The organism is Candidatus Binatia bacterium, from assembly GCA_026415395.1.
Lineage (GTDB): Bacteria > Desulfobacterota > Binatia > HRBIN30 > HRBIN30 > HRBIN30.
This window is the reverse complement of the sequence record JAOAHD010000016.1, coordinates 115344-173014: the sequence shown is the minus strand read 5'-3', so window position 1 is coordinate 173014 and position 57671 is coordinate 115344. Positions and strand designations below refer to the sequence as shown.

42 protein-coding genes and 1 tRNA gene (2 of these 43 cut by a window edge) are annotated in these 57671 nt (G+C 60.1%); 26 read left to right on the top strand and 17 right to left on the bottom strand.

Annotated elements, in window-relative coordinates:
- Window positions 1–842, top strand: the end of a protein-coding gene (locus tag N3C12_12410) for an ABC transporter ATP-binding protein/permease (GenBank protein MCX8073235.1). The gene continues 892 nt to the left of window position 1, outside the view; the window shows 842 of its 1734 coding nt (coding positions 893–1734); its start codon lies beyond the left edge, outside the window; the stop codon is at window positions 840–842.
- Window positions 839–2683 carry an ABC transporter ATP-binding protein/permease gene (locus tag N3C12_12405; GenBank protein MCX8073234.1) on the top strand — a complete coding sequence of 615 codons (1845 nt, stop codon included), beginning with the start codon at window positions 839–841 and terminating at the stop codon, window positions 2681–2683. Before N3C12_12410 ends, N3C12_12405 begins: the two co-directional genes overlap by 4 nt.
- Here N3C12_12405 and N3C12_12400 read toward each other — a convergent pair.
- Window positions 2611–4437, bottom strand: a complete 1827-nt coding sequence (locus tag N3C12_12400) for a hypothetical protein (GenBank protein MCX8073233.1) — start codon at window positions 4435–4437, stop codon at window positions 2611–2613. The two genes, N3C12_12405 and N3C12_12400, sit on opposite strands and share 73 nt — an antisense overlap.
- On the bottom strand, window positions 4434–5195 hold the full coding sequence (locus tag N3C12_12395; GenBank protein ID MCX8073232.1) for an ABC transporter ATP-binding protein: 762 nt from the start codon (window positions 5193–5195) through the stop codon (window positions 4434–4436). The genes N3C12_12400 and N3C12_12395 overlap by 4 nt, the downstream gene beginning before the upstream one ends.
- 182 nt (window positions 5196–5377) lie before the next feature.
- On the opposite strand from N3C12_12395, the gene N3C12_12390 reads away from it, so the two are divergent.
- The 6 genes from N3C12_12390 to N3C12_12365 all read left to right on the top strand — a co-directional run bounded on the left by N3C12_12390 (window position 5378) and on the right by N3C12_12365 (window position 13207).
- Window positions 5378–6700: a hypothetical protein gene (locus N3C12_12390; protein ID MCX8073231.1), complete on the top strand. Its 1323-nt coding sequence runs from the start codon at window positions 5378–5380 to the stop codon at window positions 6698–6700.
- Between the two features lie 80 nt (window positions 6701–6780).
- Window positions 6781–6854, top strand: a tRNA-Met gene (locus N3C12_12385).
- Window positions 6855–6906: 52 nt separating this feature from the next.
- Entirely contained in the window at window positions 6907–8163 is a 1257-nt protein-coding gene (locus tag N3C12_12380; protein ID MCX8073230.1) for a putative sulfate/molybdate transporter, read from the top strand.
- A gap of 287 nt (window positions 8164–8450) precedes the next feature.
- A complete protein-coding gene (locus N3C12_12375; GenBank protein ID MCX8073229.1) occupies window positions 8451–10346 on the top strand; it encodes a hypothetical protein in 1896 nt (631 codons plus the stop codon).
- A 24-nt stretch (window positions 10347–10370) separates the two neighbouring features.
- A complete protein-coding gene (locus N3C12_12370) occupies window positions 10371–11837 on the top strand; it encodes a lipase maturation factor family protein (GenBank protein ID MCX8073228.1) in 1467 nt (488 codons plus the stop codon).
- 170 nt (window positions 11838–12007) lie between these two features.
- Window positions 12008–13207 (top strand): LLM class flavin-dependent oxidoreductase, encoded by a 1200-nt coding sequence (locus N3C12_12365; GenBank protein ID MCX8073227.1) that lies wholly within the window; start codon window positions 12008–12010, stop codon window positions 13205–13207.
- Window positions 13208–13311: 104 nt separating this feature from the next.
- On the opposite strand, the gene recO is transcribed toward N3C12_12365, so the two are convergent.
- Window positions 13312–14076, bottom strand: a complete 765-nt coding sequence (gene recO, locus N3C12_12360; GenBank protein ID MCX8073226.1) for a DNA repair protein RecO — start codon at window positions 14074–14076, stop codon at window positions 13312–13314.
- 118 nt (window positions 14077–14194) lie between these two features.
- On the opposite strand from recO, the gene grpE reads away from it, so the two are divergent.
- The 4 genes from grpE (at window position 14195) to N3C12_12340 (ending at window position 19742) form a co-directional block, all read left to right on the top strand.
- Complete coding sequence (gene grpE / locus N3C12_12355) at window positions 14195–14821, top strand: nucleotide exchange factor GrpE (protein MCX8073225.1); 627 nt, start codon at window positions 14195–14197, stop codon at window positions 14819–14821.
- A gap of 64 nt (window positions 14822–14885) precedes the next feature.
- Window positions 14886–16802 (top strand): molecular chaperone DnaK, encoded by a 1917-nt coding sequence (dnaK, locus tag N3C12_12350; protein MCX8073224.1) that lies wholly within the window; start codon window positions 14886–14888, stop codon window positions 16800–16802.
- 85 nt (window positions 16803–16887) lie between these two features.
- On the top strand, window positions 16888–18006 hold the full coding sequence (dnaJ, locus tag N3C12_12345; GenBank protein MCX8073223.1) for a molecular chaperone DnaJ: 1119 nt from the start codon (window positions 16888–16890) through the stop codon (window positions 18004–18006).
- Complete coding sequence (locus tag N3C12_12340) at window positions 18006–19742, top strand: ABC transporter substrate-binding protein (protein ID MCX8073222.1); 1737 nt, start codon at window positions 18006–18008, stop codon at window positions 19740–19742. Before dnaJ ends, N3C12_12340 begins: the two co-directional genes overlap by 1 nt.
- Here the strand turns inward: N3C12_12340 and N3C12_12335 are convergent.
- Genes N3C12_12335 through N3C12_12305 form a run of 7 tightly spaced genes read right to left on the bottom strand, consistent with a single transcriptional unit; the run spans window position 19739 to window position 33395 of the window.
- On the bottom strand, window positions 19739–23959 hold the full coding sequence (locus N3C12_12335) for a hypothetical protein (GenBank protein MCX8073221.1): 4221 nt from the start codon (window positions 23957–23959) through the stop codon (window positions 19739–19741). The two genes, N3C12_12340 and N3C12_12335, sit on opposite strands and share 4 nt — an antisense overlap.
- An 18-nt stretch (window positions 23960–23977) precedes the next feature.
- Entirely contained in the window at window positions 23978–27196 is a 3219-nt protein-coding gene (locus tag N3C12_12330) for an Hpt domain-containing protein (protein ID MCX8073220.1), read from the bottom strand.
- 29 nt (window positions 27197–27225) lie between these two features.
- On the bottom strand, window positions 27226–29841 hold the full coding sequence (locus N3C12_12325; GenBank protein MCX8073219.1) for a methyl-accepting chemotaxis protein: 2616 nt from the start codon (window positions 29839–29841) through the stop codon (window positions 27226–27228).
- Between the two features lie 27 nt (window positions 29842–29868).
- Window positions 29869–30432, bottom strand: coding sequence for a chemotaxis protein CheW (locus tag N3C12_12320; GenBank protein ID MCX8073218.1), 564 nt, complete (start codon window positions 30430–30432; stop codon window positions 29869–29871).
- Complete coding sequence (locus N3C12_12315) at window positions 30429–30788, bottom strand: response regulator (GenBank protein ID MCX8073217.1); 360 nt, start codon at window positions 30786–30788, stop codon at window positions 30429–30431. The genes N3C12_12320 and N3C12_12315 overlap by 4 nt, the downstream gene beginning before the upstream one ends.
- 52 nt (window positions 30789–30840) lie before the next feature.
- On the bottom strand, window positions 30841–32358 hold the full coding sequence (locus N3C12_12310) for a response regulator (GenBank protein ID MCX8073216.1): 1518 nt from the start codon (window positions 32356–32358) through the stop codon (window positions 30841–30843).
- A 26-nt stretch (window positions 32359–32384) separates the two neighbouring features.
- Window positions 32385–33395 carry a chemotaxis protein CheW gene (locus N3C12_12305; protein MCX8073215.1) on the bottom strand — a complete coding sequence of 337 codons (1011 nt, stop codon included), beginning with the start codon at window positions 33393–33395 and terminating at the stop codon, window positions 32385–32387.
- A 1005-nt stretch (window positions 33396–34400) separates the two neighbouring features.
- On the opposite strand from N3C12_12305, the gene thiL reads away from it, so the two are divergent.
- The 9 genes from thiL (at window position 34401) to N3C12_12260 (ending at window position 43079) form a co-directional block, all read left to right on the top strand.
- The gene (gene thiL / locus N3C12_12300) at window positions 34401–35375 is read left to right on the top strand and encodes a thiamine-phosphate kinase (protein MCX8073214.1); all 975 of its coding nucleotides are present in this window, start codon (window positions 34401–34403) and stop codon (window positions 35373–35375) included.
- 41 nt (window positions 35376–35416) lie between these two features.
- Entirely contained in the window at window positions 35417–36166 is a 750-nt protein-coding gene (gene larB, locus N3C12_12295; GenBank protein MCX8073213.1) for a nickel pincer cofactor biosynthesis protein LarB, read from the top strand.
- A 225-nt stretch (window positions 36167–36391) separates the two neighbouring features.
- Complete coding sequence (locus N3C12_12290; GenBank protein ID MCX8073212.1) at window positions 36392–36850, top strand: cytochrome c; 459 nt, start codon at window positions 36392–36394, stop codon at window positions 36848–36850.
- A 411-nt stretch (window positions 36851–37261) separates the two neighbouring features.
- A complete protein-coding gene (gene nosZ / locus N3C12_12285) occupies window positions 37262–39124 on the top strand; it encodes a Sec-dependent nitrous-oxide reductase (GenBank protein ID MCX8073211.1) in 1863 nt (620 codons plus the stop codon).
- A gap of 11 nt (window positions 39125–39135) precedes the next feature.
- Window positions 39136–39735, top strand: coding sequence for a hypothetical protein (locus tag N3C12_12280; protein MCX8073210.1), 600 nt, complete (start codon window positions 39136–39138; stop codon window positions 39733–39735).
- A gap of 54 nt (window positions 39736–39789) precedes the next feature.
- On the top strand, window positions 39790–40209 hold the full coding sequence (locus N3C12_12275; protein ID MCX8073209.1) for a nitrous oxide reductase accessory protein NosL: 420 nt from the start codon (window positions 39790–39792) through the stop codon (window positions 40207–40209).
- 13 nt (window positions 40210–40222) lie between these two features.
- Window positions 40223–41470: a nitrous oxide reductase family maturation protein NosD gene (gene nosD / locus N3C12_12270; protein MCX8073208.1), complete on the top strand. Its 1248-nt coding sequence runs from the start codon at window positions 40223–40225 to the stop codon at window positions 41468–41470.
- Window positions 41471–41655: 185 nt separating this feature from the next.
- Complete coding sequence (locus tag N3C12_12265) at window positions 41656–42357, top strand: ABC transporter ATP-binding protein (protein ID MCX8073207.1); 702 nt, start codon at window positions 41656–41658, stop codon at window positions 42355–42357.
- Window positions 42351–43079, top strand: coding sequence for an ABC transporter permease (locus tag N3C12_12260; protein ID MCX8073206.1), 729 nt, complete (start codon window positions 42351–42353; stop codon window positions 43077–43079). Before N3C12_12265 ends, N3C12_12260 begins: the two co-directional genes overlap by 7 nt.
- 56 nt (window positions 43080–43135) lie before the next feature.
- Here the strand turns inward: N3C12_12260 and N3C12_12255 are convergent, their stop codons facing one another.
- The 3 genes from N3C12_12255 to N3C12_12245 all read right to left on the bottom strand — a co-directional run bounded on the left by N3C12_12255 (window position 43136) and on the right by N3C12_12245 (window position 46354).
- A complete protein-coding gene (locus tag N3C12_12255) occupies window positions 43136–43603 on the bottom strand; it encodes a VOC family protein (protein ID MCX8073205.1) in 468 nt (155 codons plus the stop codon).
- 69 nt (window positions 43604–43672) lie between these two features.
- A complete protein-coding gene (locus tag N3C12_12250) occupies window positions 43673–45709 on the bottom strand; it encodes a PKD domain-containing protein (GenBank protein MCX8073204.1) in 2037 nt (678 codons plus the stop codon).
- A 207-nt stretch (window positions 45710–45916) separates the two neighbouring features.
- Window positions 45917–46354, bottom strand: coding sequence for a PaaI family thioesterase (locus N3C12_12245; protein ID MCX8073203.1), 438 nt, complete (start codon window positions 46352–46354; stop codon window positions 45917–45919).
- Between the two features lie 180 nt (window positions 46355–46534).
- On the opposite strand from N3C12_12245, the gene N3C12_12240 reads away from it, so the two are divergent.
- The 5 genes from N3C12_12240 (at window position 46535) to N3C12_12220 (ending at window position 51893) form a co-directional block, all read left to right on the top strand.
- Window positions 46535–48040, top strand: a complete 1506-nt coding sequence (locus N3C12_12240) for a glucan biosynthesis protein (GenBank protein ID MCX8073202.1) — start codon at window positions 46535–46537, stop codon at window positions 48038–48040.
- Window positions 48041–48052: 12 nt separating this feature from the next.
- Window positions 48053–49321 (top strand): YihY/virulence factor BrkB family protein, encoded by a 1269-nt coding sequence (locus N3C12_12235; GenBank protein ID MCX8073201.1) that lies wholly within the window; start codon window positions 48053–48055, stop codon window positions 49319–49321.
- A gap of 173 nt (window positions 49322–49494) precedes the next feature.
- Window positions 49495–51201 (top strand): aldehyde ferredoxin oxidoreductase, encoded by a 1707-nt coding sequence (locus tag N3C12_12230; GenBank protein ID MCX8073200.1) that lies wholly within the window; start codon window positions 49495–49497, stop codon window positions 51199–51201.
- Window positions 51202–51331: 130 nt separating this feature from the next.
- The gene (locus tag N3C12_12225; GenBank protein MCX8073199.1) at window positions 51332–51556 is read left to right on the top strand and encodes a hypothetical protein; all 225 of its coding nucleotides are present in this window, start codon (window positions 51332–51334) and stop codon (window positions 51554–51556) included.
- Window positions 51546–51893, top strand: a complete 348-nt coding sequence (locus N3C12_12220; protein MCX8073198.1) for a zf-TFIIB domain-containing protein — start codon at window positions 51546–51548, stop codon at window positions 51891–51893. The genes N3C12_12225 and N3C12_12220 overlap by 11 nt, the downstream gene beginning before the upstream one ends.
- A 210-nt stretch (window positions 51894–52103) precedes the next feature.
- Here the strand turns inward: N3C12_12220 and N3C12_12215 are convergent, their stop codons facing one another.
- The 4 genes from N3C12_12215 to N3C12_12200 form a co-directional block, all read right to left on the bottom strand.
- Complete coding sequence (locus N3C12_12215) at window positions 52104–53420, bottom strand: DUF1329 domain-containing protein (protein ID MCX8073197.1); 1317 nt, start codon at window positions 53418–53420, stop codon at window positions 52104–52106.
- 61 nt (window positions 53421–53481) lie between these two features.
- Window positions 53482–56067 carry an MMPL family transporter gene (locus N3C12_12210; GenBank protein ID MCX8073196.1) on the bottom strand — a complete coding sequence of 862 codons (2586 nt, stop codon included), beginning with the start codon at window positions 56065–56067 and terminating at the stop codon, window positions 53482–53484.
- 38 nt (window positions 56068–56105) lie between these two features.
- A complete protein-coding gene (locus N3C12_12205) occupies window positions 56106–57122 on the bottom strand; it encodes a YCF48-related protein (GenBank protein ID MCX8073195.1) in 1017 nt (338 codons plus the stop codon).
- Between the two features lie 106 nt (window positions 57123–57228).
- A protein-coding gene (locus N3C12_12200; GenBank protein ID MCX8073194.1) for a hypothetical protein crosses the window boundary here: on the bottom strand, window positions 57229–57671 show its final stretch. Its footprint extends 1543 nt past the window's final position; only the last 443 of its 1986 coding nucleotides appear in the window; its start codon lies off the right edge, out of view — the gene reads right to left on this strand; it ends in the stop codon at window positions 57229–57231.

Here is a 57671-nt window from a genome sequence, read left to right as displayed (position 1 = left end):
GGCGGGCGGCGATGCGCCGTTTGGAAGAAATTCTGTCCCTCGAGCCGACGATTGCCGAAGCGCCACGCCCCATCTCGCCTCGGGAGGTCCGCGGGGAAGTGGAATTTCGTAACGTCACGTTTGCCTACCCTGGGCGAGAGCGCACCCCGGCGCTGCGCGAGCTAAACCTGCGGATCCCGGCGCGGGCCCTCGTTGCTATCGTGGGGCGAACGGGTGCAGGCAAAACGACGCTCGCTGCCCTAGTGCCGCGCCTCTGGGACCCAATCTCAGGCACCGTGCACATCGATGGGCACGACCTGCGGTCGTGGCCGCTTTCGACGCTGCGCCGAACCGTTTGCGTCGTCCCGCAGGATCCGTTTTTGTTCTCTGCAACCCTGCGGGAGAACATTGCGTTTGCGGCGGAGCACGCGAGCGACGACGAGATTTGGCGGGCGGTGCGTTTGGCCGGGCTCGAGCAGGATCTCGAGCGGTTGCCGCGCGGCCTGGACACAATGGTCGGTGAGCGCGGCGTGCTGCTTTCCGGTGGACAGAAGCAGCGCGTGACCCTGGCGCGGGCGCTGCTTTCACCGGCGCCGATTGTGGTGTTGGACGATCCTCTTTCGAGTGTCGACGCTGAGACCGAGCGGCGCATCCTGGAAGGGTTGCTGCCTGTGTTGCGCGAGCGGACGACAATCTTGATCTCGCACCGCCTCTCAACGGTGCGATACGCGGACACCATCGTTGTGTTGGAGCGCGGGCGCGTAGTGGAAGTGGGTCGTCACGACCAGCTCCTCATGCGGGGCGGCACCTACGCGGCATTGTTCCGCCAACAAGAGCTCGAAGAGGCAATTGCCGCACTATGAAAACAGATTCTTGGCTGTCGCGTTGGCGCGCAGGCAAAGACGGTGGCGCGGGCGAGGATGGGACATATGATGTCCGCCTGTTGTTGCGCCTGTGGCAGTTTATCCGCCCGTACCGCTGGTGGTTCACTGGCGCGATGATCACGTTGCCTCTCGCCACGGTCTTTTCGTTGCTGCAGCCATATCTGCTCAAGCTCAGCATCGACCGCTACGTGCTTGCTGGAGCAAGTGCCGGGCTGATGTCCATGGGCCTCGTCTATTTAGGGGCGCTGCTGGCCGAGTCGCTCTTCCTATATCTGGAGTACTATCTCACGATGGTGTTGGCGCAGCGCAGCTTGGGAGATTTGCGCCTGCGACTCTTCGCCCATTTGCAGGAGCTGGATATTGGCTATTTCGAGCGCAACCCGGTGGGTCGGGTGGTGACCCGACTGACGACCGACATCGACGTGATCAACGAGATGTTCTCCGCTGGCGTGATGACGTTAGTGACGGATTTTCTCACCCTCCTCGGCATCGTGGCGATCTTAATTTGGATCGATTGGCGCCTGGCGTTGGTGAGTCTCGCGGTGGTGCCTGTGTTGGTCGTAATTGTCGATTTTTTCCGCGTTCGCGCGCGTCGCAGCTACCGTTTGATCCGGGAACGCGTCGCACGCCTCAACGCCTACTTGCAGGAGGCAGTCACGGGGATGGCGCTGATTCAGCTTTTCGCACGCGAGAATAAGGCTTGGGCGGACTTTGACGAACGGAACCGCGCCCACCGCGACGCCAACCACTGGGCAAACATTTATGAGGCGGCGCTCTTCTCGCTCATCGAAGCCGTGGCTAGCATCTCCTTTGCTGCCATCGTTTGGTATGGCGGTGGCGAGGTCATCCAAGGGGCCTTGGCTTTTGGAACGTTGGTGGCGTTCATCGAATACGTTCAAAGATTCTTTGCTCCGATTCGCGATTTTTCCAGCAAGTATGCGGTGATGCAGTCGGCGATGTCCGCTGCGGAGCGGATTTTCGAACTCCTCGACACACCGACTCGACAGCCGCAGACTGGCCAGACAATCGTCCCGGTTCGAAAACAAGGGCAGGTCGAATTCCAGAATGTGTGGTTCGCTTACCGCGACGACCAATGGGTACTGCGGCAAATCTCGTTTGCTGTTCGCCCTGGGGAGCGCGTGGCGCTGGTCGGCGCCACTGGATCCGGCAAGAGCACCGTGGTGAAGCTGCTCCAGCGGTTCTACGATGTCGGGCGCGGTGCAGTGTTGGTTGACGGGGTCGATGTGCGCCATTGGGATGTGCATGCACTGCGGAAGCATGTGGGGGTAGTCAGCCAAGACGTCTTCCTGTTCTCCGGCACTGTGGCGGAAAATATTGCCCTGGGCCGCGCTGATCTTTCGCGCGAGCAAATTGAGCGAGTTGCCCGCACGGTGCATGTGGACACGTTTGTCCGCCAGCTCCCCCGTGGTTACGACGAACCCGTGGGCGAGCGCGGCGCAAATCTGTCGCTGGGCCAACGGCAACTGCTGGCCTACGCTCGTGCCCTGGCGCAGGACCCTGGTGTTCTCGTGCTCGACGAAGCCACTTCGGCCATCGACCCCCAAACCGAAGCGCTCGTGGAGGATGCCGTCGAAACCGTCACCCGCGGGCGCACGGTGATTGTTATTGCCCATCGCTTAGCGACGGTAGAACGCGCGGACCGTATAATCGTTTTGCACCGCGGGGAAATTCGTGAACAGGGCACCCATGCAGAACTTCTCAGGCAGGGTGGACTGTATGCGCACCTCTATGAGCTCCAGCGCGCCACAGCCTTGCTCGATCCGTCACTGTGTGCAGCCGGGGCTGGTTCCGGACGATAGAGACCGGGCACTCCCGCCCCGTCTCCCTGCGGTCGAGTGCTGAACTCGTCGATTGCGCGTAGCCCCCGTCGAATGGCCTCGCTCACTGCGGCCACGATGACTCCGCCGGATGCAGCCAAGGAGCCGATGACAGTCGCCCACTGGGTGCGATCGAGTGGCGTGTCTTGTAGGTAGCTGAAGAACAGCACATACGTCGGCCAAGCCTGCAAGACGACAACAGCCCCGACAACGCTCATGCACAGAATCATGGAAATTAAGGCGCCCACACTGGTGGCGATTTTGTTGGCTTGGTCGGCTTCGAACCGAGGGTAGCGGGTGCCAGCAGCAAGGCTGATGGCGACAATGGCGACAATGAGGCCAGCCATGGTGGCCGGAGCAAGCCACCGCATGAACGGCAGCACGCGTAGGTAATGGTTGGTGACGATGATGAGCGTCTCGCCCAGTATCAGAAGTGGGATCAGAGCTACCCAAAACTTGCTCCACCACAGTTGCCGCAAGTCGATTGGGGCGGTCTGCGCAATCCACAAGGCACGGCCCTCCAAGCTGATTGCCGGGAATACGAAGCGCTGGGCGATAGAGGCCACTACAAAGCCCGCAAGCAGCAAATTGAGAAAAGAAATGACGTTGCGGAAGTAGAATGTTACGAGCGGCATGCTGCCGAGGGGCAACACGCGAAAGTTGTACAAGTAGACCACAACGAGCGCGAGCAAGAGGATCAGTTGCGACCACTGACTTGCGTCGCGGAAAAATGTCTTCGTGTCCTTTTGCACCCAGAGCCGAAAAATTCGCGGAAGCCAGGCAGTGAGCCCGCTGAGGCCCCGAGCCGCAAGGCGCTGCCCCGAGAGACGCGCTTTGCGGCCCTCTTGCGACTTGCTGTAGCCGGAGAGGAACAGCGCTGCCGTGAGGTGCCCCGCTCCCCACCAGCTCGCCGCCGCACTGCCAACGAGAACAGCGGTCCACCAGCCGAGGTGTGCCGATTCCTGCAAGGCAAGCCCGTGGACAATTTCCGCTGCCCAGGTGCTGGGGAGCCACGTGGCTGTGGGCGTGCGCATGGCCACGAGAAACTGCGCAAAGTCGGCAAACTGCTCGGGCTGTACGAGCCGCTCTGGCTCGAGAAACCGCAATGCCATGTACAGCACCGCGCCGGCAACAATGGCCGCGAGCACCAGGAAGTCCCGCGCCTGGCGAGCGGGGAAGACGTTAACGAGGATCGCGGTGATCACGACCCCCAGGGCTGCGGGCACGATGGAGAACGGCACCAGGGTGAGCGGGGCGAATAAATAGAACACAGGATGGGCTTCGTGGGCCAGCCCGTACGCGAAAAAAGCGGGTAGAGCGAAGAGCACCACCATCCAGGACGACTCGGTAATCGTTTCGAAAAAGCGAGCATGGAAAAGCTTGCGGATGGGCACGGGGGCGGCGACGAGGAGCTCCATTTCCGCCGATAAGAAGAAGGTGGAGAGTGCAACGATGATGTTGGAAAACAGCAGCACGGAGAGAAATGTGAGCAACACCATGCCGAGCAGCTTGTAGGTGAGAATGGGTCCAAACTCGGGCACGGTGAGAAAGTAGGTGAGCACCCGGTAAAAAAACACGAAGACGCCCGTTCCGAGTCCGCCCGCGAGCAAGAGCAAAAACACCCGCTGCCAACGAGTGGTAACAGGAGCACGGCGGACGCGGTTCCTGGCTGCGAGCCAGCGGGGGCGGAGCAAGTCGCGGAGGCGAACACCCGAAGGCGAGTCCTGATTGCTCATGCGCGCGCCCGTAATGGTACGTCGCTTCCGCGTTCGGCTGTTGTGAGCCGCAAGAAAATGGCTTCCAGGTCCGCTCCCGAAGGTGAGCCCGCCAAGCGCTGGAGTTCGGAAAGTGTGCCAAGGGCGATCAGCCGTCCTTGATCGATGATGCCAATCCGATCGGCAATCTCTTCCGCCACATCGAGGCTATGTGTGGAGAAAAACACCGTTGCGCCCCGTCGGGCAAGGTGGCGAACCAATCGTTTCAGCAGCAAGGCGCCACGGGGGTCGAGGCCCACCATCGGCTCATCGAGGACGAGAATTTGCGGGTCGTGAATCAGCGCTGCGGCAAGCGCGAGCCGTTGCTTCATTCCATGGGAGTAGCTCTCCGTCAGTTCGTCCGCCCAGGGCGCTAAGTCGAATTGTTCGAGTAACTGTTGCCTCCGGACCGCTGCCTCGTGTTCTTCGACGCCATAGAGCCCAGCGACAAAGTCGAGAAACTCCGCTCCGGTCAGCTTGTCGTAGAGAAACGGCCGGTCGGGAACAAAACCGCACAGGCGCTTGGCCGCCTCCGGTGCGTCAGCGAGGTCGTACCCGCCCAACCGCACGCTGCCTGCCGTCGGACGCAATAAGCCCATCATCATTTTGATAGTCGTGGTTTTCCCGGCGCCGTTCGGGCCGAGGCAGGCAAACACTTCTCCTGGGTGGACCACCAGGCTCAGGTTCTGCACCGCCGTGACCGCCCCAAATGTCTTGTTCAACTGGATCAGCTCGATCATGAGTGACGATCGTGGGCGACAGTTTCCGTGCACGCAAGAGGAATCTGCAGCGTGCTCAGATCCGCTCATCCAAGGGGATCCTCCACCGTACAAGGTATGGCTTGACAGTGGAAGCCAAAAAGCGGTAGCGAGAGGGCTCCGTTCGCGCCGCTTGGCGCAGCATCTCAGGTGAAGGAGGAGGCATGGATCGAGGAGCACGATGGTTGATCGGCGTCGCCTTGCTGTGGACGCTCTCGGGGAGCAGTTCTGTGCTGGCGCAAACTTGCGGCAATGGAATCGTAGAGCCGCCGGAAGAATGTGACGACGGTGGCATGTGCGTGGGGAGCGACAATGCGGGAGCCGCTTGTAATTCGGACGGCCAGTGCTCGAACGGGAGCTGCCGGGCGTTCGGTGGCGACGGCTGTGCGGCAAACTGCACGACTGAACGCGATGTGCGCTTCGATTTGGTGCCCGGCGTGACATCCGGGAGCGGCTTGGGCTCGTCGCTACAGGCCGGCACTAGCGGAATTGTGGCGGAGGCGGCTGCAATCGCGGGGTTGACGGTGGCCATCCCCATGCAAGGGAGCCTCACGCTCACGCTGGGCAAAGAGCGCGATGGGATCATTCCGGTTGTGGTGAAGGAGACTGCGGTGAACGTTCCAGCGATCGAGATCTCCTTACTTGGCTTCGGCGGTTGTGGTTGCGTGAAAGGTGCGGCCGCAAAAACCTGTGGAGGTACTTATTTGGAGCCCGACGGGTCCCTCTCTCCGGACTGTACGCAAGACGCAAGCGTGTGTACGGGGAGGAAACCATGCACTTTTCTTCATGGACCTGGAAACACCTTGTCCGGGATTATTGGGTGTAGCGGTCTCGATGACACAGACTTTGAGTTTGTGGTTGATGCGGGAGGCGAGCTTGGCAACTCACTGCCCCCACAAATCACATTCTCAGGTCAAGGCCCGGCAGGGGCAGCCCGTTTCCTTGCAACTATCGGGCTCGATATCCGGTTAGCTCCGGGATCGACCACGGCTTGCACCGGAACAGGTCCAGCCTACGGTCCCGATGGCGTCTTTTGCACACCGGATGATGATCCTGATGTCAGCATCGCGGCTACCAACCCTGCGGTTTCGGGTACGGCTAGGGCCCGCGTGGTCAATCTTCCCGATGGGACGGACTTTGGGCCCATCTCCGGTACGGGTGCTCCCTTCTCGTGTGCCAAACTCGCGGCTGACAATCCAGGTGGTGCTCACCTCGTATCTGCATTTGCGATTGCACAACTGGACCCGCTGGGTTCCGTGGGTGTGACGATCAACCTGGTGGGCCAAGAAAGTGGAGCCGCTCCATCCTGTGCTGGTGACTGTGGGGGCGACGGTGAGGTCACTGTGGACGAGATCGTGCGGTTGGTGAACATTGCGCTGGGGGCTGCGGCGGTGGATCAATGCACTGCGGGTGACACGAACGGTGACGGCGAGATCACCATTGACGAGATCGTTGCCGCGGTGAACAAAGCCCTTGGCGGCTGCTGAGCTTTGTGCAGCGGAGTTGCCGCGCAATGGGGCGCTCGCTAGGATGCGCCGCCGTTGCGCGGCAATTCTTTTTTGGTGGTGGCGGCGTAGCTCAGCTGGTTAGAGCGAGGGTCTCATAATCCCTAGGTCACTGGTTCGACTCCAGTCGCCGCCACTTCTGGACCCCGCCCCCGCTTCGCGATAGCGAAATCATCGAGAGCTTTCTCATGAGCTGGCGGTGGGTCAGGCACGCGTGGAAAGACGGAGAAGCGGCGATGAACCTCCCGCGGGGCAAGGCGCCCGCTGCGGGGTTCGTGGAAGATGAAGGCTGGCGCGGAGAGTCGGCGCGTGTGCTTCTGAACCGCCACGAACTAGCAGGAGCCTTCGGTGATTTAGGGACCGATCTCCCGCTGCTCTTGGGGATGATTCTGGCAGCCGGCCTACACGCGAGCAGCGTGCTGATCGTGTTTGGCTGTCTGCAAATTGTCACCGGGCTTTGGTATCGCCTGCCGATGCCTGTGCAGCCACTCAAAGCAATGGCAGCCATTGTCATTGCCCAGGGGGTGACGCCCGGTGTTCTGTACGGCGGCGGATTGGCTGTGGGTTGCCTGATGTTGATCTTGGCGGTTACGGGTAGCCTCGATGCGCTCGTCCGGTGGCTGCCCAAAAGTGTCGTGCGCGGTGTGCAGCTCGGTGTGGGATTGCAGCTTGCCACAGTGGCGTTGACGAAATTCGTGCAGGCGGATGGGCGCGTGGGCTATGCACTTGCCGCAGCGGCCTTCGTCCTAGTGTTGGCGCTGATCGGCAACCGTCGCGTCCCCGCCGCGTTGCCGGTGGTTGTGCTCGGCGCGCTGTATGCTGCAATGTTCGGCCCCGAGCGGGTAACGTTGCTGCGAGGTTTTGGCTTGGTGCTGCCTGAGCCGCGAGCGGTGAGTGTGGCTGACATTGTGGCCGGAGCCTTCCTGCTCGCTTTACCGCAATTGCCGTTGAGCATAGCGAATTCGGTGGTGGCAACCCGGCAGCTTGTCGAAGATTTGTTCCCGGAGCGGCGGCTGACAGCGCGGCAGATCGGGTTCACTTATGCGCTGATGAATCTTGTGGCGCCTTGGCTCGGCGGCGTTCCAGTGTGTCACGGTTCCGGTGGCCTTGCCGGTCATTATGCCTTCGGAGGGCGCACCGGTGGTTCCGTCGTCCTGTACGGGGCAGTGTTCCTGTTTGCCGGACTCCTCTGGGGGGTGGGTTTCGAGCAATTGGCGCGGTCTTTCCCTCTGCCGGTGCTGGGCATCCTGTTGCTGTTCGAGGCTTTGGCACTGATGAGCCGCATTGGTGACGTGGCGGGGGACCTGCCCTCGTTGTTCACTACCCTGCTCGTCGGCGTGCTGTGTTCGAGTCTGCCTTATGGCTACGTGCTCGGAATGATCGTTGGCACCGCCGTCACTCGCCTCGGCTGGCATGACACTTGGGTCCAAAGTTCGCATCGCTAGCGACGGTCTCGCCGAGGAGGGTGTTGCTGGCCGTGGTTGTTCACGAGCAATAGCTGCCGCGCTGGCGGAACCGGTGGGGACATAAGCCGCCAGCGCGCCACGGAGAAAGGTGGCGCGATTAGGCAGGACACCATGCGATATGCGCTGGGCGTAAAGGCAACTCGTCAGGCGTCTTCAGCCAAGGATTCGGGGCGAGTTCGGCGCCGGCGGTACGTCAACATTGTGTCCGTGCTGATTCTGTCTTTCGTGAATTGCCTCGTGTCGCTGCGGGTTGTATGAGCCAATCTATGAGATCCGGTCGCGGCTCGGCATGGATTTTGGCCTTTGGGTGGCTGTTCTCGGGCCTCCTGCTCAGTGCCAGTGCCGGGTTGGCGGCTTCGCGCCAAGTGGGTTCCGCCGTGTGCGGCAATGGCACCGTGGAGGAAGGGGAAGAGTGCGACGACGGGGGCATTTGCATCGGCGGCCCGAAGGCGGGCGAACCGTGCACGAGCGAGGAAATGTGTGAAGCGGGGGGTGTTTGCGTGGGCGGAGCGCGGCAGGGCGTTCAGTGCAATGCGCATGTGGACTGTCCTTTCGGTCGCTGCGTGCGCTGTCGGCCGTTTGGCGGCGACCACTGTGCCGCCAACTGCACGAAAGAGACAGATGTTGTAACGAACTTCGTTCCCGGCCTGGTGAAAGGCAACGAGTTGGTTCCGGGCACGAGCGGAATCATCGTGAACAGCGGGTTTTTGAACCTCGCCATTGCTGTCCGCGGCTTTCAAACTTGGAGCATTGGGAAAGCGCGCGACGGCCAGATCCCCGTGGCCGTACGTGCAAGCTCGGTGGATTTTCCGCGCGTATCCGTGGCGGGCTTGGTTTGTGGCTGTGCCCGCGGGATCGCTGCGAAAACCTGTGGTGGCACATTGTTCGAGGCTGATGGGGTCACGCTGTCCCGTGATTGCACGCCCGTGCTTACAGCCGGGGATGCAGAATGTGTGGGCCGATTCCCATGCACGTTCGTGAACGGGCCAGGGAACTCTGCTGCTGGAGCCGTGGGTTGTGGGGGGATCGAAGCAGTGAACATCAGTGTCGCGCGCGATTGCGGTGCACCGGAGAGCGTGCCTCCGAACCCGCCCGAATTGGTGATCCATGGAGCCAATGGTCCAGGCTCCGCCGTGCTCACCTCGAGCACATTGATCACTGCCATCATCGGGTCGTGCACGGGTTCGGACCCAGCAATGGGCCCAGACGGGGAATTTTGCACTGACGACGATGATTGGCTCGCCTCACCGCGGCTGCAATTCACGCTTCCAGCGACGACTGCTGCTGCCTCGGCAGTCATTCACAATGCGAGTAACCAAGCCGGCATCGACCTCGGACCCGTATCGGCTCAAGGGGCACCGTTCGACTGCCAGACGTTGGAGCAAGGCTTGGCGCAAGGCGCCACTTTGGCCGGAGTGTTGGCGGCGTGCGACCAAAACCCATTGGGCGATCTCTTGGCTCGTTCGATGTTGGCGTTTGGGGAACCGAGAGCGACGCCCACGCCGGAGCCGACGGGGCCGACGCCTACCCCCACTCCCACGCCGCTCTTGATTCGGGGAGACCGGCGCAACCCACAGCGTCCGGCAGGTTGCCAGGTGGCGTGGCGGGTAATGGGTAGCGACCCGATGCTCGACCGCTACGGGATGGCGGCCAATCGCGTGCGCTGCACAGATGGCGACCCCGGTTGCGACTTTGCCGTAGATCGTCCCGGCTTGTGCGAGTTCTTGGCGCAGGTTTGCCTCAACGTTGTCGATCCAATCTTTTCGAGTTGTCGGCCGAACGGGGTGCAATCGGTGGAAATAATGCGGCCGGACCCTCGCAAGACGAAGCTTGAGGCAACGCGGGAAGTTTTGGCGGCAGACCGCTTTGCCTTGCAATCGGCACTTCAGCACTTGCGCGATCCGGCGCGCCCCGGTGCGGGGTTCGTGTTCCGGCCGCCGTTGCAGCCGTCGCGAATCAATTTGTGCAGCGCGCCCTTTCCGGTACAAGTGCTCGTGGGTGGTATGCGCCGGGCAACAGTGACGCTGGCCGTACGGAGCGAGGACTTTTCGTTCCCGAGCCGCGTGGAGTTGTCTTCGCTGAAGCTGACTTGCGAACGCAAACCCTTGCGGACCGATCAGCCAACCAGCGCCGGCTTAGGAACGACGGCAAACACTCGGTAGCTTGACCTTGGAATGCCGCGGGCGATGCGGGTACCCAGCGGCACGACCACGGTGTTCGTGCGGAGAGCGTTCGTGGCGGCCCTGGCCGCCATCTACCTGGTGGCGTTCGTCTCGTTGGCGAGCCAGATTGACTGGCTCATTGGTTCCCAAGGTCTCCTACCCGCTGCCACATGGCTCGGCGAGCAACGAGGCGGCGTCTCGTTTTGGCAAGCCCCGAGCATTTTTTGGTTAGGGGCTTCTGATCCCGCATTACGGCTCGCTGCCGTGAGCGGTGCAGCGCTTTCGCTGGCATTGCTGTTGGGCGTGTACCCGCGGTTCTGCCTGCTCGCGTTGTGGGCGCTCTATCTATCTTTCGTTTCCGTCGGGCAGACGTTTTTCGCCTTTCAATGGGATAACCTTCTGCTCGAAACCACCTTGCTTGCCTGTTTCGTGGCGCCCTGGAGCCGAGCTGGTTTTGGGCGCGCCCCGCACCCGGCCGCTGTCTTCCTGCTGCAGTGGCTGCTTGTGCGCCTGCACGTGGAGTCCGGGTTGGCGAAACTTCTGTCGGGTGACCCGAGCTGGCGCAACCTCACAGCGCTGATCACGTATTACGAAACTGCCCCGTTACCGACGAGCCTTGGTTGGGTTGCGCATCAGTTGCCGCCGGTCGCTCACCGGCTGTCGGCCTTGGGCACACTCGTGATCGAGATCCTCCTGCCGTGGGGAATCTGGGCCCCGCGTTCGCTCCGTCGCGTGGCGATTGGGTGCCTGGCCCTTCTCCAGGTGCTCGTGCTTGCGACAGCGAATTACGGCTTCTTCAATTACCTCACGCTGGCTCTTTGCCTGTGGGGGCTCGACGACGAGGACGTGCGCCAGCTCAGCCGCTGGTGCGGGGCGAATCTCCCCGGGCGGGCTCAATGGCAGCAACAAAACCAACGGCCGCGGGCGAGAGCGCCGTGGGTTTGGCTTATGGCTGGCCTCTGGGCGCTGGTCTCCCTGGTGCCGTTTTCACCCTTCGTTCCGCCGCTGCGAGGTGCCTTCCCGCGGCTGCAAGGGTGGCTGGCAACATGGCGCGCAGCGAACGCGTACCATTTATTCGCGTCGATGACATACGTTCGTTACGAGCCGGTGATCGAAGGCTCGGACGATACCCTCACCTGGTTGCCGTACGAGTTTCGTTACAAGCCAGGGGACGTGTTTCGCCCGCCGTCCTGGGTGGCGCCACACCAGCCACGGGTGGACTTTCAGTTGTGGTTCCTGTTGCTGCGTGGGCGCGCTCCGCGCGACCGGTACTTTCACAACCTCGTTGTGCGTTTGTTGACAAATCCGCAAGCGCTGGAGGGCCTCTTTGCTCGCGATCCCTTCCTGGGCCGCCCGCCGCACTGGTTGCGCTTGGTCGTGTACCGGTACCGTTTCACGGACTGGGCAACGGTTTGGAAAACAGGCGCGTGGTGGCAACGCGAGTGGATCGCCACGTACGGCCCGGTGACTGCACGTGACGTGTCGCAGTGAAGGACGGCTGCTGGGTATGGGCCGTCGTTTCGGCGAAGGTGCCGCAGCTCTGGCCGACCGCCCCCATCCTAAGCTTGTGCACGGCCCTGCGGATGGGCATTACTTGCCGTAACACCGACCAGGGCGTACAACGCACTTGAGCCTGGGCTTTCTTAGTAAGGAGAGTGTGCATGAACGACGGGTACCTGAGATTTGGGATCTTCTTGGCGCCGTTTCATCCGGTGGGCCAGAACCCGACCTTGGCGTTGCAGCGCGATTTCGAGCTGATCGAGTGGCTCGACCGCCTCGGGTATGACGAAGCGTGGATCGGCGAGCACCACTCTGCGGGCTACGAGATCATCGCCTGTCCGGAGGTATTTATCGCCGCCGCTGCGGAACGGACTCGGCGGATTAAGCTGGGCACCGGAGTTGTTTCGTTGCCGTACCACCACCCGCTGATGGTGGCCGATCGCATCATGCAGCTCGACCACCAGACACGCGGGCGTGTCATGTTCGGGGTCGGACCGGGTGCCTTGCCTTCGGACGCGTTCATGATGGGCATCGAAGTCGAGCGGCAGCGAGATATGATGGATGAGGCGTTGGCTGCGTTGGTGCCACTCCTGCGCGGCGAAACGGTGACCATGGAGACCGACTGGTTCAAACTTCGAGATGCCCGGTTGCAGCTTGCACCCTTCACGAAGCCTCACATTGAGATCGCCGTTGCCTCGCAGGTGTCCCCGGCGGGTGCCCGTGCTGCAGGGAAGTACGGCCTGAGCCTGCTCTCCCTCGGCGCCACGACCACGGGTGGTTTCAATGCCTTGGCGTCCAATTGGGAAATTTGTGAGAGTAAGGCGCGGGAATATGGCCAGCGGGTGTCGCGGAGCAATTGGCGGCTCGTAGGCCCTATGCATATTGCCGAGACCCGCGATCGCGCCCGCGAAAACGTCAAATTTGGCCTCAAAGCGTGGCTCGACTACTTTCGCGAAGTGGCAGCCTTGCCGCTTGCCCCCGAGGGGCCGATCGATGACGCGGTCGACGCTATGATTGCCTCGGGGCTCGCCGTCATTGGCACACCGGAGGACGCGATTGCGCAAATTTACCGGTTAAAGGAACAATCCGGAGGGTTTGGCTGCTTTCTGCAAATGGCGCATGAGTGGGCGGACCGCGAGGCTACGTTGCGGAGCTACGAGCTGTTCGCGCGCTACGTCATGCCCGAGTTTCAGGGGGCATTGGCGCCGCCGAGGGCCTCGCGCGATTGGGCAGCCGCCAACCGAACGACATTCATTGGCGCTGCGGTGCAAGCCATCATGAGCCAGATCGCTCGGCACGCTGAAGAACAGCAACGACAGCAAGCATCGAGCGAAACCGCGTCCCGAAAAACGGGAACGTGAAAGGCTCGGCCCCCCAGTAGAGGGAGCGACGGCAGCCCACCGAGATCGGGACGAGAGTCGGCACGGTGCCCGCTTGCGCGGGCCATGAAGTGAGCGCACGCCGCTTACGAGTGCGCGAGCTGGTGGAGCACACGCAACGAGCGCAGTGGCCGTCGTAAGTGCGGCGCGAGCAAACCCGAAAGCGCGAGGGCAGCATCGCTTTGGATGCGTGCCTCCCACTGCAAGGTTTGGGCTGCACCTAACGGCAGAAGCTTGAGGTTTTCCAGTATCGACAAGGTTTGGCCGGAGAGCCGGACGAGCGTGGGGTTCTCCGGTCCTGGCGAGCATTGGACACATAGTGCCGAGCTGTGCTGGAGATCGAGGATCGCGTCGGCAGCATCCCTCAGCGGCCGGCGACAACGCCCGCAGAAGGATAGTTGCGGGCTATAGCCAGCATGATGCAGGAGCTGCATTTCGAATGCCCGAAGGAACGGGCTCGTTGCTGGGCCAGCCAGGAGGAGCTCTAAGGCTTGATCGAGCAACTGGAACATTTCGGGAACGCCGTGCGCTTCTTCCGTAAGGCTATCGACTAGCTCGACGAGGTACTGGCCGTAGGCGAGTCGGGGCAATTCCCCATAGGCGGTGGCAGGCCGACGCAGGTCGCACCGTTCAAGGAAAACCAGCCCAGGGCCGGGCCGGGGGCGATAGTGCATTCGGACCCGCGCGAGCGGGTCCAAACAATTCGGAAACCGTCGCCGCGAATTCTTGGCTCCCTTAGCGATACCGGTGAATTTACCCGCGGCGTCGGTCAGGAACGTGACAATCTTATCCGACTCGCCATACGCGCGGACGCGGAGAATAATTGCTTCGTGGGCAACGCTGGTCGCCACGTCGGCTTACGGAAACACGGGATCGTTTGCTTGACAAGGTGGAGGCGCGTTCTTAGCTTGCCGCCGCTTGTCGCAGGTGCATCTTAAGGTTTCGGTATTGCTGCGAGGCCAATGAACCATGGTCGATCCCACGAAGGATGACAACTTGGGAAACTCAGGTCAGCGCAAGGAAACAGCCGAGCAGGGCAATGAGACTCGGGAGGGGATAATTGCCTCCCAGCCCGAGGAAGAACTTGAAGCCCTGCGAGCACGGGTGCGGGAGTTGGAGCTGGAGGTAGAAGAGGCGAGAAAAGCCTACCTTTACGAGCGGGCGGAGTTGGAGAACTTTAAAAAGCGGGTGCAGCGCGAGCAAACGGAGCTCCTGCGCTATGCGACGGAACCTTTGGTGAGGGATCTGTTGCCCGTGGTGGATAACCTCGAGCGAGCCCTACAGCACGCTAAGGCTGGGGAGCAATCCATCATCCAAGGCGTAGAGCTGACGTTACGGATGTTCCTCGACACTTTACAGCGGCATGGCGTGAGCCGTGTGGAAGCGATGGGGGAGGTATTCGATCCCGCGCGGCACGAAGCCGTGGCGCATCTTGCCTCGGAAGAGCACGATGCGAACCGTGTCATCGAGCAGCACCAGGTTGGTTACATGTTGCACGATCGGTTGGTGCGTCCCGCTTTAGTGAGCGTTAGCCGTGGGCGCACGAACTCAGGAGCAAATGGGAGCGCGGTTGCAGGTGCCGGTGACAGTGATTAACGCTGGCAACAGTTTTTGAGGAGAATGAAGCGCGTGTCGAACAACGCGAAGGAGATACAGGCGTATGAGTAAGGCAATCGGAATAGACCTGGGGACCACGAACTCCTGCGTAGCAGTGATGGAGGGTGGTGAGCCGAAAGTGATCACCAATGCCGAGGGCGGCCGCATTACACCCTCGGTCGTGGCGTTCACCGAATCCGGAGAAATCTTGGTGGGCCAAATTGCTTACCGGCAGGCGATCACCAACCCAGAAAACACAATCTTCGCGGTAAAGCGCTTGATGGGTCGTAAATACAACGACCCTGAGGTGCAGCGCGCGATGAAGGTGCTGCCCTACAAAATCGTGCCCGCGGAAAATGGGGACGCGTGGGTAGAGGTCCGCGGGAAGCGCTATAGCCCGCCGGAAATCTCCGCCTTTATCTTGCAGAAGATGAAACGTACGGCGGAGGACTACTTGGGCGAGCCGGTGACGGATGCGGTGATCACCGTGCCGGCGTACTTCAATGACAGCCAGCGCCAAGCCACCAAGGATGCAGGTCGTATTGCTGGGTTGAACGTGCTTCGCATCATCAATGAGCCGACGGCTGCCGCCTTGGCTTACGGGTTGGACAAAAAGAAGGATGAAAAGATCGCCGTATTCGACCTCGGTGGCGGTACCTTTGACATCTCGATCCTCGAGATTGGCGACGGTGTTTTCGAAGTCAAAGCCACGAATGGGGATACATTCCTCGGCGGGGTCGATTTCGACCAGCGGATTATCGAATACTTGGCTGACGAATTCCGCAAAGACCACGGGATCGACTTGCGCAAGGATCGCATGGCTCTGCAGCGCCTGAAGGAGGCTGCGGAGAAGGCAAAGTGCGAGCTCTCCACCTCGATGGAGACGGAGATTAACCTGCCCTTCATCACGGCCGATGCGTCGGGTCCCAAGCACCTCAACATGAAGCTAACCCGCGCTAAGCTGGAAGCCTTGTGCGCGGATTTGCTCGATCGCTTGGAAGGCCCTTGCATCGCCGCGCTGAAGGACGCGGGTTTGAGCGCCAGCGACATCGACGAGGTGATTCTCGTCGGCGGCATGACGCGTATGCCTGCCGTGCAAGCGCGCGTGCGCAAGCTCTTCGGTAAGGAACCGCATAAGGGGGTCAACCCCGACGAGGTCGTTGCCATTGGCGCGGCGATTCAAGCGGGTGTGCTCAAAGGCGAAGTGAAAGACGTGTTGCTGTTGGACGTCACCCCGTTGTCGCTCGGTATCGAGACCTTGGGGGGCGTCTTCACCAAGATTATCGAGCGCAACACGACGATCCCCACGCGCAAGAGCCAGATCTTTTCCACGGCGACAGATAACCAAACGGCGGTCACTATTCGCGTATACCAGGGCGAACGGGAAATGGCTGCCGACAACAAGTTGCTCGGCCAGTTCGACTTGGTTGGTATCCCGCCTGCGCCGCGAGGAGTGCCGCAGATCGAAGTCACGTTCGACATTGATGCGAACGGCATTGTGCACGTATCTGCGAAGGACCTCGGCACTGGGAAGGAGCAGTCCATTCGCATCACGGCCTCGAGTGGGCTTACGGAAGAAGAGATTAAACGGATGATCAAAGAGGCCGAGATGCATGCTGCGGAGGACCGCAAGCGGCGCGAAACCGCAGAGGCCCGCAACCAGCTCGATGCGTTGGTGTATCAGACCGAGAAGAACCTCAAAGAACACGGCTCCTCCCTCGACGCGGCGACGCGGAGCGGCATCGAGGATGCGTTGGCAGCGGCGAAGAAGGAGCTCGAGGGGAACGATGCGGAAGCGATGCGTCGTGCTGCCGAGCGCCTGACCCAGGCGGCGCACAAGCTTGCCGAGGTGATTTACAATCGCACCCGTGGTGGTGCAGCCGAAGGACAGGCTGCAGGTGGAGATAGTGGCGGCGCCTCGCAACGCCGCGGTGGCGACGATGCAGTAGATGCCGACTTCGAGGAAGTGAAGGGTTCGTGATCGACGATCTCACCGCAGTAGCTCAAAAGCCCTCCCTCGACCGTGAGGGAGGGCTTTTGTATTCTCGGAAAGAGGTGGCTCGACGGTGCCGGCAAAGCGAGACTACTACGAGGTCCTGGGAGTGAGTCGCTCAGCGAGCTTGGAGGAGATCAAGAAAGCCTACCGCAAGCTCGCGCTGAAGTATCATCCGGACCGCAATCCGGGCGACAAGCAGGCCGAAGAAAAGTTCAAAGAAGCCTCCGAGGCTTACCAGGTGTTGAGTGATCCTGAACGGCGCGCCCAGTACGATCGTTTTGGGCACGCTGCCTTCGAACAAGGGGCCGGCGGGTTTGGCGGCTTCGACTTTTCGACCACCTCCTTCGAGGACTTGTTCGGGGAAATCTTCGGCGAATTTTTCGGAACCGGCCGCACTCGCGGACGATCGCGCGCGCGCCGCGGCGAGGACTTGCGCTACGAGCTTGAGATTAGCTTTGAGGAAGCCGCCTTCGGTACCGAGAAAACCATCGAAGTTCCATGCCTGGCGAACTGCGAAGCGTGTAGCGGTCGCGGCACGAAAGACGGGGCCCCGCGGGCCACATGCCCGAGCTGTCGAGGAGCGGGGCAGTTACGCTATCAGCAAGGCTTCTTCACCATTGCCAAAACCTGCAGCCAGTGCAGTGGGCAAGGGACGATTATTCGCGATCCCTGTCGGGTGTGCGGCGGTTCGGGCGTCGTGCAAAAGACCCGCGCACTAGCTGTGCGCATTCCTGCCGGGGTGGACACCGGTACGCGCCTCAAGCTTGCGGGGGAAGGCGAAGCGGGGAGGAACGGCGGGCCGCCGGGTGACCTGTATGTCGTTCTTCGTGTACGTGAGCATCCGCTGTTCCGCCGCGAAGGGGTGCATGTGCTGTGTGAGGTCCCGATCAGTTTTACGCAAGCCGCGCTCGGCGCGGAGATCGAGGTGCCGACGCTGGAAGGGAAAGTGAGAATGAAAATTCCAGCGGGTACGCAGTCGGGAACCGTTCTGCGTTTGCGAGGCAAGGGTGTGCCGGAGCTGCAAGGCCACGGCAGGGGGGATCAGCTTGTGCGGATTTTGGTTGAAGTCCCACGCAAACTATCGCAAAAGCAGCGGGAACTGTTGGAGGAATTCGCCCGCGTCAGCGGCGAGGAAGTGCATCCGATGGCAAAGGGCTTCTTTGAAAAGATGAAGGAGATTTTCGGTTAATGGGCACATGGGGAACGCGAGCGGTAGCCCTGGCGTTGGTGTTTGGAGCGGTATGGGCGGGTTGTGCAGCAAAGGTACAGGCGCCACCCGAACCACCGGGAACTGTGCGGCGGGCCGAAGAGGCGTTTCGCCTTCGTGATTACGAGCGCGCGATCGAGCTCTATAAGACTTACGCGGAATTGGTTCGGCGTGACCCCTACGTGCCGCGGGTGTTGTACAAGGCGGCGCTAGCCCAGTATCAGCTCGGCCGTTACGAGGACGTATTGGCGACCCTGGAAGATTTGCAGAGTCGTTACCCCGAAAAACGGTGGGTGCAAGTTGAAGCCTTAAGGGGCGATGCACAACGTGCCTTGGGGAAGTCCGTGGCAGCGATCCAGTCGTGGGATCATGCTTTCGCGGTTGCCCGGCCGGACGATGAATCGAAGTTGCGGTTGCGTGTGGCTACCGTTGCCCGCTCTCTGTCGGACGAGGAACTGGGAGAAGCGAGCCAACTCGTGGAATCCAAGCCTGTTCAAGAAATCTTGGCTGCGGTTGTCGCCCAGCGGCAACACCCTGAAATTCCCGAGCCCTTGCCCGAATTCCCCGAAGAGAGCGCGAGCGACCTTGCTTTTACGAAAGGTCGGGAGGAACCACCGCCTGCTGAGGCTGCCGCCCGAGGCGAGGGTGCACTTCCGCCTCTGGAGGGACGGTCGACGGAAGCCGTGGGCGAGCTGCGGCTCATCGGGGTGCTCGCGCCGAACAGCGAGGCGGCGCCAGGGCTATTGCACGCAGTCACACTCGCGGTGGGCTCAGAGCATGTCGTGATGGCTGATACCCCCGCGGCGCGAGAGCAACTGCAGGGCGCTTTTCGGAAGTTGGCGGACGACCCGAACGTGTTGGCGGTGGTGACGGAGTCGACGAGCCGAGAGTTGGCGGCTCTCGCTCGGGAGCGAGCGGTACCCCTCGTTGATGTCGCGGAGAGCGAACCCGCTCCTTATGTGGTGGCCGCAGGGTTACCTCCTTCGGAGTCCTTGGAGGTTCTTCTGGACTACGCTGTGCACCGTGCAAGGCTGCGGCGCTTTGCCGTCGTGTACCCGGATACGCTAGCGGGCAGGCAGTTTTTAACGCGTGCACAAGCGGAAATCACGCGACGTGGTGGGGAGGTCGTGGGTAGCGACGCCTACGCGCCCGATACGCGGGGGATCACTGTCGGGTTGTTGCGGCGTTGGCGCGACCGGGAGAACATGCAAGCCGTACTGTTGGCCGATCAGGCGCTGGCTGCGGCACCCTTGGCTCGGCTGTTGCAGGCAGAGATGCCCGACATCCCCTTGCTCGGGGTCAACGATTGGAGCCAGCTCACGACGATGATTCCGGGCGTCAGTGGCGTGGTATTCACCTCGGCGTTATCGCCCGACCGCGCGCAGCACCCCTTCGTTGAGGACTTCCGTGCGGCGATGGGGAGATTGCCGACTACGGACGAGGTGAGCGCATACGAGGCTGCATTGTGGCTCGCCAAGGTTGCGTCCGAGCTGCCAGAAAAGGTTGCCCGCGCCGAAGTGTGGGCGGCACTGCAGCGGAGCTCCCAGATCGAGGGACCGAGTGGGGTTGTGGCAGTGGCAGGTGCGCGGTTTGTTCGGCGACCTTTCGTCCTCCAATTTGCCAAAGGAGAACTACACGAAGTCGCTTCACCACAGGAGCCTGTCGCGCTGGCGGGTGAACTGGAATCCACGGCTGGCTTGGTAGCGGAAGGCCACTAGCGACTACCGGGTTGCGCTGTGCTGCGTGTGTCGCTCTGATGGACAAGCGGTGGTAAGCCGAGTTCCTGCGCGAGCACTTTGACGAGCGTGTCCACGCTCAATGAGCCCTCGCGCGCCGCCCGCGCGGCATTGTGCCGGAGCTCGGCAACGCGCTGGTGGTCGGGCAGAATCACGCCGAGCGGCAGGCCGCTGGTCTTCTCGTCGTTTCGCAGCCGGCTGATGAGCCTGAGTCCATCAGCGCGCGGCAGCGATAAGTCTACGAGCACGACCTCTGGTTGAATCAGGGGAATGAGTTCAATGACCTGGCGGAAATCCAACGCCACCGATGCGGAGCAGCGCACCTTCGCCAAGTGGGTACGCAGCTCGCTGGTCATTTCGATATTGTTGCTGGCCACCAACAGCCGCTGCACCGATCCGTAAGTGGACATGAGCCACGCTGTGCAGGCGTTCACGTCGAACGGGCTCGGGAAAAACGTGGCGTCGCCAAAGAGGAAACCAAATTTGCCCTCGGAGCAGTAAGCGAATATTCCGTAGTCCCCAGGTTGCCGCACGATTTTGGTCAGAGCAGCAATTGGGTCATGTGCTCGATTGAGGAGATTGACGGCGAGGAGGATCGGGCTGTCCTTGGCAGTGTCCGCAAGGTCTAGCGTGTTCAAGTAACGCAGGTGAGGAATTTGCTTCAGCAAACGCTGCACTTGCTCGCGACACTCTTTGCTCTCTTCTAGATGCACCACGGTGAGCCCGGTCGACTCGCGCAAGCGCGCCAGTGGCGCTTGGCCGCCGCCGGTAGAGGTGAGGGACGTAACAGCGGAAGCGGAGGAAAACACAGCCTGTCCGCTGTCGGCGAGACGTAACGGCGTTGTTGTCACATCTTCTTGGGAGGCCTTCGCTGTTGGTGAAGGCTTACTTGCCGCGGTTCCCACGCTGCGCAGGGTGCCACCGGCTGCGGCGCGCCGGAGCTCGTCGAGCGCCGCCTCGAGCTGGGTTCGCTCCTCTCGCTCCGCCTCGAGACGGCTCTCCAGCTCCTCGATCGTGGCTCGGAAGCCTTCGACTTGGCGCTGCAGCTCCTGCAGTTCAGCCTCCTTAGCTTGCAGCGCTTCGGTGCGCTGGTTCAGTTCCAACAAGTATCCGGCAACCACAGCAGAGTGGTTTTGAGCCGCCTCGGCACGCAGCCGTTCCAATTCCTCCACCCGCGCCTCGAGGCGGCCGACTTCGGCCTTGTACTTGCGGACTTCTTCTGGCGAGAGCCGCTCTTTCCGCAGCCGCTCGCATTCCCGGTCTAGCTGGCTGACCAGGGTCTCTAGCTCTGCGACCCTTAAGGTGAGGGCGCCGCGTTCTGCTGCAATCTCGTCAATTCGGGCAGTCAGCGCTGCTTGAGTTTGTAACGCCGCCACTCGCTGTTCCTCACGCTCCTGCCCCAACTGCCGAATCACGGCCGACAATTTTTCCACTTGCGTTTTGAGCTCAGCGCGCTCGCGTTCCAGTTCGACAACATCGGCAGAAGGTAGCCCGGACCTCCCGCCTCTTTCGCGCTGGAGCAACGTGATCTGGGCCTGAAGTTGGGCTTGTTGCGCACGGGCTGCGTCCAGAGCCGTGCGCAGCGTCTCCCGCTCCGCGTCGAGTTGTTGTCGGATACTCAGGTAGTTGGCTTGCTCCTTTTGCCGCTGGGCTTCGCTTGCCTGCCAGCGCGCAACGGCATCGTCTCGCTCTCGGATTGCGCGCTCGTAAACCTGTGCCAGTTGCAGCCGTTCGCTCTCGGCGCGCTGTATTTGCTCGCGGAGAGTTTCGTTCTCCTGAGTAAGCAGTTCCTGTGCTTGCAAGATCGCAACCGACTGCTCTTGTAGTGCCGCGAGGTGCTGCTGGGCTTGCTCGAAATCGGTGAGTAACCGTTGATAGGCAGTCGCCTGTGCTTCGTAGCGCAGGGAGAGTGCGGCAACTTCGTCTTGCAGTTCCCGATGTCGAAGTTGCCAAGCCGCCACAGCCTCGTCCCGCTTGTAGATCTCTTCTTCATATGCGCGCAGGGTTTCCCGCAGTTCCGCAACGGCCTGCTCGCTTGCACAGCTACGCCGTTTCCACTCCTCCACCTGCGCTTCCAGCGCGGCAAGCTCTTCGTTTTGCCTCTGCGCCGCGTACGTGGTAGCGTGTTCGAGCTCGGTCAATGCGGCTCGCAGTTTCTCCACCTCGTGTTGGAGGAGGTCGCGCTCTTCACGGAGGGCCAGGAGTTCCTGCTCTCGAGCGCGAATGCGCTGTTCGTACTCTGCAGTACGTTGGCTGGCCGCTGTCGATTGTTGCTCGAGTTCCTGGGCTAACGCGGCCGCCCGCGACTCGGATGTGCGCAGTGCTTCTTGAAGCTGACCGAGTTCTTGCTGAATCGAGCTGTGGTGTTGTTGCAACGAAAACAAGTGTCGCCTGAGTTCTGCTTCTTGGTGCGCTTTGGCTTCGAGCGCTTGTTGCAAGGCGGCTTGCTGATGGCGGAGTTCAACACGCTCTACGTCCGCCTCTCGAAGCAAGGAGGCGAGTTGTCTCAAATGTGCGCGGCTGGTCTCACTTTCGGTGAGGTGCCGCAGCTCGAGCGCCTCGTGCGAGCGTGCTTGTAAGCGATAGCCAAGCTCCCAACGCGCCCACTCGGCGCGTGCGTGCGCGAGAGACAAGGTAGTTGCATAGTACTCGACGGTGGCTTTTTGTAGCCGGGCATCGAGCTCTTCGAGCTGCCAGCATGCCTGCTGTAATTCGGCCTCGAGCTGGTCGCCGTGGAGTTGGAGATCGTCCAACGAAGTTGTCAGTTCCTCGCGCTCTTTCGCCCACGCGTCCGTGAGGTCGGCAAGTCGCTGATGTGCCCGTTCGAGTTCGGCGCGGTGCTCTGCGAGTGCACGGTTGCGGTCGTCGAAGAGGGCACGAAGCCGGCCAATTTCTCCCTCGAGTTGTTCGATGCGGGCTTCGGCCGCGGCACACGCCACATCGCGTTGGTGGAGGGCCGCCTGCAAGCTGGTGGTGTCTTCAACGAGTCGGGCAGCTTTTTCTTCGAGGCTGGCGCGCGCGCTGACGGCGGCCTCCAGTTCTTGGCGCAGCTGGGTGAGTGCCGCGCGGGCAGCGTCAGCTGTTGCTCGCGATTCGGCAAGTTCGCGCTGGAGTGTCGCAACCGTGTCCTGACTCTCCTCCTGGTAGCGCGCGAAGGCTTGCTGTAGGTCCTGCAACTTCTTTTGCCAATCCGCCTCCCGCTGTTGGGCGAGTTCCTCGAAGATTGTGCGTTCCCGCTGCAGTTCCGCTCGCGCCGCTTGCAGTTCTTCTTCGAGGCGCAGAAGCTCTTCAGCTTCAAGCTGGGAGCGCATCTGAAGAGAGCAAAGCTGAGCACGCAGGTTGCCGCTTTCTTGTTCGAGGGATGTGTTGCGGTTTTGTGCCTCCTCGAGTGCCTGTGCCAAAGCGTCCCGAACCTGAGTCCACTCCGCACTTTTGTTTGCAAGTTCCTGTTCCCAAGCTGCGCGGGCAGCCATGTGCTCGCGCCGGAGACCATCGCGCTCGGAACGGAGTTGTACTGTCTCGGCCGTAAGCTCGTCGATGCGTCTTTGGGCCTGTTCGAATGCTGATGCGAGGCGTTCGTTTTGGAGCGCCTTCTCGGCAACGAGAGCCAGAGCCTCCTGGAGGCGTTGCTCAACAGCAGCGTATTGCTCGCTCAATTGCCGTAAAGCGTCCCGTAAATTCTCGGCATTGCGGGCGGAGAGGGCTTTTTCTTGTTCCGCTTGGCTGAGAGCAGTCCGGAGAGCCTCGAAATCCGCCTCCAGCTCGCGAATGACAGCTTGCAACCGTTCCACTTCCCCTTGCAGGACGGCGTTTTCGGTTTCCAAGTCTGCGATTCGGCTGTGGGCGGATTCAAGCGCGGATTCAATCTCGGTTGCGCGCTGGCGCAAACTTTCCGCCATTGCCTGCCATTGTTGGGCGCTATGATGCGTGTCGCGGAGGTGGGCTTGTGCGCGTGCGAGCTCTTCTTCGAGCTGTTCTCGAATCTGTTGCGCCGCGCGCTTGAGCGCGTCGACTTGGCTCGCCGCCTCACGGTAACGGGATTCCACGAGTTGAACCCTTTCTCGGGCCGACGACTCCACTGCGTGCAAGCGGCGCAAGAGCTGATCCCGCTCTTGCCGAAGCGCTTCGACTGTCGATTGCAGCAGGATCACGTCTTCGATCTGGGTTGCGGGGGTGGATCGCTCGTCGTGTTCCGCCATGGCGCCAGGCTCTGTCGTTCAGAGCTGTTCTGCAGCAGCAAGGTGCGCGGGTAGAATTCCCTTCCCAGCCACGCGCACCATTTCGTCGATCAGTTGTTCCTTCGTGAACGGTTTTGTGAGGTAGCCTTCGGCTCCGACTTCGCGGGCGCGGGCGCGATGCTTCTCGCTCGAACGCGAGCTGCAGACGATGATTGGTAGGTGTCGAAGCTGCGGCTGTCGCCGAATTTCTGCGATCAGCTCGTAGCCGTGCATTCTGGGCATCTCGAGATCAGTAATGACCAGGCGGAACCGGCCAGTGGACAACTTGTCGAGAGCGTCGAGGCCATCGACGGCGGTGTCGACCTCCCACCCTTCGCTTTGCAGAAAGCGGCTCGTCAGCTTCCGTACGCTGATGGAATCGTCGACCACCAAAATTGCCTCCGGGCGCACCTCGATGGCATCACTGCGCGCTTCGAAGATGAAAGTCGACTGGTGTGCGGCCTCGGCTTGCAACAGCTCGAATAAGTGGGCGACGTGCAGGGTGAAAATCACGGTACCGTCACCAGAGATCGTTGCTCCCGAGAGAAAAGGATGGTGTTCGAGGAGGCGACCTAGCGGCTGCAGCACCGCTTCCCGTTGTGGCTCCACGTGATCCACGACCAAGGCCATGAGCTTGTCGCCACTACGCAGTAAAAGCCCCGTTGCCTGCTCGGCTGGTGGCGGTTGTTCCACTAGGGGGCCGAGGAAGAGCACAGGGATCAATTCATTGCGAACTTGCAGCATGGGTCGACCGTCGACGTCGAGCAACTGGCTCCGTTGCACTGCGACAGCTTGCTCCACGAAGTCGGCACCCAGCGCGTATTGCTGTTCCCCCACGTGGAGTATCAAAACTTCGTCAATGCTTGAGCTGATCGGAAGAACGAGGCGGATAATTGTGCCCTCGAACTCCCTCGACTCTACTTGCAAACTGCCATTGAGAGCGGCGATGTCCCGGGCCACCACGTCCATGCCCACGCCACGACCGGAAAGATCGGTCACTTCTTCGCCCGTGCTGAATCCCGGGCGAAAGATGAGGGCAAGGAGCTGCTCCTTGGAGGGCTGCCCATGTGGAGGCAGCAAACCGAGCGCACGCCCCTTGGCAAGAATGGCATCGTAATCGATCCCTCGGCCATCGTCTTGCACCTCGATAGCCACACTGTTGTGTCGTGGCTGGGCCGAGATCCGGATGGTCCCTGCCGTGGCCTTGCCGCGCGCCTGGCGGTCGGCCGGGAGCTCAATCCCGTGCGACACGGCGTTGCGAACCAAGTGCAACAGCGGGGCATAAAGTGCTTCGACGATGGCCTTGTCCAACTGCACATCGCCGCCTTCCAAAACGAGATCGACGATTTTGCCAGCCTGTCGCGCGGCGGTGCGAACCGGGCGCACCAAGCGGCGGAACACCGTGTCCAGCGGAATCATGCGCAAGCGCGTGATTTGCCGCTGTAAAGCCGAGGTGATTTTGTTGAACTGACGCGATTCGTCGCCGAACGACTCGATGAGCTTGCCAAGCTGGTCGGCAATTTCGCCGGTATCCGTGGCGAGCTCAATCACGCTACGCGCGAGGATGTTGACGTCGTCATACTTGTCAAACTCCAGGTCGGTGAAGAAGCTATCAGCCTCGGCACTGCTCGTGGGCTCGCTCACGCCCGTGGAACCACGGCGTTCGCCAATGGTGTATTCGTAATGTTCTTGGAATCCTTGAATCAGGTCCGCCAATCGCCGCCGGCAGTAATCGAGTTTGTCGCGGAGTTCGGCAAAGGTTTCGATTTTGCGCTCCATGCGGGTGCGGCTTACGACTAACTGGGTGACCTGGCTCATGAGAGCGTCGAGTCGGGAGGCATGGATGCGCACGGTGCCCGCCTCGAGCTCGGCTTCGGCAACAGGGCTCGACTCTGCACTTGCCGCAACCACCGCTTCAGTTGTGGGCTCCGCAGCCTGCTCCGCCATGGGGGTGGACTCTGCACTGAGCGCGGCGATTTCCTCCGCAATTTGTTGCGCCGCCTCAGCACCAGCGGGAGCCCCAGCGCGCGCTTGCGTGACAAACCCGCGCACCGCGTCGGTAAGGCGGAACAATAAGTCGACCATTCGCTCGGTCGGTACTCGCAAGGTGTTGTTCAGCACTGCCTCCAACAGCGACTCGCCTTGGTGTACGTGTTCGGCAATGTGGTCGAGGCCCACCGCACCAGCCGCTCCCTTGAGCGTGTGGAATCGGCGAAACAGGGCCTGCAAAATGCCGCGATCCTCTGGTTGCCGCTCGAGTTGCAACAACAATCGCTCGGCGGCCTCCAGAGCTTCTTCGGCATCGAGCACGAATGCCTCCAGGAGCTCGGGGTCCACTTCGGGTAAGCTGGGGGCCAGTTTGGTCGGCTGCGGTGCCGCCGGTTCCGGTGGCAGCACCCCGGGAAGATCGGGTGCGGGAACCTCGGCGGTCTGAAAGATTGCGGCCAAGGCGGTTTTCACAGCGTCGCTGCTGCCAGCCGGGAGACGGCCGTGCTCGGCTGCCTCGGCAAAGGTATCTTGAAGGTAGCGGGCCAAGTTCGAGAGGTCCTCTTGGCCCACCATCGCCGCGGATCCTTTGATCGTATGGAACACGCGCGAGAGGTCGTAAAATGCTTGCCCCCGCGCCTCAGGTTCATGCAGCCGGGCAAAGAGCTCGGGGACGCGGGCGAGGTTCTCCCTCAGTTCTTCGTTGAACGTCTCCGCGAGCTCAGCAAGCCAAGCAGCGTCCTCTCCACTGTCATCCACCGTCGACCCTCGGGGTTCTAACTCGTGCATGCGGGTGCTCGAGTCTCTGTCCTCAGACTCGTGCAGGAGCTGCCGGACTTGCTCGGGAAAACACATGAAAAACTCAGTGAACAGGTTCTCCTGCCGCTCTGGATTGGCGCCTTCGAGGGCGTCCTCGAGAAGTGCTTCAACCAGCGGTAGCCCCGCCTGAATTTGTTCGACCAGTTGGCGAGGAGCAAGAGTGGTCGTGGCTTGGCGGCTCAGCAAAGACGATAGCCGTTCAATCGTGCTGCCAGCCTGACTTAAGTACGTGAGGCCGACGAGAGCTGCGCTCCCTTTAAGAGAGTGACCGTACCCTCGCAGGCGCTCAGCCGCATGCGAATCGTCTGGATCCTCCTGTAGCTTGGTCAATTCTTCCCGCACCCCGTCGAGGAGGCGGGTCACGTCTTCTCGAAAGAGGTCCTTAATCTCATCCAGCCGAAAGCGGTCCGCCATGACTCCCCCTCGCCTTATGCAGTTGCTTGTTACGAGAAGGAGAGTGCTCGGCCGTTGCCGCGATTGACAAGCTCTCCTTCGCTCCCCGGAACGCCCTGGGGACCATCGGCTGGTGCGGCCACAGGTTCGGACGGAGCCAGTTCGAACTCCGCGTCTGGAACTCTGAACAGTCCGATTTGTTCGTTCAACTGCTTGGCCACTTCGAACAGACTCGCGGAGTTCTGTTGGGTACGTTCTGCAGCCATTTGTGCCTGGCGCGCGACCTCCGAGATGCTCTGCATGGCCATACTCACCCGCTGGGCTGTGGCTGCCTGTTCCTCGGTGGCGCGAGAAATGTCGGCGATGAGCTGAGCGCTTTGCGTGGAGGCTTCGAGAATTTGTTCCAGGCTTGCACCGGCATCGAACACCATCGAGGTCTGCTCCTCCACGTATTGCGCTTGTCGCTCGATGTTGCCGACTGCGTCATTCGTCTCCGCTTGAATCGAGGCAATCAACTCAGCAATTTCTCGGGTTGCCGCTTCGGTTTGTTCCGCCAGTTTGCGCACTTCGTCGGCAACCACACTGAAGCCGAGGCCGTGCTCACCAGCGCGCGAAGCCTCGATGGCAGCGTTGAGGGCGAGCATGTTGGTTTGCGCCGAAATCTTCTGGATCGTGTTCGTAATCGTGGAGATCTCCATGGACCGCTCGCCGAGCCGCTTGATCTTTACCGCAGCAGCTCGGGTATTCTTTTGCAGGGCGTCCATGCCGGCGATGACGCGCTTCACCAAGTCGCCACCCTGTTGCGCTGCAGCTTCGGTTTTGCGCGCTGCTTCAGCCGCAACCGCCGCATCGGTTTGCACGGCTTGGATCTTTTCGCTCATGTTCACCACGCTTTCAGTGGTTTGAGCGACCTCCTCAGCTTGTTGTACGGCCCCGGTGGCCAGTTGATCTGCAGAGGCACGAATACCCGTGGCGGCGTCGAACACGCGTGCAGAGGCCCCACGGAGGTGCTGAATGAGTGCCCCGACGTTCTCGAACATTAGGTTTAAGGCGTCTGCCAGGTTCCCCAAAGTGCCGCTACCCACGACCGCGCGTTGCGTGAAATCGCCGTCCGCCGCGGCAGCCACGACCATGAGCAGGTCGCGGATTTCTTTTTGCAGGCGCCGGTGCTCTTCCTCTGCTTGCACAAGGGCGTCCACGCGCTCGTCTAAGGCTTGGTTCAAACCTTGAGCGAGCAAACCGAGCTCGTTGCGGGCGCGCACCCGCGCGCGGGCACGGTAGTTCCCTTTTTGGATCTCGGCAACCACGTTTGCGAGGGCGCGTACCGGTCGCGAGAAGCTTGTCGAAACCAGGAGCGCCGTGAGCACGAAACCGCCGATCAGTGCGCTGGCCAGGCCGGTGGTCATCTTGCGGAGTTGAACAACCGGCTGCAGAGCCTCCTCCTCGGTGATCTCCGCGACGACGACCCAGTCGAGACCGTGCAGGTTTTCCAGTGGTGCGGAGGTGCCGAGCACGGGCACGCCGCGATAGCCAATGTAACGGCCAGAGAACTCTTCCCGCCCCGGCGCTAGCCGCGTAGCCTCTGTGTCGACCTTCTGGCGCAGCACCGCAGTGCGCGCTTGCGCAACGGCGGGGTTCGTCTGGCCAAGCTCACTCAGAAAGCGCGATTCGCTGCGGAGCAACTGGTCATCCTTCCCGACGCCCACCAGATATGCCTCACCAGTTTGCCCCAAGCCCGAGCGAGCCCATTGGCTATCGGCCGTCATGATCGCGTTGATTTCCTCGATGTTGAGTTGCACGATCAAGGCGCCGATTTTTTGCCCTGCTTCGTAAATTGGGCTCCCGGCGAATGCGGAGGCTCTTCCGTGTTGCGCAAAGTAGGGCGAGAAGTCGAGGAAGAGGTAATCACCCTCGCGCGCTTCCTCCTGCAGCCGCTGAAATAGTTGACCAATGGCACTTTGTGCGAATCGGCCCTCGAGGAGGTTTGCTTGATAGTCCGGGCCCTTGTTCACTGAGTACACCACGCGCCCGGTGCCGGTATCCACGAGGTAAATATCCTCGTAGCGGAAGCGAACGGCGGTGTTCACGAACACCGGGTGCCATACGGCGTGGTAACTGCTGTAACGGGTGTTGTCCTTAGCGTTTTCGAGCAGCAACTTGCGGGTGGGCGGGTTTGGGTTGTTGGCGATGTACTGGGACTGCAAGTAAATTCCCGAGCGCTGTGGTGAGACAATCTCGCTTAAGGCGAGGGTTTTGTTTTCGATCTCCTTGCCGAAAAACGTACTGAAGTACTGCTTCACCGCTTCTTGATGGGGACGAAGTTTGTCTCCCTCGGTGGCGGGGTCACTGTCCAGCTCCTTCACCGCACTAATGAACTGTCTGACCGCGAGCGCTGTGCTGGGATTGCGCGCGAGGCTGAGGACTTGGTCTTCGAGGCCGTTGAGGTAACGCTCGATTTCGCGCTGCTTGTTGTCGCGCACGGTAGCGAGCTGCCGCAGCGCCTGTTGCCGCAACGAGTCTGAGGCGACCTTGTACCCGATATATCCCACCGCCGCGATTGCAGCCACCGCCAAGGGCACGAACGCCAAGATCAGTTGCCACAGGATGGGGAAGCGGACCGCGCGTCCTCGCTTCGCTTGGGGTTTTTCTTCGACTTTGGTTGCCATGCTGCAGACCCTCCCTTCGTGCGGAACTCATGAGAGCTCGCGGGTGCTAACTCCTTGCATCCGGCGCTGTTGGAATCCGTCTCGCGCAAGCGCTACGGCTGCCTGAGCCAAACTTCGCGCGTCGAGCACATTCACGACTCCGAGCGGGCCCTCCCAGTAGCCTTTCACATGGGGACGCCCGACTTCGGCTTCGGTGGCCGCCTTGATGTCCAAGGGATTGATGGGGCGCACCTCGCGAACCCGGTCGACTACGAGGCCAAGTTGGATGCCATCGATGGCGAGGACGAGGACGTGGTCCTCAGGAGCGAACACGCGGGCTGGAAATCCCAACAGGAGGTCGAAGCGGACCAAAGGCAGCACTTCGCCCCGCAAATTGATGACGCCGACGACGATCTCAGGAGCCAGCGGCACCGGGGCCGGCGTTTCGTCGAACAATACTTCGCGGGCGGTACTGACGGGGATCGCGAATAGTTCGCCGTTTCGGGAGAAAATGCAGTGCTCATGGCCGAGCTGAGCCAAACGCTCGGACAACTGGTCGGCAACCTCAATCGGAGGCGCTGCGTTACTGGGCGAGACTTCGGCGTTCTTCATACGTATTTCCGCACCACGGCAAGTAGGTCACTGGGCGAAAATGGCTTCGTCAGATAGTCGGATGCTCCCTGACGTTGCCCCCAGAAGCGGTCGCTCTCGCCGTTTTTGGAACTCACGATCACCACAGGAATGTGCTTTGTCGCGGCATCGCGTTTGAGCTGCCGGCAGGTGGCGAAGCCATCCTGGCCGGGCATGACGATATCGAGGAGGATCAAGTCGGGCTGTTCGGTCCGCGCCCGTTCGATGGCTTCCAAGCCGTTGCTGGCACGGATGCATTCGTAGCCAGCAGGCCGCAACGTGTCGGCCATCAATTGTACGTCACTGCGAATATCGTCGACGATTAAAATCTTCGGCATGGTTCGTTGTTCCCTCCGATTGGAAGCGGTTCAAAGTTCTTTGCGAATTCGTTTACGGCGTCGCAGACGGGCTGCTTGCCACCTCGTCAGTTCCAGTCGGTCGCGGCGGGGTTGAGCCATCGGTGACCTGCGGCGACTCTTGTCCGTCGAACGTACCAGCATCGTAGGAAGGCTCGACGCTTTGTGATGGCGTCGCGAGTTGCTCTTCGGCCTCGAAAAGCGACCCGACCAGGTTTTGAATCCCGTGTTCTTGAAGCACCGCTTGGCGCTTGGTTTCATCGACGAAGGCTGGGGGAATGGGGCGCTCGCCACTGACAATGCCAAAGACACGAGCGGCAGCCAGTTCCGGCAGCCGGGCCGCGAGGCCGAGCTGTTCCCACAGTGCTCCGGACCAAGTGACCTCGGTCAACACCACCGCGGGTGCGAATAGCCGCACGATCATCGGAAGTTGTCGGAAGCCTTCGGTGACGTGAAACACTTGCCATTCTGGGTGGGCACTAACCACCGCCGAAATCTGCCGGTGCACCGCGCTCCCTTTTGTCGCCACAATCAAAACCCGCAGCTTTTGAGCGGGTGCTTCGTGAGCGACAGCGCCGGCAGACGTGGCCCGAAACAGCAACCTGCAGGAACGGCGGAAAATTTCATGCAGCGACTCATCAAAGGAACGCACCGACCCGTCGCTGTACAACCTGTACTTCACACCGGAGCGAGCATGCTGCAGGCCCTCTCCAAGCTCGCGGATGAGAGCTTCGAGGATTTCGATGTAGGACTTGGCTTGATCCGCTGTTGCGCCGAGTGGCGTGTCTACCTCTTCGACGTAAACCCCCTCCGTGCTCGAGCGCAAAGTTTCGAACATGAGATCCAAAGCCTCGCGCCGATTTGCTTCGGAGGTGAAAGGTGTACCAAACTCTGCGCGCGGAGCTTCGCCGAAAGGCAGCATCGGCGCCTCCCTCCGTGCGACCTTGCGCACGGGCGGAGTGGGCGCTGCGGATTGTTGCGAGGCTCGTGCAACCGCAGGAGGGCTGCTCGCAGACAGCTCCGACGCCGGCTCGTGCAGCGGGGCGATTGGCGGCGGGGGAGTTGCAGCAACCGGTGGCGTAGCGATGGGCGGTTGCATGGGTGCAACTGGGGGGATGGACAGGCCCTCGGCTTCGTGCACAGGCACCGCAGCCTTCACCTGCTCGCCGGCGGCAGTCTTCGCCAACACTTCGGCAACAATGCCGGTGACCACTTGGGGCTTGAAGGGCTTGGCGATGTAACTCACCACGTTGCGCGCGTCCCGGTAGGCTTGCCGGATCTCAGCCCCCTTCGCCGAGACCAAGATCACGGGGATGTGCGCGGTTTCCGGATCCAAGGCTAGGTGCTGGCACACCTCGCTACCGCGCATGTCGGGTAAAATGAAGTCGAGCAAAATGACGTCCGGCTTGAAACTTTTCGCCTTCGCGATTGCGTCCGCTCCGTCCACTGCCAGCTCAAGGTCGTAGCCAGCAGGCTTGAGCACGATTTCCAGTGCCTTACGGATCGTAAGGCTGTCGTCCACGCCAAGTACTTTAGGTTTACGATCCATCATTCACTTCGCTCCCCTTCGGTTGTCGATCAGTTTGCATCACGGAGATGCTTCACACGGCGCTCCTCGGTGAGTTGCTCGACGATCTCAGTGAGAACCCATGCTGGAGAGTCCGGGATGCGACGGGTGGTGGGAGGGGCCGCACTGCTGTCAAAGCTGTAAGTACCTTCGCGCAGCGCCAGCAGCTCTTTGAGCGCCGCGTGGCCTCGGTCTTGCCCAAACTCGGCATCGAAGATGTCGCCCCCATGGAGGAAGATCGATCCGGACCCTTGGTGGCTTTGAATCCGGATGGTTCCCGACTGATGTGCTGCGACGAGAGCCAGAAGATCTCGCAGCAGTTTGTCCCCGCCAAGGTTGCCTTCGACGCCGCCGTTGAAGGCGGGTGGCTGCTCGAAAATCGCAAGCACGGTACGTGCGGCTGAAGATGCGCGGGCCAGTCCATTCCGTCGCGTAAGGCGGGCGTAAGCTTTGAGCCCGCTTGGAGTACAATGGCGCCGGAGTTCGGGAACCAGCCGTTCGAGTTTGGCCTGACGGTCACGAAAGGCGAGCGCTTCCTCGAGGAGCGGATCCAGGGCGTCCCTCAGCGTGTTGCTTAGGATGCGGTTCGGGTCCAGCAAAACATGCAGTTCGCCATCGAATTCCACCAAGTGACCGACCGGTTGGCCCCCGTCCCGCACCACTGCACTAGCCACGGGAGAGCGCTCGGTCAGGTCAAGCTCCCGCACGCCAGTGAATTCATCTACCCGGACAGCGAGAAATGCGGAGCCCGATCGCACCACCGCAAACGCAGGCCGTTCGGCAATGCCGAGGACCTCGTCGAGACCGAATGCCTGCCGCAGGTCCATCACCCATGCTGGCTGTCCGCGATGAATGATGAACTGCTGAACGGATCCATCCGCTCCCTTGAGGGTGTGTAAGGTGACTTCCTTGCGGGGATAAATTGCATCTACCCAGTCCGCATGGATGCAGAAGCGGCCATCGTCCACCCGAAAGACCAGAACCCGACCAGTCATTGTCTGTGTGATTTGCCGATGATCCACAACAAGCCCTCCTGAGTGCCGGCGGCTTTTCAGCAGAAGCTGTGCCAGGTGGAAGGTGCGTAGCGAACGCAAGGGAGGCGGGAGCCTATCCAATTCGTGCTGCCACTCTGTTGGCGCAGTGTTCGTTTGGTGGCACAAAAACTCGAAGGGATCGGACAAATTTGTAGGATTTTCGCGCGTTCCCTTTATATTTCTGGTGCAGCACGGTGTTTGCTGGTTCGCTTGGCTATGCGTGCCAGCGTATTTTGGGTAGTGATTTTCTCACTTTGGTGGGGTTTGATGGAGTCGCTGCAGGCGGAGCCCGTGGATTGGACGGACTATTTTCCCAACGACCCCTTGGCGCGCCCCCAAAACCGCGTACGGACGGACGAGCCGAGTGGCCGGGCTCAGCGAGAAGAGAAAACCGTAGGTGTCGGTCATGCGGTTAGTGGTCGCCTCCCGGCGCCGGACCAGGTGCGTAAGGGTGAGCCGCGGGGCGGGTCTCGCAGGGAGAGCAGGAGTGAGCTCACTGGGAGAGGGGGCGGAGAGTCTCGTCTTGATAGCAGCGCCGAGAAGAAGCCTGGCGACGCTAATGCGAAGGGGAAAAAGAAAAGGTCCAAAAGACCACAGGGTAATTGACGCGCACTCCAGGGCAGACTTTGGCGACCCCCGCAACGTGCGTTTGGGACCGAACATTGCGCTCCGACGGTGGAGCAATCCGGCAAGCGCTTTGGAAAGTAAAACGATCGCCGCGCTCTCCGAAAGCGTTGCGCACGGATGGCTGGACGGCCGGTCGGGCTGGCATCGCCACAATGCTCCCTCGGTGCTGTAACCGCCGTCCGTGAGTACGCCTGGCGAGTGCGCACCTACTGTCGTCGTTCGCAGTTGGCTAGCTGTTGCTGTGGGCCGGGGAGACAGCGAACTCGCCTTCGTGATCGTTGGCGCGCGTCGGCCATTGCTTCCTCCCGGTGGGCGTTGAACTGCACGGTGGTATTCGTGGATGGGCTCAGGTAAAAGTGTCGGCCTGTGTCGTCGGCGGTGAGGTCCGGTGTAGGGGAGTTTGCGTTCCTTCGTCGCTTACTCCCTTCTTTGCCACAGGGGGCGAAGGTTGTTACCGGCCCGGGGCACGATGCTGCGCGGGTGCGCGTCGATGGCAAAGATTGGCTACTCACTGTCGATAGCCAGGTCGAGGGCATTCACTTCCGCCTACCGTGGATTTCCTGGTCAGCGTTGGGGCGCCGCAGTTTTCGCGTCGGCGCAAGCGATATTGCGGCCATGGGCGGGCTAGCGCGTTTTGTGCTCGTTGACTGCGGGGTGCCGAGGTATGTTGCGCTCTGTGATCTACGGCGGCTCGAGTTAGCGCTGGCGCGGGAAGCGAGCCAGTGGGGAGCATTTGTGGTCGGAGGGAACTTGCACCGTGCTGAAGAGTTCGCGCTCGTGCTCGCAGTGATTGGCGAGGCTCCGCGTCAAGTGGTGACCCGATGCGGTGCGATGCCGGGGGACCTTGTGGTGGTGACGGGAACTTTGGGAGACGCAGCATTGTGCGTCCGCCTTTTAGAGGCGGGCAAGCCATGCCCGCCATCGTTACGGAACCGTTGGCGACTGCCGCCGCGGCGCGATCGATTCGCTCGGCTCCTGGTCGCACGCAAACTTGTCTCCGCAATGATCGATGTCAGTGACGGGCTCGTGCAAGACTTGCAGCACATTTGCGACGCGAGTGGAGTAGGAGCGCGATTAGAAATCTCTTCAATGCCGTTGAGTAGGGCGTACAGGAGGGTGATGGGTGAGGATGTTAGCTTGGCGCTCGCAGGAGGCGAGGACTACGAGTTGTTATTCACGGTCCCCCCGCACAAGATGCCAGAGGTCGAACGGTTAAGTCGCCGCGAAGCCGTAGGTGTGAGAGTCATTGGCGAGGTTGTCCCCGGTCGGAGAGTACGATTCAGAACCGGAGGTAGGCAATTCCGTCTCGAGCGTCCTGGCTTCGACCATTTTTCACCTTGAGTCCTGGGGCAAGGTGGGAGCACGAGCGAGGTTTGGTGACGATGGAATTGAAGCAGCTCAAAGCGCTGTTGCAGGATGTGCAGGAAGGGCGAGTCAGCGCTGGCGAAGCCTTTGAACGACTCAAGGTGCTTCCCTTTGAGGATTTGGAATTTGCCAAGGTCGACCATCACCGGGCTCTGCGTACTGGACTCCCTGAGGTGATCTTTGCCCCAGGAAAGACGGCAGAGCACATCGTTGAAATCGCCCGGTCTTTGCAGGCGAAAGGGCACGGCGTCTTGATCACCCGAGTTGAGCCAACGATAGCCGCCGCTTTACAAGAGGCCTTGCCCCTCCTGCAGTATCACCCGCTGGGGCGGGTTGCGACAATCGCGCCTAAAAAGCGGCGGCTGACGAGCAAGGGACAGGTGGTTGTTGTTGCGGCTGGGACGGCGGATTTGCCGGTGGCCGAAGAAGCTGCTCTCACCGCCGAGTTCTTTGGAAACCGCGTGCAAAGAATTCATGATGTGGGGGTTGCTGGGTTGCATCGCTTGTTGGCGCACGTGGATGCGTTGCGTCGCGCACGGGTTCTGATTGTCGTGGCTGGCATGGAAGGCGCTTTGCCCAGCGTCGTTGCGGGCTTGGTTGATCGGCCGGTGATTGCCGTGCCAACCAGCGTCGGCTACGGCGCGAGCTTCGGCGGGCTCGCAGCTTTGCTCGCAATGCTGAATTCCTGTGCCGCTGGGGTAACCGTGGTAAACATCGACAACGGGTTTGGTGCTGCGGTGGCGGCCACATTGATCAATCGCACCTGAAACCAGCCACGCTGTCGCTCCGGGAGCGGATGGCGCAGCGTCTGGGTAAGTGGCACGCTCAGGTGCAAGGCATGGCAAAACGCTCGAGCTTCCAATGCTCGTGAATTGATTTCCGAGTATCGCCCTGTGGGAGAAATGCTGCTCTCGCGGTACGCGGGTTGCTTTTTGGAGGGCAACTGCCCTCGAGAACCTCTGGCAGCGCATTCGGAGAAAGGAAAGACGATCATGCCTTATTCGGTCTTAGTAAGCGTCGGTGTCTTGTTACTGGCCGTGGGCGGTTGTTCGCGTTCGGAAGAGCCACAAGCTGGGTCTTCATCGGCGGCGCAAGTGTCCGCCCCTGCGGGCCACTCGGGAAAGGGCATTGGTCCGGTTCAGAATGTGCAGCTCGGGCCTTTGGACAAAGCCTTAGCGGAGAAAGGAAGAGGGATATTCGAGCAAAAATGTGCTGCTTGCCATCGTTTCGATGAGCGCTTCGTCGGACCCCCACTAAAGGGGGTCACGCAGAAAAGAGCACCGGAGTGGATCATGAACATGATTCTGAATCCGGTAGAGATGACTCAAAAGGATGAAGCCGCGAGAGAGCTGCTGGCGACCTACCTGACGCAGATGACCTTCCAGAACGTTTCGCAAGAAGATGCGCGAGCCATCTTGGAATATTTCCGCCAGGTGGACGGCGACTCTTGACCTAGCCCCTTTTTCGCGCGCTTGCGGGTAGCCGGCTGACTTGATTTGTCGGGTCGTGCCCCGCACCCCTGGCCTCTTTTTCCGCTGCCGGAGCTCGTCGGTGTGTGTGCGCGTTCGAAGCGCGAGCCCGCGTGCCTGTGTTGCGAACTTGGGATGATCAGCGCGGCGCCTTCCGCAGTTCTGCGAACTGGTGAGGACCTTCAGCAAACAGGTGATGCGCCCCTGCGGCACTGATCCGCAGCCGGCCTGGCGGCATCGAAATTGCCACAACTTGCCGCGGTAATGCGGAGTAGGAGGTGTCCCAAGCGTGCGACGGCAAAGGAAGCTGCGCCTTTCGTTTTAGGTTTGGTAGCAGTGTTTGCAGTTTCAGGGGGCACAAGCTGCAAACAGCAGGTGTCGACCCAGGGATTCATGGCTCAGGATGCGGCCCAGAAGGTTTACGTTCCACCCGGAAAGCACGATGAATTTTACGCGTTCTTGTCGGGTGGCTTTTCCGGTCAGGTGGCGGTTTACGGTTTACCGTCCGGAAGGTTGCTCCGCGTGATTCCGGTCTTCGCCGTAAATCCGGAGAACGGCTACGGGTTTTCCGAGGAGACGAAGCCGTTACTCATGACTTCTCATGGCTTCATCCCCTGGGATGACTATCACCACCCCGAATTATCCCAGACCAACGGCGTGCCGGACGGGCGTTGGTTGTTCGGAAATTCCAACAACACGCCTCGCATCGGTCGCACCGACTTGCGGACCTTTCAAACCGTAGAGATCCTGGAAATTCCCAACTCCGGGGGCAACCATGCCTCGCCGTTCGTCACGCCGGATACGAAATACGTCGTCTCCGCGACGCGGTTTTCGGTGCCCATCCCACAGCGCGACGTTCCGATTCAAAGCTACAAGGAGAACTTCAAGGGGACGTTGAACTTTATCGCGGTGGACTCCGAGTCCGGCCGGATGAATTTGGCCTTTCAGTTGCTGGTTCCGGGCTTCGACTACGACTTGGCCCACTGTGGAAAAGGGCCGTCGTACGGTTGGTGCTTTTTTACCTCTTACAACACAGAGCAAGCACACACGCTGCTCGAGATCCGTGCCTCGCAAAACGACAAAGACTTTACTGCAGCCGTGAATTGGCGGCGAGCGGAGGATTGTTTGAAGGAGGGCAAGGGCGAACAGTGGCCAGCGGAGTACTATCACAACGTGTACGACGAGGAGCGTCACCTCGCGGTTAGCGAGGTCAAGCGGGAAGTGACGGTGCTCGACGCGGCTGCCTGCCCAGGTGTGATCTATTATTTGCCAACGCCGAAGTCCCCTCATGGGGTGGATGTCGATCCGTCGGGGGAATACATCGTCGGCGGTGGGAAGTTGGCCACTGTGATTCCTGTGCACTCCTTCAGCAAGATGCAGAAGGCGATTGCGGAGAAGAAATTTGCTGGCGAGGTCGCGGGCATCCCTGTGTTGGCTTACGAAGCGACGATTGCCGGCGAGGTCGAGAAGCCCTGCCTTGGGCCATTGCACACGGAGTTTGACGGACAAGGTTTTGCCTACACGTCGTGCTTTGTCAGCTCCGAAGTCGTCAAGTGGCAACTGGGCACTTGGCAAGTGGTGGACCGTGTACCGACCTACTACTCCATTGGCCACTTAATGATTCCGGGCGGCGACTCACAGAAGCCGTGGGGCAAGTACTTAGTGGCCATGAACAAAATTACGAAGGATCGCTACCTACCGACCGGGCCAGAGCTCACGCAGTCGGCGCAACTGTACGACATCTCGGGCAAAAAAATGCAATTGTTGCTCGACTTTCCCACCGTCGGCGAACCGCACTACGCGCAGGCGCTACCAGCGAACTTGATCAAGGACAAGGTGGCAAAGATCTACCCGATCGAGAAGAATCATCACCCCGATGCGGTGAAGAGCGAAAAAGAAGCCCGAGTGGAACGGCGGGGCAACGAGGTCCATGTATACCTGACCGCGATTCGCAGTCACTTCACCCCAGACAACATCGAAGGCATCCGCCTCGGCGATACGGTGTACTTCCACGTCACGAATCTCGAGCAGGACTGGGATATCCCACACGGATTCGCAGTCTTCGGTTCGGAGAACGCCGAATTGCTGGTCATGCCCGGCGAGACGAGGACGCTCAAGTGGGTGCCGAAGGCCGTGGGCGTGTATCCGTTTTACTGCACAGATTTCTGCTCAGCCTTACACCAAGAGATGCAGGGATACGTGCGGGTGTCCGCGCCCACAGCCGATGTCCCTTTGAGGTACGGCACGGGAAAGTGAAAGGGGGAGCGATGAACCGGTTGAGCAGTGGTCCGCGAGTGTGTTTTCTACTTGCGGGCCTTCTTCCCCTCGTGAACTTCGTGGTGCCATTGTGGAGTATCCGGCTTTATGCACCCCAGTACCCCGAGGGCATCTCGATGTACATCTGGATTAACCGGATCACCGGCCAGCTCGATTTGGTGAACGGGCTCAACCACTACATCGGAATGAAGCACATCGTTCCGTCTGGAATTCCTGAGCTGCGGTGGATGCCGGTTGCCGTAATCGCCATGTCGGGATGGGCGTTCGTTGTCGCGGCGCTCCCCAATCAAGCGCTGGCGATTCTGTGGGCAGTTGCCTTCTCTCTCCTAGGCGTGGTCGGCCTGGTCGATTTCTACCTTTGGGGCTACGACTATGGCCACAATTTGGATCCCACGGCTCCCATCAAGATCCCGGGAATGTCCTACCAGCCTCCGTTGATCGGCAGCAAAAATCTTCTCAACTTCACTGCTGTCTCGTTACCCCACCTGGGCGGCATTGGTCTGGTGTTAGCGGGACTATGTGGGGTTATCGGTGCTTGGCTGTTGTGGCGGAGTTCTTCGTCGACAAGAGCGGGCGGGTCTCCCCAGTAACTCGTAGGGATGTCGCGGATGCGAAGGAGTGGGGGAGCGCGACTGCGTGCGTTGATGGTGATTGCACTCGCGAGCGCAGCTTTACAATGCCAGCCTCGCGGGCCCGTGGAGCTGCCCGCCGCTCCGGTGCAATGTACCGAGTGCCAGATGACGATCGCCGATCGCCGGTTCGCAGTTCAGGTACACACGGATAAAGGACGTGTCTTGTTCTTCGATTCCATTGAGTGTGCGCGTCGCTACGTGTCAGCACACCCACGAGGGGTGGCACGCGTTTACCTGCATTCGTTTTTGGATCCGCCCAGATGGATCGAGGGCAACGAAGCATGGGTGCTTCAGTGGGCCGGCATCCGCAGCCCCATGGGCGGCAATCTAGGGGCGTTTGCCAGTGAACGAGAGGCAAGGGGCTGGGTCGAGTCAGCCCAGGCGCGGCCAGAAGAGTTTAAATTGACCCGCTGGGCCGAGCTGGGTCGGTGAGGTAGGGTGTGCGGTGTTTTTCGGCTGGGCTTTGGTTGTACTCACGGTTTGTGGCCACTGTCGTTACACCAGTATCTCGGCGGCTCTGGATGCGGCGCAGCCGGGGGACACAGTCGCGGTGGCTCCTGGCACTTATCGCGAGTTTATTCAGGTCACGCGGCCAGTGACCTTGGTCGGCAACGGGGCGGTGATCGACGGGGAAGGGCAGCGGCCTCTCATCCAGGTTCGGGCTGATGACGTGCGTGTGGAGGGCTTCCGTTTGGTTCGCTCAGGCCGCGATTTGCTCCGGGACACGGCCGCATTGCGGGTCAGCAACGCCCGGCGCTGTGCCGTTGTGGGTAATCGCTTCGAGGATACGTTTTTCGCTGTGTACCTCGAAGGCGTTCAGGATTGTCGTGTGGAAAACAACGTGATTGTCGGCGTGCCCCGAGGAGAGGGCGGATCTGGCAATGGAATTCACACCTGGAACTCCGCTGGCCTGGTTGTCGTGGGGAATCAGGTGACCGGTCACCGCGACGGTATTTACCTGGAGTTTACTAGCGACAGCGTACTCACGGACAATCGAGCTGAGGACAACATCCGCTACGGGTTGCATTTCATGTACTCGGATCAAAACGGATTTGCTCGGAACACGTTTCAGAGGAATGGTGCTGGTGTAGCCGTGATGTATTCGCGGAAGGTGGCGATGCAGGAAAATACGTTTATTGGTCACGAAGGCAAAGCCGCATACGGCTTTTTGTTGAAGGAGATCGCAGAGTCCTCCTTGGTGAACAATTGGTTCGAGGCAAACTCTGTTGCCCTGCACTTAGATCAGAGCAACCGCAACGAGGTACGCGGCAACGCCTTCTGCCGGAACGGTCTTGCCATTTCCTTGTGGGGCAGCGCCGAACAAAACGACTTTGCCGAGAACTCGTTCGAGGGGAATTTGTTCGACGTTTATACGAACTCGTTGCAAAGCGGAGGCAATCGGTTCGAGCGGAACTACTTTAGCTCCTACTGGGGCTACGACCGAGATCGCGACGGATGCGGTGACCTGCCGTTTCGGCCGGTATCGTTTTCAGCGGTACTCTTGGCGCGTTATCCGTTGGCGGGCTTGTTGGCAAAGAGCCTTTTCTTTGAGTTTCTCGACCTGACAGAGCGGCTCATTCCAGCCTTTGCCCCGAGCGAACTTGCTGACCTCCGTCCCAGCTTGCGGCCGACGAAAAACGCGTGCACGCGTGGCCGGAGGCTCAAAACGATCCCCGTCAATGGCAGTGGGTGACGGCGCCCGCGGGGCTGTGTTTGGCCTTGAGGTGCGAGGCAGGCCCTATGGACGAGGATGCGCAAAACTGCTCGCGCCCGACGCTCGCGAGGCCAAGAGTGGCGACGAACCACGGGCCGGGGAGCGAGCTTTGGGCACGCGGCGGCGACACAGCAAGCACTGAGACTTAGCTGGCGAGGAGAGGCATGCTGGTGGTACGAGAACTCTGCAAGAGTTTTGGCCGTACGCAAGCGCTGCGCGGCGTTTCGCTAACGGTTCCAGCGGAAAAACTGACTGCTCTGGTGGGGCCAAATGCGAGCGGTAAGAGCACGTTCATGAAAGCCGTGCTCGGTCTCGTGCGTCCCGATCGCGGCAGCATCTTATGGCAGGGAAAACCGCTGCATGCCCTCGACAAATACCAGCGGCTGTTCGGGTATATGCCGCAAAGCCCCCATTATCCGGATAACTTGAGTCCCCGGGAGATTCTCCGGATTGTCCGCGACATGCGCGGAGTGGATTGGAAGGCCTTCGAAGCGTTTATCGACAGCTTCCGGTTCGGCCCGTTTTTAGACCGTCCGATTGGAACGCTTTCACTGGGCACCCGCCAGAAACTCAGTGCGATTTTAGCGTTGGGCGTGAAAGCTCCGATTTTAATTCTCGATGAGCCGACGGTTGGCTTCGACCCGGTTGCGGCAGGGCTGTTTCGTCGTCTCTTCTTGGAGCGAAAAACCCAGGGCACGACGATCTTGTTTGTCTCCCATCTATTGCAGGAAGTGGAAGCGGTGGCTGACTACATTGCCTTCCTCGACGAGGGGAAGATCCTCTTTTCCGGATCGCTTGCGGAGTTGCAAACCCGGACGAAGACGGCATCGCTGGAGGAGGCGGTACTATCTTTATTCGATTGCTGAGTTACGAACTGCGCAATCTGCTACGGGCGCGTTGGCTATACGGATATGCCGGTTTGTTTTTCGGCATTGCCTCGTTGACCCTCAGCTTCAGTGAAGGGGGGGACCGCGCGTTGCTCGCGTTGGCACACGCGAGCATCTTGGTGATCCCCCTGGTGAGCGCAGTAGCCGCCGCGAATTCGACTTATGTTCGTAAGCCCTACGATGCGTTTCTGCTTACCCAGCCAGTGTCTCGGGCTGTGGTATTTTCCGCTGCAGTGGGCGCTTTGGTAATCACCTTTGCCGGGAGCTTTTTCATTCCGGGCGCTGCGGTGGTTCTTCCGGCCGGCCTCCCATTAGTTCCAACCAGTCGCATGCTTTTAGCAAGCGTGGCGTTGTCGACGAATTGCGTGTTGGCCGGAGTCCTGGTGGCGACTTGGATCGAGGAACGGACGCGTGGATTAGGCGTGTTGTTGCTCGCTTGGCTCATTGCCGCGCTCGTGTATGACGGGGCACTTCTGTACGTCATTGTCGCCTTCGAGGAATACCCGATCGAGCCGTTGTTGACCGCAGCCGTGTTGTTCAATCCCATCGATGCTGTGCGACTGGTATTGTATCAGGACTTGGGCTTGCGCTTCCTTTTGCCTGTTGTGCTTCCTAGCGGCGCGGTTTGGCTCTCGCTTGCGTTGTGGGGGGTCGTTTTACTTGGACTCGGCTTACGAGCCTTTCTCAAAAAGGACTACTAGCCGAGGCGGTGGCCCCGTCATGGCTGCCTCGCCAATAGCCCAGGGGCGTGAATCGGCTATTCGTTTGGTAGCCCTCGGGTAAGGGTCGCGCCGACCACCTGCCCGTAGGAGATTTCGAGATTGTGCCCATCGGGGTCGACAATGAACACCCAGTAACCCACGGGAGGGCCGCTGTCGAACGGGCCTCGAACAGCGTGGCCACGTTGCCTTGCGAGCTCACAGAGCTCGTCCACCTCGCGGCGAGTCCCAACCGCAACACCAAGATGGCAGAAGGCGCCACCGAGCACGTGGTCGATTGTAGCACTCTGAATGAGCACGAGCACGAATGGGCGGGTGTGGTCGCTGAGCCATACGACGTCAACCCCGGTGGCTGCATCGTGCCGACGGTGGACGACCCGCATGCCGGCAAAGTCTTGGTAAAAGTCAATACTGCGGTCGATATTGGTCACGGGCAGGGCCACGTGAGTGAGCCCGCGGTCGACGGCATTATCTCTTCCAAGCTGTAATGCTCGATCACCCGTCATGAGGCGCTCTCCTCCGACAGCAGGTAGCGCTTCCTGCGCGCTTGGCAAACCGTGGAGCGAGCGCGTGCCTCAGTCTTGTGGGGCGTTGCGGTCGATAACCCTCAGTCCAACGCGCGCCTGATTATCGCCGGTCGTGGGGTCGATGTTGCCAGGAAAGACCGTTGTGGCCTCGAGCTGTAGTTCGCAGCCTGGCACTGTGGAGCGTTGTAATCGGAGTCGCAAGCGCGCGGTTCGGGTTCGGCCTGTGGGTATCAATGCACGTGCTTGAGGCCCCGCGAGGTTCGGCTCGAAATCAGGCGATTCGATGATTGTTCCCGTTGGACACGTGCCGTCGGACGCGATGACTTGAACCAGGTGCCCGTAGGGCTCATCGCCGGAGAGGGCGTCAGCGTTGCGCACCCGAACGCGTAGTGTCCGGTAGGTCTCCGTCTTGCCCCGAGGAATCACCACTTTGATTGGACTGATTGGATTGATTGCAGTGTCGTGCTGCGAGTGAGTCGCCGGCGGCCACTCCACGGTTACAGGGGCGCTGCGGCTGCGCTGGGCTCGTCCATCGCTGGCGAGGAGTTCCAATGTGTAGCCCCCGGGTTCCAAATAAAGATGTCGGGCAGAAAACCCCGCGGCTGGTGCGGACCCATCGCCAAAATTCCACGACAAGAAAAGTGGATCACCATCCGGGTCCACAGAGCCGTACGCCGTCACCCGGAGCCAAGTGCCAGCAATCACTCGGCGCGCCGGGCCGGGATCCGGCCAGGGGAGGTGATTCGACAAGGCGAAAGGCGACTCGTGCGCACCGATGTCGCTGGCGTGTCCTACGGGTCGCGCTCGTCCGCCAGCGTCTAAGGACCCCTCGCTGTTTGGCGCTGCCCGGTCAACGGCAGGGCTCATGTCCAACAGCGTATATTCGTTGTGTTCGGCAAACTCTGGGTCCACGGCCAGAGTGCCCTCCCCCAGGCCAGTTTGCGACGCGTAACGACGCGAGTTGATTTCTTGACCGGTAAAGGTTGTCGTTCCGGTCTCCTGGTGAAGCACCACCACTGGCTCGTTGGATTGGGACCGGAACAAGATATTTCGCCGCTCCACGAAGGACACGTTTGGTTCAATCTCGACCGCCTTTCCACCGCCGGCGACGACAGAGTTGGTCAATTGCACCGCGTACGGAGCCTGCGTGAACGAAACCATCGGTGCCCGTAGCAGCAGGCCGACGCCGCTGTTGTCGGCCACAGTGAGGTGGTCGAGTTCTGCGACAACGCTCGTGGGGTTGAAGTTGGTTGTCAGCAACCCGGTACGGTTGCGCGCGAACACTGAGTTCGTCACGCGGCCACCTTGGAACAGCTTGAGGCCGGCGCAGCCGTTGCCGATGGCCCAGCTTTGATCCAGGCGTACGTTGCTCGCTTCAATGTCGAATCCGTCCTCGCCATTCCAACTCGCTCTGCAGCGTATGCACTGAAACCCGGTGACATCTTGATCGACGGCGAATCCATCCGCGTCCCCTTCACAGCCCCGACCATCGTCGTTGCCTACAGCCCAGGTGTCCATGATGCTGATGTTTTGGCTACCCTGGTAGATCCGCACCCCAGTGCTCGTGTTGGCCTCGATCGTGCTCGCGGACAATTCGATATTCGCCGCACCGGCAATCCAAACCCCGCTGCGGTTACCGTGAATCGACAGGCGGCGCAGAGCGAGGTCGTGCGCGCCAGGGCGGACGAACACGCTCTCGTGATAGCCCCCACGAATTTCGAAGCCCTCGACAATGATATATGCCGCCGTGGGGCGGAAATCCCATGCGGAAAGGCTTCCTGTGGGGTCGGGCGATTCCAGCACCACACCGGGTTCAGCCTTGAGCCAAATCGGGGCATTAGCGGTCCCGCCCACGGCGATGATCACGGCCTCACGGTAGACCCCGGGCCGCACGATCAAGCTGTCTCCGGGCAACAGCCGGTTCACGGCTGTCTGCACGGTGCGCCAGGGGGCTTGGGCGTTGCCTGCACCATCATCGCTGCCATCTGGGCTGACATAGAAGGTGGCGGCGTGCGCCGCGACGCTGGCGAGGACCACAGGAACCAAAAGCCAGGACAGCAGGAGTCGATGCGTCGGTTTTGACATACTCCTGCCGAAAGGCAGCGAAACTCGTGCCGCAGGACTCGGTGCCCTGCGTTCGTCCAGATGGTGTGTGCTGGAAGTTTTCCTCCCGTCATCGAGTCAGCAGGTCGCCGCTGGATGTCTCAGGCCGCAACAATGGATCCTTTATTCCGCGGAGGAATCGGAAAGCGGAGCCCGCAGCGACCTACGATCGGTACCTCTCGAGGTGCGTCATTTTTCAGTGGCCCGGGAGTGCAAAACGGGTTGCCCTCCGAGCGGCGTGTCGGGTTCGAGGCACAAGAGGCGTACTCGGCCCGTGGCAACAATTTGTCCTGTGCTATCGCGTGCGGTGGCCTCCCAAAGTTGCGTTCGTCGGCCACGCGTGATCGGTGTTGCCGTGACGCGAATCGTGCCACTGCGCACGGCGCGGATGAAACTGGTGTGATTCTCCACGCCGACCACCGCTAACCCTCGCTCCATGGCGTCGATTCCCGCGCCGGTGGAACATGCCGTTTCAATGGTGGCGCAGTGCATCCCGCCGTGAACGATGCCGTACGGTTGTAGATGGCGTTCATCGACGTCGTATTCGAGTACGACCTCGTCGCGCGAGGCGGACAGGAGACGGACACCCATGTGGCGGTCGAAACCGCGTACCAGTGCATCTGCCATTTCCTGCTGCATGGATTTCTTTTCGCCCATAAGGCCGGCGTATAACGCAAGGCACGCGCGCGTCCAGCAGGGTGGTTAGTGCGACAAGATGGGCTTGCGCTATACGAGTCGGACCGTTGCCGCGTGCGGTCAGGCACCGGGGAAGCTGCTGGGGAACCTGTGGGCGTAGAAGGAGGAGCGATGAAGTACCAACGAGTGCTGCGAGCCGTGTTGCTCTCGGCTGCGGTGCTGGGTGCAAGAGCGGCCTTTGGCTTCGGCTTTGCTGATGTGGTGAATACGGCGCAGGGCCTGGCGCGTGAGGCCTACCGGGATACCAAAGAGCGGGTGCCGCAATGGATGCTGGACATGACCTATGATGAGTGGCGGGACATTCGCTTCCGTCCCAGCGAGGCGCTGTGGCGAAAGGAGAACCTGCCGTTCGAAGTGCAGTTTTTTCATCTGGGGCTTTACTACCCCCGGCCGGTGTCGATCAATGTGGTAGACGGTGGTCGAGTGGAGCACGTGCGCTTCTCGCCAGCGCTGTTCGATTACGGAAAGAACACGTTTGCCGATCGCATCCCTGACGACATCGGCTTTGCCGGTTTCCGGGTCCATTACCCAATCAAAACTCCCACGTACAAAGATGAGGTGATCGTGTTTTTGGGTGCGAGTTACTTTCGCGCACTCGGGCGCGATGAGATTTACGGTCTTTCGGCGCGAGGCATTGCAGTCAACACGGTGGAACCAGAGGGAGAAGAGTTCCCATACTTTACCGAGTTTTGGCTCGTGAAGCCGGCGGCGGAGGCGACGACGCTGACCATTTACGCGCTGATGGATAGTCCAAGCCTGACTGGGGCTTACCATTTTGTCGTTTCCCCGGGTGTGCAGACTAGAGTCGACGTGGAAGCACATCTGTTTTTTCGGCGCGACGTGAAGAAGCTCGGGTTGGCGCCTCTGACGAGTATGTTCTTTCACGGAGAGAATACCACGCGATGCTTCAACGACTTTCGCCCCGAGGTGCACGATTCTGACGGCCTCCTGCTTTACAGCCGCACTGGGGAATGGTTGTGGCGCCCGTTGGATAATCCCACGAAGATCCATGTGAGTGCGTTTGAACTGAACAATCCCCGGGGCTTTGGCTTGATCCAGCGTGATCGGGACTTTGAGCACTATCAGGACCTTGAGGCGCGGTCGGAGCTACGTCCGAGCGCTTGGCAGGAAGTGCATGGGAATTGGGGCGATGGCTGGGTGGAGCTGGTAGAGCTGCCGACCGATTCCGACATTCATGACAACATCGTGGCGTACTGGCGGCCTCATCGTGCACCGGAAAAGGGGGATCGAATCGAGGTAAGGTACACCATATTTTGGTACGGAGATGATCCCAGTCGTCCACCGGGCGGCCGGGTGGTGGCGACGAGACAAGAACGCACAAAGCAGGGCCTGCAGCGGTTCGTGGTCGACTTCGCTGGGCAGGAGCTTCGTGAGCTTGCAGAATCAACTCCGCCCGAGGCGGTATTGACCGTAGCTTCGGGCGCGGAGACAGGGGAAATCACGGAACACCACTTGGTGAAGAATCCTGTGAACCAAACGTGGCGTTTAAGCTTTCAGTTGCGCGCTACAGGCAATCGTGCCGTGGATCTTCGGGCTTTCTTGCGCCGACAAAAGGACGTTCTCACGGAGACGTGGACATACACCTATCTGCCATGAGTTCAGGGAGGAGTGCCGATTCGGTGGGTTGAGTGGCTGCGCAACACGGCGGCGCTCATCGTTGCTGCAGCATTGCGCTTCTACCGCGACGATTGTCTGACTCGTGCGTCGGCGCTGGCCTATGTGTCGTTGCTGTCGGTGGTGCCACTGTTGGCGGTTGTGTTCGCGGTGCTGAAAGGCCTGGGAGTCCCGCGCAAGGTCGAGCCGGCGGTGCTCGCGCGTCTCGCAATTCCCCCAGAAACGATGGCGACGATTATGTCTGCCATCGAGCGCCTCAATGTCGGCGTACTGGGTGCCTTGGGTGCCGTGTTGTTACTGACAACGGTGGTGGGCCTGTTAGGCGCAATCGAGGCGGCTCTTGACGGTGTGTGGCGAGCGCAGCGAGGGCGCGGTGGGTGGCGAAGAATTCGAGAGCATCTAGGCTTGGTGTTGCTCACGCCGTTTTTGTTGCTCGCCGCGATTGCCATCACTTCTTCTCACCACTTGGGGCACATGGTGCGGGTAGCCGAAGGGATACCGGTTGCAGGTCAGCTCATTCGGAGTGGTCTGCTGCTTGTTCCAATTGCCTTGAACGTTGCGGGAATCCTCGTTCTCTACGTCGTACTTCCGAACCGGAAGCCAAATTGGCGTGCGGTGCTCGTGGGAGCACTAGTGGCAGGGCTGCTTTGGCAGTTGGTTCAGTGGCTTTATGTAAGCCTGCAAATCGGTGTCGCTCGCTACAACGCGGTGTACGGGGCACTGGCGCAGCTCCCAATCACGCTCGTGTGGTTGCATGCGAGTTGGATCGTATTTCTGTTTGGTGCAGAGTGCGCCGCGGTATGTGAGTTTGGGCGTGGGCCGGGCGGGACCGCAATGTATCCGCGAAGTGTCCTAGCGATTCAGTTTTTGCGCTGCGCATGGCACGCGTTCGAGCACGGTGGTGGCAAGGTCGACACCGTCCATTGGGCGAGGAAGCACAACGTGGCGGTAGAGGTCGCGGAAGAGATCGCTCGGGTCATGACGGAGTGGGGTTGGCTTGCGGTGTCCCCCGAGGGTGCGAGGGATCGATACGTCTTGGGATCTGCCCCGCGCACCTGGGATCTCGCTCGCTTGACCACGCTCGATTACGCTTTGGTTCCCGGCGAGGTCGATTCCGTGGTGGCCCGACTATGGGCGGTGATGCAGGAAAAGGCGACGCAGCAATGGAAGGATTTGCTTGAACACGCTTCGATCGACGAGCTCTTTCCCGGCGCACTGCCGCAGGTCGCAAACAGCTCGCCTGGGGAAATCGCCGGAGCGTAATGCGTGATACGCAGCAGCCGGGATCTGAACGTTCGTCGAAATCGGTCCTTGCTGGGGTTTGGTGGTGCTTGCATTTGCAGAGGTTGCTCGGCAGAGGATAAGGAGTGATGGCGACAATGGCCGGTACCGCTGCCAAGCCGATCGGTGCCGTCTCAACGTGAACGGAGGAAACGATGGAGAAACTCTTGCGTGTGAACATGACGGATTTGAGCTGGCGCGAGGAACCATTCCCCGAAGAGTGGAAATTCATCGGTGGACGGGGTCTATCGGCGAAAATCCTTTTGAAAGAGGTCGATCCGCGCTGTGACCCTTTGGGTCCAGAAAACAAGGTCATTTTCGCCCCTGGCGTTCTCTCCGGAACCATGGCACCGACCTCCGGGCGGATGAGTGTCGGGGGGAAGAGCCCACTGACGGGAGGCATCAAGGAAGCGAACTCTGGGGGGCAGGCTGGACAGAAGCTCGCCCGCTTGGGTTACCGGGCGCTGATCGTGGAAGGGAAGGCCAAGGACCCGTTCAAGCGGTACCTTGTGGCGATCGACAAGAACGGAGTTCAAATTCGGGAATGCCCTGAGCTCGCGGGGCTTCGGACTTATGCTGCCTCGGAAAAACTCAGTTCGATGTTCTCGGCACGGGCTGCGTTTGTGCTGTGTGGCCCAGCGGGTGAAAAGGGATTTTCAGGGGCAAGCGTTGCTTTCACCGACGAAGGCAAGCGGCATCCGGCCCGTCACGCCGCGCGTGGTGGCCTGGGAGCGGCGATGGGCGCGAAGGGACTCAAGGCGATTGTCGTCGACGATGAAGGGACACAAGCTAGAGCCCCGGTGGACGCGGCTGGGTTCAAGCAGTACGTGGCCAAGCTGACGAAGGAGTATAAGGCGGGCCCGCAACTGTTTCAGTTCGGCACCTCGGCTACCGTGCCGCTAGCGAACATGATGAGCACGTTCCCCACACGGAATCGTCGGGCAATGCAGTTCGAGCATGCGGATAAGCTCGATGGAGCTCGCATCGTGCAGAACTTTGCCACCCGAGGGGGTGGGATGCACCACTGTATGACTGGTTGCATCGTTCGCTGCTCGAACATTGTGCACGATGCGAACGGGCAATACGTCACTTCGGCCCTCGAGTTTGAAACCCTGGCACTTTGTGGCTCGAATTGCTGCATCGGCGACCTTGATCAGGTGGCGCGGATCGACCGCATGTGCGATGAGCTTGGCCTCGATACCATCGAGACTGGTGGTGCGCTTGCATTAGCGATGGACTGTGGCGCGTTGCCCTGGGGAGACGGGGAAGCGGTGCTCGCGCTGCTGGACAAAGTGGACAAGGGTGACGAGCTCGCGGAGACCATTGCTCGAGGTGTAGTGGCGACTGCCAAATATTTCGGCGTCACCGACCGTATTCCCGCGATTAATGGCCAAGGGATCCCCGCTTGGGAACCGCGGACTCTGAACGCGACTGGCATCACCTATGCGACCAGCGCGATGGGTGCGGACCACACAGCCGGTCTGGTCATTGCTCCAGCCGCCGACTTGGCACGCGCATCACAAGAGGCTCAACTGATTAATGCATTGTGCGATTCGAGCGGCTTTTGCCAGTTCCAGCAGCCGACGATCGAAGACATTCGTATCCTGTACAACTGCTTTTATGGCGCCAATCTCACCTTTGAAGACGCTGCAGATTTGGGCTGGCAATGCATGGTGGATGAATGGGAGTTCAACCGACGTGCGGGGTTTAAGCTCGAAGAGGCTGATCTGCCCGAGTGGCTACGCAAGGAACCCGTGCCCTCGAACGGTGCGGTGTTCGCCGTTCCGCGAGAGGAAATCCAACGGGTCTTCCAGCGCATGCCGATCTCTGATGAGCTCAGAACCATGAAAGCTGTTGGGTGAAATGCCCCTGCCACGCGAGGGCTGCCGTGCCAAGGCATGCGGCCAGTAGCGGGTTGACCTACTCCTAGTGCCAGTGGAGCTACCGGAACGAATGGACGAACACAGCACGCAATCACAGCGGAGACCGAGGGTGAAGAGGTGGCTCCGAATCGTGGCCGGTTCAGCCCTGGTGGTGGTTGGAACCGTTGGTCTTTTTCTGCCGTTTCTTCAGGGAATTTTGTTCATCGTGGTCGGCCTCTCGCTGCTCAGTTCCGAAAGTGAGCGAGTACGGCGGCTTCAGGAGTGGCTCCACTCTAGGTGGGGGCAATTGCGAGCGCGGAATCGAGAAGAAGGGAAATCAGCTCATGGTGTCTGACGAGAAGGACCGTTTGGGACAAAAGCTTCGAGACGTCGAGCGGGCGCGGGAGGATTTGTACTTCGCAGAGCAAGACCGCAAGCTCATCGAAAAGATGCGCCAAGCGAAGGCGGAGGAAATGGAGAAGCACGTTCGCGAGTTAGCTCGCATGCGCTGCCCCAAATGCGGTGTCCGCCTCCAGCACGTGATCGAACGCGGAATCGCGGTCGAGGAGTGCCCGCAATGTCACGGCGTGTGGCTAGACAAAGGGGAACTAGAAGCGATCGCCGGTCAAGAGAAGGAAGGCTGGATTGCCCGCTGGCTCAAGGGCGAGTTTAGACGCCCACAGGTGAGCTGAGCAGGTTGGCGGCCGAAGAGGGCAGGACGCACCCAATTCTCGTGGGGGAGGGGCGCTTGTGCTGCAGTCCGAGTTGATTTCTCTCAGTTGAATTGGCGAGTAACGGGCTTGCAGCGATGCCGCTTGTTGGTGCGGCAGCGCCGAAAAAACAAAGGGCCTCCTCTTCCAGGAGGCCCTTTGTTTTTGCCAGCGTCTCGGGCGAGTACGGCGCTAGTCTGAAATGCTGGTCAAGTGCTTGAGGGTAAAGTAATCGCGCGGGAAGTTGGTCTCGATGAATTGCGAGCTGTAGCGGCCGCCGATGGCAGCTCGATTGGTCTTGTCGTTTACGCCCACGACCATGTTTGGCGTGACAGCCGTGAACGAGCCATCGTCGCTCTTAGACCAGTGATAGGCGCACATCGCATTGTAGAAGTATTCGCCGGCACGGTTGTGGACGAGCTTCCACCAAATGCGGTACATGTCCTTATCCATGAACATGATGACTTTCCCGAAGTTGTAGTACGGGTCCTCGGATTGACCTTCCAAGATCCACACCGGCCTCGGAATCATGTTCAGGTTTTCGACGATCAGCCAGGGAGCGCCCTTCGCGCCCGGGGTTTCGTATGCACCCTTGAAGTAAGGAATTTCCACTTCCCACCGCGTGGGCGATACCTGCTTTTGCTTCAGGGGCTCGGGGCTCAGAACCGGAGCGAGGATTTTGCCTTCGCCGATCAGTTTCCACTTGTAGTACTCGACCTTGCCAGCGTAGCAGTTCACGTCGTCAGCAAAGATATCAAGGCCCGCAACGGGGTCCGAACGGGTTGCAGCGTTCACGCGGCGCACGCGGCGGGTCGACGGTACGTAGAACCAGGCTTGGTCCTGCGAAGTCCAATCGTTGATGACCTTGGTAAGACCACCGACACCGTCAACGTCTTGCGGTTCGAGCACGTTCGACAGGCTTGTGGCCCGCAAATTTTCCGGATTTTCAATCGGCCCCGCGGAACGACCGAGAAACGCATTGATATGCAACCACAGCTTGATCCGCTTAAACTCGCCACTGCTATCGATTCCGTTCAGGGTAAACGTTGCGCCCTGGCCGTTCCCCATGCCGTTCGCGGCTTGGAAATTCCAGGCCATCTTACAAGCGGCAAAGGGGTCCTTCGGATCGATTTTCGGGAACGGGTAACCAAAATAGAAGTCGGGCATTTTTCCCGTCTTCTTGTCCTTCAGGCCGCAGGTCGCCGGATCCAGGTCGTACTTTCCGTCGTTTGCCTCGCTCGCTTCCCAAAAGCGCTTCGAGTAATTCTGCTTGAACTTTTCCGGGTCCACAGGAACGACCTTGAACCAGTATTCCCCGTTTTTCACTCGATTCAGAATCACTTCAGGAAGCAAGTCCTTCCCACGCTGCCAGTTGTTCTGGTCCAGGATCCACGGCTTGTTGTCCTCCTCAGCGGCTTGGGCTGAGACGGCGCGAACCCCGCAGGCTCCGGCGAAAGCCAAAGCTCCAAGGGCCGCAATGAACACGCGGGTGGTTCGACCCCATTTCATAACCTGACCTCCTAAAACTTTTTTCTCGTCTTAGAAAACCGACCCCGTCAGCAACGGGCTGCTACTGCGCAGTACCCAGTGCTGCTTGTCGTTGCTCGGCGAGCATAGCCTTTGTTTTTCGGTTCACCAAGAAGCCTGGTCGCAACACCTTCACGAACGCAGGCACCACCACCAAGCCGCCAAAGGTGTTGAAACTCATCAGCAGGGCGAGAAGCAAGCCCATCTCGGCTTGGAACTTGAGATCAGAAAACCAGAAGAAGCCAGTTCCCGCAACCATGGTGGACGCGGTGAAAATGATGGCCTTTCCGGTAGTCGCGGTGGCGTAATCGACCGCTTCGTCGAGCTTGCCAATCTCATCGTACGTATCGATCATGCGGCTGAAGTGGTAAATTCCGTAGTCCACCCCAACGCCTGCACCCGCTGCGGCTATAGGCAAGGAGTTGACGTTCAAGTCGATCTTGAACCACACCATCAATGCTTCGGCTGCCAACTGGGAGAGGACCACAGGAATCATCAGGATCAACGAAGCATACAATGATCCGTAGGTGAGGTATAGGCAGATATAAACGATAAGGAAGATCAGCCCGAGGTTCTTCCAGTACGAGTTTTCCACCTCCTCGTTTACGGCTGCCAGAATTCCAAAGAGGCCCCCGGCAAAACGGAAGTCCACGAACCCTTCTTTATACTGGTCCACGAATTGGCGGGCGTAGGCAATGGAGTTCATGATGACTGAGTGGGAATACTCGTGAAACAGGGTGATGATCGATCCGTACCGCGCGCTGGGGTCCATGAAAAAGTTCAGTGCTGCAATATTGGCGTTTTGGGTGAAGGTATAGATGATCTGACCGATCTCTTTCGGGTTCAGAGGAATAATGGACCATTTCGGGTCCCCGTCGTGCTGGAGGCGGGCAAGCTGCTTGATGATGTCCACGATCGTGATGGTTCCGCTGGCTCCCTTAGCCCCCTGCATGTGGTAGGCAAACTCTTCCATGGTGGTCAGCGCTTCGGCTGACTTCACGCCATTGGGTTGCTTGGTATCGGCGATAATAATGAGCTGACTCGCCCCTAAGAATCGCTTGTTCAGGATATCGTACGCGATGTTGTACGGGTGATCGGCAAACAAGAGGGCCTTGCCAGGCGTCATATCGCCCACCTTCAATTGCCATCCCCAAATGGGCAACAGCCCATAGAGCGCAACCGTAAGGAGGATCACGACCCACCGGCGCCATCCTTCGCTTGCTTGGATCACAAGTTGGGTGAAGGCGGGATAAATGCGCTCGCAATACGCCAGCCAGTACCATCCAAGAATAGGCGATATCGCAATAAAGCAGAGCATGCCCGGACCAATGAACTCTAAGGCTCGGGCGATGTTTGGCGGAAAGAGCATAATAAACGCATGCATGATCCCCGACCGGTCGAGCGCAACTGCCGCGGCAACTGCAGCCACCAAAATCGCTGTGCCGGTGCCGATACTGACTGCTTGCTTCGTTCGTGCGGAATGATCCACCGGCGGCGGTGGGTCGATGTATGAGAGGATGATTGGATGGAGAGTGACCACGCTGATGAAGATCGATACTACCCAGAAGCTCGCGAAGATCGCGACTTTTTGAATCAGTGGAATGGGTGCAACGGCTACAATCAGGAGCCCAATGCCATCGGTGACAATCGACGCAATTGCGGGCGCAAATAGATGCGAGTAAGAGACAACAATCGCCTGGTTTTTGTCTTGCAGCCGATAAAACTCCTCGTGGTAGCGATCCATCGACTGCACGGAATGGCTGAGCGCCCGCGCAGTCAAGAACAGCGGGATCACCAGCACCAGAGGATCCAGGTTAAACCCCAACCAAGCCGCGATGCCTAGGCCCCACACACTGGAAAGGATTCCGGAAAAGATCGGAACCCAAATCCCAGTCCAAGTACGGAAGTACGAATAGAGGAGGAAAGAGAGCGCCACTGTTGTCAGAACGAACACCAGGGCCAATTGTCCGGAGTATTGGAGCACCGACGTGTACAACCAAGGAAAGCCAGTAATGTGCACTCGGTGATTGTCATCCTCCACTTCGCGCACAAGCTGCATCATGCGGTCGTACAAATACCGAAAGTCGAGGGCTTCCTCCCAGAATCCGGTGTTGACCACCGCTGCAGTGTCGTCGTTGGCAACATAAACGCCGCGGATGTTCGGGTTCGCGTAGACGGCAAACCGTACACGGTTCGCGTCTTCCTGAGTCTTGGGTACGCCCGGGTAGAAGATCGGGCGTACCTGCACCGCGCCTTGAGTGGCGGTGGCGCTGCTCACTGCTGGGTGCGCAATCGAGAGGATTTGGTAGGGAACCACCCCCTTGGTGTTGATCATGAACTTGGTGATGTAATCGAGCTTTTGCAGCGTCGTCGGGTTGTAGATGTCCCCCGACTTCACTTCCAAGATGACGTTCATCACGTTGGCGGTTCCGAACATTTTGCGAAACTCGTGATAGAACTTGATGTACTTGTGTTGCCGAGGATAGAAGTCGAAGAAGTCCGTATGCAGGCGGATCTTCGTGAGCCCGTACGCAAAGAACAGCGTCATAACGGCGACGAACGCCGTAACAGAGCGGCGGTAGTTCAGTAAGAACCTGAGATAAGCCTCAATCCAACGCTGGGGGAACATTGCAGATCAACCTCCACAAGTTTTCGAAGTCTGACCGCTCAGTAGTTTTCCTTTAGCGGCGTCATCTTCTCACGATCGACCGCGAGAACCAAGCCGCGCGAGCCGACGATATAGCCACGCCCATCGGGAAACAAGCTGATCCCTCGGAACCACGATCCCGCCATCCGGACCGGAATGTCGTAGAGCTTCCAGCTCTTACCAGCATCCTGGCTGTAAAGCAGCAGCCCGCTGTTCCCTACTGCCCATCCGAAGAGACCGCGCACTGCCACATCATAAATCGGCAACACGAAACCCTTGGGCATGGGCACAGTTTGTTTCGCCCAGGTGGCCCCTCCATCTTCCGTCGCCAGCATGACGGCTTCCATACCCACAGCCCAGGCGCGCTGGGTGTCTAGGGCCGCCACGCCAAATAGGGTTGTTTCTACCCCGCTCTTTTGTTGCTCCCAGGTCAAACCACCGTCGCGAGAAAACAGAATCACACCGAACTCTCCGACGATCCACACATGGTCTTCGTCAGCGAAGGCAATGCTGTATAGGATCACGTCGCCAGGCTGAACCACTTCCGCAATGTCTGGCGGTAGTTCAATGTTTTCTGGCAGCGACACCCTGGTCCACGTCTTTCCGCCATCCTCCGTCCGCAGTAGGGTTCCGAAGTCGCCAACTGCCAAGCCACGATCCAGATTGACGAACTCAATGTCTAACAAGTTGCGGGTCGTCCCGCTCGGTTGACTCTGCCAGTTAAAACCCCCGTCGGGGGAGTGTGCGATCTGCCCGCCCTGACCGGCCACCCACAATTTGTCTCCCACGCAGGAGATCGCCACAAATGGCCGCTTGGTGCCGGCGGAATGGATCCGCCAGGACTGCCCGCCATCCACCGTGTGGAAGATGCGCCCCAGATCCCCCACTGTCCAACCCTCACGTGGGTCCTGGAAACAGACAGAAAAAAGATTTTGCCGGAGATCGCGAGCGGGAATGGTTGCCTGTCCGAGGCTGAGCGCGGGAAAACCTACGATAAGAGCTAGGAACGCTGAAGAGCGAATGACATGTGCTTTCACCTTGGGTGTAACCTCCGATTAAGGGATTTGCGGTCGCTAAACACGAAGAGCGGTGCGTTGGCACCTTGGCCGACGCACCGCTCGCCCGACTAGCAAGAGCCGAAGTTCAAATCACGTACTCGAAGCGGAACTGAACGTTATCGCGGTCCTTGAGGAAGCTCACGCCGCTTCCGCCCTTATAGATATGTGCATCCAAGATGCTGTAATCGATCGCAAAGCGGAAGGGGTCGTAGACGATCGTAAGAGCGGGTTGATAGACGATCGCTCCCCCCCAATCGTAGAAGAACGTAAACGCGGGATTGATCATGCCGCTCCGGAAGGAGGTACTGATGAACAAGGTCTGTAGGAAAGAGTCGGCCGGCTGACTAACGAAGACCGGCTCGAGGCGAGGGAACACGGAGCCGTTGTAGTTAAAATCAATCGCGTCGAGATAGATGGGCAGTACTTGCCGGTTCGGGTTGGGTGCTGGATATTCGCGAACCTGGCCCGTCTGGTTGTCCACCGCGCGCACAGAAACGGACCGACAAATGCCCCGATCCACGAGTTCCT

Excerpts from the sequence above, each read along its gene's own strand:
- N3C12_12265 (MCX8073207.1), top strand. The coding sequence starts at position 41,656 with ATGCTGGTGGTACGAGAACTCTGCAAGAGTTTTGGCCGTACGCAAGCG.
- N3C12_12230 (MCX8073200.1), top strand. The coding sequence starts at position 49,495 with ATGGAGAAACTCTTGCGTGTGAACATGACGGATTTGAGCTGGCGCGAG.
- N3C12_12240 (MCX8073202.1), top strand. The coding sequence starts at position 46,535 with ATGAAGTACCAACGAGTGCTGCGAGCCGTGTTGCTCTCGGCTGCGGTG.
- N3C12_12315 (MCX8073217.1), bottom strand. The coding sequence starts at position 30,788 with ATGCCGAAGATTTTAATCGTCGACGATATTCGCAGTGACGTACAATTG.
- nosZ (MCX8073211.1), top strand. The coding sequence starts at position 37,262 with ATGGCTCAGGATGCGGCCCAGAAGGTTTACGTTCCACCCGGAAAGCAC.
- N3C12_12330 (MCX8073220.1), bottom strand. The coding sequence starts at position 27,196 with ATGGCGGACCGCTTTCGGCTGGATGAGATTAAGGACCTCTTTCGAGAA.
- N3C12_12395 (MCX8073232.1), bottom strand. The coding sequence starts at position 5,195 with ATGATCGAGCTGATCCAGTTGAACAAGACATTTGGGGCGGTCACGGCG.
- N3C12_12335 (MCX8073221.1), bottom strand. The coding sequence starts at position 23,959 with ATGGCGGAACACGACGAGCGATCCACCCCCGCAACCCAGATCGAAGAC.
- N3C12_12405 (MCX8073234.1), top strand. The coding sequence starts at position 839 with ATGAAAACAGATTCTTGGCTGTCGCGTTGGCGCGCAGGCAAAGACGGT.
- N3C12_12220 (MCX8073198.1), top strand. The coding sequence starts at position 51,546 with ATGGTGTCTGACGAGAAGGACCGTTTGGGACAAAAGCTTCGAGACGTC.
- N3C12_12255 (MCX8073205.1), bottom strand. The coding sequence starts at position 43,603 with ATGACGGGTGATCGAGCATTACAGCTTGGAAGAGATAATGCCGTCGAC.
- N3C12_12400 (MCX8073233.1), bottom strand. The coding sequence starts at position 4,437 with ATGAGCAATCAGGACTCGCCTTCGGGTGTTCGCCTCCGCGACTTGCTC.
- N3C12_12375 (MCX8073229.1), top strand. The coding sequence starts at position 8,451 with ATGAGATCCGGTCGCGGCTCGGCATGGATTTTGGCCTTTGGGTGGCTG.
- N3C12_12290 (MCX8073212.1), top strand. The coding sequence starts at position 36,392 with ATGCCTTATTCGGTCTTAGTAAGCGTCGGTGTCTTGTTACTGGCCGTG.
- N3C12_12390 (MCX8073231.1), top strand. The coding sequence starts at position 5,378 with ATGGATCGAGGAGCACGATGGTTGATCGGCGTCGCCTTGCTGTGGACG.
- N3C12_12210 (MCX8073196.1), bottom strand. The coding sequence starts at position 56,067 with ATGTTCCCCCAGCGTTGGATTGAGGCTTATCTCAGGTTCTTACTGAAC.
- N3C12_12280 (MCX8073210.1), top strand. The coding sequence starts at position 39,136 with ATGAACCGGTTGAGCAGTGGTCCGCGAGTGTGTTTTCTACTTGCGGGC.
- N3C12_12245 (MCX8073203.1), bottom strand. The coding sequence starts at position 46,354 with ATGGCAGATGCACTGGTACGCGGTTTCGACCGCCACATGGGTGTCCGT.
- N3C12_12365 (MCX8073227.1), top strand. The coding sequence starts at position 12,008 with ATGAACGACGGGTACCTGAGATTTGGGATCTTCTTGGCGCCGTTTCAT.
- N3C12_12310 (MCX8073216.1), bottom strand. The coding sequence starts at position 32,358 with ATGATGGATCGTAAACCTAAAGTACTTGGCGTGGACGACAGCCTTACG.
- N3C12_12340 (MCX8073222.1), top strand. The coding sequence starts at position 18,006 with ATGGGCACATGGGGAACGCGAGCGGTAGCCCTGGCGTTGGTGTTTGGA.
- N3C12_12370 (MCX8073228.1), top strand. The coding sequence starts at position 10,371 with ATGCGGGTACCCAGCGGCACGACCACGGTGTTCGTGCGGAGAGCGTTC.
- N3C12_12320 (MCX8073218.1), bottom strand. The coding sequence starts at position 30,432 with ATGAAGAACGCCGAAGTCTCGCCCAGTAACGCAGCGCCTCCGATTGAG.
- N3C12_12380 (MCX8073230.1), top strand. The coding sequence starts at position 6,907 with ATGAGCTGGCGGTGGGTCAGGCACGCGTGGAAAGACGGAGAAGCGGCG.
- N3C12_12325 (MCX8073219.1), bottom strand. The coding sequence starts at position 29,841 with ATGGCAACCAAAGTCGAAGAAAAACCCCAAGCGAAGCGAGGACGCGCG.
- dnaK (MCX8073224.1), top strand. The coding sequence starts at position 14,886 with ATGAGTAAGGCAATCGGAATAGACCTGGGGACCACGAACTCCTGCGTA.
- N3C12_12250 (MCX8073204.1), bottom strand. The coding sequence starts at position 45,709 with ATGTCAAAACCGACGCATCGACTCCTGCTGTCCTGGCTTTTGGTTCCT.
- larB (MCX8073213.1), top strand. The coding sequence starts at position 35,417 with ATGGAATTGAAGCAGCTCAAAGCGCTGTTGCAGGATGTGCAGGAAGGG.
- grpE (MCX8073225.1), top strand. The coding sequence starts at position 14,195 with ATGGTCGATCCCACGAAGGATGACAACTTGGGAAACTCAGGTCAGCGC.
- N3C12_12275 (MCX8073209.1), top strand. The coding sequence starts at position 39,790 with ATGGTGATTGCACTCGCGAGCGCAGCTTTACAATGCCAGCCTCGCGGG.
- N3C12_12215 (MCX8073197.1), bottom strand. The coding sequence starts at position 53,420 with ATGAAATGGGGTCGAACCACCCGCGTGTTCATTGCGGCCCTTGGAGCT.